Origin of the sequence: Variovorax sp. SG517 (genome assembly GCF_013376045.1) — a bacterium.
GTDB lineage: Bacteria > Pseudomonadota > Gammaproteobacteria > Burkholderiales > Burkholderiaceae_C > Variovorax.
The window spans coordinates 283803-339685 of record NZ_JABMJG010000010.1 but is presented as its reverse complement, the minus strand read 5'-3'; the positions used below and the strand labels follow the sequence as shown (position 1 = coordinate 339685).

The window sequence follows — 55883 nt, the reverse complement described above, 5'->3', positions numbered from 1 at the left end:
CGGCCATGGAGCGCGCCGGGCGCCAGTCGCTGGTGCTGAACGACGCCGTGCTGCGCCGCCGCTTCGACGACGCCGCGCGCGAGGCGCACCAGGTGCTCGAGCGCCTGGAGAAGAACGGCCTGCCGCCCGCCGGCATCGACATGTGGCGCACGCAGCTCGGCGTGATCGAGGGCCTGATGAGCGGCAGCGCCGACAGCGCCCTGGCCCGCGAGAGCACGATGGCGATGCAGTTCCGCGAGCTCGACGCGCTCAACACCAACATCGCGCAGCAGGCGCAGTTCCTCATCGAGACGCAGAACGACGCGCTGGCCAGGCGCATCGAGAACGCGCGCCGCCGGCTGATGCGCGAGGTGGTGGCCGCCAGCGTGCTGGCCGCGGTGCTGGCGCTGGCCTTCGGCATCTGGCTGGCGCGGCCCTTCAAGCGGCTGGAGCAGGCCATCGTCGGACTCGGGCAGAACCGGCTCGACGAGCCGATCGACATCCGCGGCCCGGCCGACGTGCGTCGCGTGTCGCAGCAGCTCGAATGGCTGCGGCTGCGCCTGACCGAACTCGACGCCGACAAGGCGCGCTTCCTGCGCCACGTGTCGCACGAGCTGAAGACGCCGCTGGCCGCGCTGCGCGAGGGTGTGTCGCTGCTGGAAGACGGCGTGACCGGCCCGCTGAACCCGGCGCAGCTCGAAGTCGCGCAGATCCTGAACCAGAACACCGTGTCGCTGCAGGGCCAGATCGAGGCGCTGCTGCGCTTCAACGCCGCGGCCTTCGAGGCGCGCGAGCTGCGCCGCGAGCGCACCGAGCTGCTGCCGCTGATCGAGGAACAGATCGAGGCCCAGCGCCTGCAGTGGCAGTCGCATGGGCTGCGGGTGCGGGCCGAGGGCGACCCCGTCACGGTCACGGTCGACCGCGCCAAGCTCGGCACCGCCATTGCCAACCTGCTGAGCAACGCCATCCGCTTTTCGGTAACCGGCGGTGTCATCACGCTGGCCGTGTCGCAGACGCCCGAGGCGGTGCACATCGACGTGAACGACGCCGGGCCGGGCATCGCCGAGGGGGATCGCGACCGGATCTTCGAACCCTTCTTCCGCGGCGAGCGCCAGCCCGAACACACCGTGAAGGGCACGGGCATCGGACTTTCCATCGTGCAGGAGTACATTGCAGCCCACGGGGGCCGCATCACCCTGCAGCCCGGCGGTCCAGGTGCCCGCTTCCGCATCGAACTGCCGCGCACGGCCTGACCGCCCCGGCACCCCTCTCCAGATACTGTCCGACCGCCTCGCGTCCTTTCTTCGACCCATGTCTTTTCCGTTCGTCCGCCGTTCCTCCTTCGCCGGGGCGATGACCGTGCCTTTCGTCCTGCTGCTGGCCGCCTGCGCCTCGCAGCCCAAGCCGCCCGCGGAGGCCGATGCGCTGCCGCCGCCGCCGGTCGTGCCGCGCGTGATGCCGGTGGAGGCCGAGCCCAAGGCGCCGGCCACGCAGCCTGCCGCGTCGCTGTTCACGACGATGCTGCAGGGGCCGGTGTCCTCGATGCTGTCGTACGCCGACAAGGTGCGCCCGCTCAGCGGCGCCGACCTCAGCGCGGAGATCGCCCGCGTGGGCGACCCCGGCGACTCGCCCACGGCGCAGATGCAGCTGGCGCTGCTGCTCTCGCAGACCCGCGTGCCGGCCGATCTGGCGCGCGCGCTGGGCCTGCTGCAGCGCGTGATCTCCAACCCCGCGCCCGAGGCGCAGGCGCTGCAGCCGCTGGCACGCGCGCTGGCCGCGCGCTACGTGGAGCAGCGCCGCGTCGAGGACGACCGCGACAAGCAGGTGCAGGCGCTGCGCGACAGCCAGCGCCGCATCGACCAGCTCAACGACCGCATCGAAGCGCTGCGCGCCATCGAGCGCAGCTTTGCGCGGCCCAACAACAACCCGGCACCGGCCATGCCGGCCGCGCCGCCCAGCGCCAAGCCCAATCAATGAGTGCAGCGCCGGCCCGCACCAGGCAAGCCCGCACCGCAGTGCGAAGCACGGAGGTTTTTCGATGAGTACTACCGGCGCCCGCCTCCTCGTGGTCGATGACGACCCGGACATGCTGCGGCTGCTGTCGATGCGGCTGAGCTCGGCGGGCTACCAGGTCACGGCCGTCACCTCGGCCGAGACCGCGCTCACGCAGCTCGAGATCGAGCATCCGCAGCTGGTGCTGAGCGACGTTCGCCTGCCCGGGCGCGACGGCCTGCAGCTCTTCGACGAGATCCGCAAGCGCCATCCCTCGCTGCCGGTGATCCTGCTGACCGCGCACGGCACCATTCCCGACGCGGTCGAGGCCACGGCGCGCGGCGTCTTCACCTATCTCACCAAGCCCTACGACGGGCGCGAACTGCTCGACAAGATCGCGCAGGCGCTGGCGCTCGGCGCCCCCGCCGCCACGCCGAGCAAGGCCGGCGACGACAGCTGGCGCTCCGAGATCGTGAGTCGCAGCAACCGCATGGCCGAGCTGCTGGCCGAGGCGCGCATGGTCGCCAAGTCGGACGCCTCGGTGCTGCTGCGCGGCGACTCCGGCGCCGGCAAGGAAATGCTGGCGCGCGCCATCCACAAGGCCAGCGCGCGCGCCGACAAGCCCTTCGTGGCGGTCAACTGCGGCGCCATCCCCGAGGCGCTGCTCGAGTCGGAGCTCTTCGGCCACATGAAGGGCGCCTTCACCGACGCCCACGCCAATCACAAGGGCCTGTTCCAGCAGGCCGACGGCGGCACGCTGCTGCTCGACGAAATCGGCGACATGCCGCCCGCCCTGCAGGTCAAGCTGCTGCGCGTGCTGCAGGAGCGCGCGGTGCGGCCGCTGGGCGCGAGCCAGTCGATCCAGGTCGACGTGCGCATCGTCTCGGCCACGCACCGCGACCTCGACGCCGCAATGGAAGCCGGCCAGTTCCGCGAGGACCTGTATTACCGGCTGAACGTGGTGACGCTCACGCTGCCACCGCTGTCGGCGCGCCGGGAAGACATTCCGCTCTTGGCCAACCACTTCCTGCAGCGCCTGTCGACCAAGTACGGCAAGCGGCTCTCGGGCTTCGCGCCCGAAGCGCTGAAGGCGCTGACCATGGCCGCCTGGCCGGGCAACGTGCGACAGCTCTACAACGTGGTGGAGCAGGTCTGCGCGCTGTCGAGCTCGCCGCTGATTCCGCTGGCGCTGGTGCAGCGGGCGCTGCGCGTGCCGACGGTGGAGGTGCAGACCTACGCCGAGGCCAAGCAGCGTTTCGAGCGCGACTACCTCGTCGGCCTGCTGAAACTGACGGACGGCAACGTGGCCGACGCGGCCCGCCTGGCCGACCGCAATCGCACCGAGTTCTATCGGCTGCTGCAGAAGCACGAACTCACTCCCGGGCACTTCAAGGCCGACGCTGTCGCTGGGGGCAGCGACGCTGTCGCCGAGTAGCGACGCTGCTAAGTCGTTGATTTATATGACCTATCCCTACCCGCCCTCACGGCTTGTCGGGATTCGGCGACAAAAACAGGGGTTTTGAGGCCATCCGGCGGCCCCACCCCCCGAAAAACACCTTCAGATCGCTCCAAGTCGTTGATCTGAAAGCATTTTTTCAGCCTGGCACAGGGTTTGCCCCTGTACCGGCATGACAGCACTTACCAGCCCATCTTTCGCACTGCGCCAGCAGCGCGACGGCCTGCGTCAAAAGCAGTTTTCCCCCTCGCGGCCCCGCGCCGCGGGCCATTCGCTGGCCGCGCTCGCAAGCGCCGGCGGCGCTGAACCGGATTGCGTGATCAAGCGCTTTCCTGCCATTGGCGACACCCCTTCCCTCGACAAGCAACGTTGGTAAACCACATGAAGCCGAACGACTTCTCCCAACTGAATGTGCTGGCCGATACCGATTTCTCGCGCCGCAGCCCGGTTCGCGAAGAACGCCATCCCAACTCGGTCACCGCCCCCCCGGTCAACCGCGGCTCCATGACGCCCCGCCCCTGGCGCGGTTTCTGGAACAGCCTCGGCACCGCCGCGCTGGTCAAGCTCGGCGCGGGCCGTGACGCCGAAGCCGGCGCTCACCCCGCCAACGAAACGAAGCAGCCCTGGCAGCGCGCCGCCGCCCGCCGCCGCTTCGCCTTCATGATGCTCACGCTGCTGAGCACCGTGATCGCGTCGTCGCTCTTCGCCAGCGTGCAGCCCGACTACGACAACCTCTGGCTCGAATACGGCCAGATCGGCCTGTACGGCCTGCTCTCGGGCTGGGTCGTGACCGGCTTCGTGACCGCGCTCATGGGCTTCTACGTTTCCGTGCGCGGCGACAAGCACTCCCTCTCGGCGAAGCAGGTGGCCAACCACCCGATGAACCCCGAGGCACGCACGGCAATCATCATGCCGATCTGCAACGAGGACGTGGCCACCGTGTTCGCCGGCCTGCGCGCCACCTGCGAATCGGTCGCGGCCACCGGCCACGCGAAGCAGTTCGACGTGTTCGTGCTGTCCGACAGCTACAACCCCGAGACCGCCGCCGCCGAGCGCGCCGCCTGGGAAGATCTGCGCGCCGCGCTGGCCGAGAGCCCGAACCAGCCGCAGGTCGAGGTCTACTACCGCCTGCGCACCCGCCGCACGCACCGCAAGGCCGGCAACGTGGCCGACTTCTGCCGCCGCTGGGGCAAGGACTACCGCTACATGGTCGTGCTCGACGCCGACTCGGTGATGAGCGGCGACTGCCTGACCTCGATGGTCAAGCTGATGGAAGCCAACCCCACCGCCGGCATCATCCAGACCGCGACGCAGGCCATCGGCCACGTCACGCTGCACGCACGCGCACAGCAGTTCGCCTCGCGCGTCACCGGCCGCCTTTTCACGCTGGGCATGCAGTTCTGGCAACTGGGCGAGTCACACTACTGGGGCCACAACGCGATCATCCGCGTCGAGCCCTTCATGAAGCACTGCGCGCTGGCCCCGATCAAGGGCACCGGCGGCATGTCGGGCGGCATCATGTCGCACGACTTCGTCGAAGCCGCGCTGATGCGCCGCGCCGGCTACCACGTGTGGCTGGTGTCCGACCTGGTCGGCAGCTACGAGCAGCAACCGCCGGACCTGCTGGCCGAACTGCAGCGCGACCGCCGCTGGTGCCAGGGCAACCTGCAGAACGCCCGCCTGATGGCCGAGCCCGGCATCCATTCGGTCCACCGCGCGATGTTCGTGACCGGCACCATGGCTTATGTCTCGGCCCCGCTGTGGCTCGCGTTCCTGACGCTGGGCACGGCCCTGTGGCTGAGCGGCTCGAGCCTGGTCTCCAGCTGGAGCGTGCTGCCCGCCGAACTGGCCGGCCTGTGGGTCTGGACCCTTTGCCTGCTGTTCCTGCCGCGCGTGCTCGGCATCGCCGCCGTGCTGATGCGCGGCGAGCAGCGCCAATACGGTGGCCTGTGGGGCCTGGTGAAGAGCTCGGTGATGGAAGCCGGCCTGGCCATCGTTCAGGCACCAGTGCGCATGCTGGCTCATTCGCTCTTCGTGCTGGTCGCCCTCACCGGCATCAAGCTCGACTGGAAGTCGCCCCCGCGTGAAGCCGCCGCCGTGCCGTGGAAGGTCGCTGCCTCGCAGCTGGCGCCCATGACGCTGGTGATCGCGATGCTGGCCGTCGGCGTCGCCATGATCGACCCGAGCGCGCTGGTCTGGCTCATGCCCGTCGGCCTGCCGCTGCTGCTGGCGATCCCGCTGACCGTGCTGACCAGCCAGATCGCTCTGGGCACCACGCTGCGCGACCGCGGCTACCTGCTGATTCCCGAGGAATCGCGCTCGCCGGCCGTGCTGCGCCGCGCATGGATGCACGCGCTGCGCCTGGCTCGCCCGGCAGCGCTGGCCACCGCCTGATGCGCTGAAGCAATCGCCCCCGAAGGAAGCCGGCCACTGCGCCGGCTTTTTTCATGGCGCGTAGCCAGGGCCTGTTCGCACTATTTCCGGGGTCGCGTTGGTACTCCAACCCTGCGGGAAGGGCAGCCAGGGCGGGCCACTCGGCGTTGCGCTCCTAGCGTGTGCGCATGCACACGCGTCGTCACGCGCCTTGATTGGCCCGCCCTGGCTGCCCTTCGCGACCCCGGAAATAGTGCGAACAGGCCCTAGAATCGCCAACTCCTTTTTTCATCCACCCACGGATCCCTTCGATCCACAGGAGCGCCAAGTGCCCCGTCTCGCCGTCATCACTCTCTGACGCCGACAATGCCGCTTCATTGCCGGTCATGTCGGGCGCCAAGCTGCGCTTTCCGCTGACCGCAATCCGTTCCCCAGCTTTCCAGCTTCGCTCCCGCACGTTGTCGGTTCTTCCTGGTTTCCATCCGGAGAACAAACGTGTTTCCCCTTTCTTCTTCTCTTTCATCGATCCCGCTGCTCAAGTACCCGCGTACTGCGCACCTGGAAGGCTCCCGGCTGCAGGCCGGTGACAGCGACGACGGCCAGACGCCGCTGTCGGAACTGCAAGGCATGCACGTCGTCATCGAGGAAAAGCTCGATGGCGCCAATGCAGCCGTGTCGTTCACTTCCGCAGGCGAACTGCTTCTGCAGTCGCGCGGGCACTACCTCGCGGGCGGTGCTGGCGAGCGGCAGTTCAACCTGTTCAAGCACTGGGCCGCCGCACATGAAGCGGCGCTGCTGGAGCGGCTCGAAGACCGCTACGTGATGTACGGCGAATGGTGCTTCGCCAAGCACAGCTGCTGGTACGACCGGCTGCCGGCCTTCTTCCTGGAGTTCGACATCTACGACCGGCAGTCGCAGTGCTTTCTCTCGACACCGGCGCGGCATGCGCTGCTCGAAGGCAGCCCCGTGCTGCCGGTGCCCGTGCTCTACGAAGGCGAGATGCCCCGCAGCGCGAAGGCATTGCAGGCGCTTGTGAAGCCCTCGCTGGCGCGCAGCACGGACTGGAAGCCCGCCTTCGAAGCCGCCGTGGCACAGGAAGGCCAGCCGCTCGATCTCGTTCGGCAGCAGACCGACCTGTCCGATCTTGCCGAGGGCCTGTACCTCAAGACCGAATCGGACGGCCAGGTGACCGGCCGCTACAAGTGGGTGCGCCCGGATTTCGTCCAGACCATCCTCGACTCGGGCTCGCACCACAGCCGCCGGCCGGTGCTGCCCAACCAGCTGGCGCCGGGCGTGGATCTCTACGCACCGACGCCGCAGCTGACCTGGCAGGACCTGGGCCTGCGCACCCTGCGCGATCCGGCCGAACTGACGACCACAAGGAGGAAGCAATGAACTTCGACGATCTCCGCGCCCTGGTGCCCGAACCCGGCAAGGACGCCGACTGGGCGCAATGCTGCGAACTGCTGCCGGCCCTGCTGCGCCTCGAAGAGACGCCGCAAGACCCGTACTACCACGCCGAAGGCAACGTCGGCATCCACACGCGCATGGTGCTCGACGCGCTGATGCAGGACGAGCACTACCGCCGCGCCGACGCCGACGGCCGCTTCGTGCTGTTCATGGCCTGCCTGCTGCACGACATCGCCAAGCCAGACACCACGGTGATCGACGAGGCCAGCGGCCGCATCGGCCAGCCCGGCCACTCGCGCCGGGGCGCGGTCGACGTGCGCGTGCTGATGTGGAAGGCCCGCGTGCCTTTTGCGCTGCGCGAGGCGGTGTGCCGGATCATCGCGGTGCACCAGGTGCCGTTCCATGCCTTCGCCTCGCGCAAGGGCGTGCGGCCCGAGTGGCTGGTGCACAAGCTCTCATGGGAGCTGAGCCTGCCCGACCTGTGCTGCGTGGCGCGCTGCGACATGCTCGGGCGCCACTACGAGAAGCGCGCGGACAGCATGGCCGACATCGCGCTCTTCGAACAGCTGGCACAGGAGGAGGGCTGCTGGGAAGGCCCGCGGAAGATGGCAGACGCCCACACGCGCCTGGCCTACTTCCGCGGCGCCGACACCAGCCCCGACTACCCGCTGTTCCAGAACGCCGGATCGCAGGTGACGGTGATGTGCGGGCTGCCTGCCAGCGGCAAGAACCACTGGGTGGCGCAGCATCGAAAGGGCTGGCCGGTGGTGTCCTTCGACGATGCGCGCGCCGAGCTCGGCCTCAAGCACGGCGAGAACGACGGGCTCGCCGCGCATCACGCGGTCGACCAGGCGAAGGCGCTGCTGCGCAGGCAGGAGCGCTTCGTCTGGAACGCCACGCACCTGAGCCAGCAGATGCGCACCAAGACGCTCGACCTGCTGTGGGCCTACCACGCGCACATCGAATTGGTGTACCTGGAAGTGCCCCATTCGGAGCTGATGCGCCGCAACCGCGAGCGCGACACCACGCTGTCGAACGCGGGCATCGAGCGCATGCTGCACCGCTGGGAACTGCCGGCGCCGGTGGAGGCGCACGAAACGGTATACGAGGTCCAGACCTGAAGGAAGCGCAGACCTGAAAAGCAGAAGGCCCGCCGGTTCACCCCGGCGGGCCTTCTTATATATATATGCGTGCGTGCGGCGCCTGTTCAGAACGGCAGCTTCGGGCCGCCAGGGCCGCCCATTCCGCCCAGGCCCTTCATGCCGCCCATGCGCTTCATCATCTTCATGAGGCCGCCGCCCTTCATCTTCTTCATCATGCCCTGCATCTGCTCGAACTCGTTGAGCAGGCGGTTCACTTCCTGGACCTGAACACCGGCGCCGGCGGCGATGCGGCGCTTGCGCGTGGCCTTCAGCAGCTCGGGCTTGCGGCGCTCCAGCGGCGTCATGCTGTTGATGATGCCTTCCTTGCGGCGGATGTCGCGCTCGGCGCGGCTCAGGTCGGCCTCGCTGGCCTTGGCGGCCATCTGGGTGGGCAGCTTGTCCATCAGGCTGGAGAGGCCGCCCATCTGCTTCATCTGCTGCAGCTGGCCGAGGAAGTCGTTGAGGTCGAAGCCCGCGCCGCTCTTGACCTTGGCAGCGAGCTTCTGCGCCGCCGCCACGTCGACGCCGGCCGTGACCTGCTCGACCAGCGCGACGATGTCGCCCATGCCCAAAATGCGGCCCGCATGGCGCTCGGCGTCGAACACCTCCAGGCCGTCGATCTTCTCGCTCACGCCCGCGAACTTGATCGGCACGCCCGTCACCTGGCGCACCGACAGCGCCGCGCCGCCGCGCGAATCGCCGTCGGTCTTGGTCAGGATGATGCCGGTGAGCGGCAGCGCCTCCTTGAAGGCCTTGGCGGTGTTGATCGCGTCCTGGCCCTGCATGGCATCGACCACGAAGAGCGTTTCGACCGGGTCGAGCGCAGCGTGCAGCTGCTTGATTTCGGCCATCAGCACTTCGTCGATGGCCAGGCGGCCGGCCGTGTCGACCAGCAGCACGTCGAAATAGTGGCGCTTGGCGTGGTCGAGCGCGGCGCGCGCGATGTCCAGCGGCTTCTGGTCGGGCGTGCTCGGAAACCACTCGGCACCGGCCTGCTTGGTGACGGTCTTCAGCTGCTCGATGGCGGCGGGGCGGTAGACGTCGCCCGACACGGTGAGCACCTTCTTCTTGCGCTTCTCGATCAGGTGCTTGGCGAGCTTGGCGGTGGTGGTGGTCTTGCCGGCGCCCTGCAGGCCGGCCATGAGGATCACCGCCGGCGGCTGGGCCGCGAGGTTGATGTCGGACACGCCCTCGCCCATGGTGGCGGCGAGTTCGCGGTTGACGATGCCCACCAGCGCCTGGCCCGGCTTGAGCGAGCCCAGCACTTCCTGGCCGAGGGCCTTTTCCTTCACGCGGGCGACAAAGTCGCGCACCACGGGCAGGGCCACGTCGGCTTCCAGCAGCGCCATGCGCACCTCGCGCAGCATGTCCTGCACGTTGCTTTCGGTGATGCGGGCCTGGCCGCTCATCGTCTTGACGAGGCGGGAGAACTTTTCTGTGAGGGCGGTGGCCATGAGGGGGATGCCTTGCTGCCCGCTATGGCGCGGGCCGGATGAGAAGCCTGGGAGACGGGAAAGAACTTGAAGCCGGGCGCCGGGAACGCAATAGCGAGACGCTAAACTCCGGCCGATGATTTTAGCGATCCCCTCCCCGCTCGGCGTGGCTCTGGGCATCGCCACCGCGGTTGCCTACGGTTTTGTCGCCGCCGCCGGCGCCAGATTCAGCCGCCAATCGACCCAATGGACGCTCGGGATCGCATGGCTGCTGCACGCCGCGGCCCTCGCCCATGGTCTCGTCGGCAGCGAGCCGCGCTTCGGTTTCGCGCCGGCACTGTCGGTCACGGCGTGGCTGGTGCTCACCGTCTACGCGGTCGAAAGCCGCATGTATCCCCAGCTGAAGGTGCGGCGCGCGCTCGCCTGGCTGGGCGCGGCCGCAGTGCTGCTGGCCATCCTGTTTCCCGGCACGCCGCTGCACGTGACGGCATCGCCATGGCTGCCGCTGCACCTGGCGCTGGGCATCGCCTCCTACGGCCTGTTCGGCGCCGCGGTGGTGCATGCCTGGCTGATCACCCGCGCCGAAAAGCAGATCCGCCTGGCCGCTGCCGTCGAGCCGCAGGGCGGCGTGCCGCTGCTCACGCTCGAGCGGCTCACCTTCCGCTTCGTCACCGCCGGCTTCGTGCTGCTGTCGGCCACGCTGCTGGCGGGCCTGCTGTTCAGCGAGCAGCTGTACGGCGCCGCCGGACGCGTCTGGAAGTGGGACCACAAGACCATCTTCTCGGTGCTCGCCTGGATCAGCTTCGCGATCCTGCTGATCGGCCGGGCCCGCTTCGGCTGGCGCGGCCGCACGGCGCGCCGCGTGCTCTACGCCGGCTCGGCGCTGCTGCTGCTGGCCTACGTGGGTTCGCGCTTCGTGCTCGAAGTGGTTCTCGCGCGCCCTCCCGTCTGAAATGAAATACCTCCTCGTCCTCGCGGTGCTCTGGGTCGCGATCTGGCTCTGGCGCAAGAACCGGCGCGAAGAAATGCGCGACGCCATGCGCGAGCGCGCGGCCAAGGCGCAGCAACAGCAGCAGCGCACGGCGGCCGGCACGCCGCAGGCGATGGTGCGCTGCGCCCACTGCGGGCTGCACCTGCCCGCGACCGAGGCCATCGCCGGCCCCGGCGGCGCGGTCTACTGCAGCACCGCGCACCGCGAAGCCGCCGCCCGGCAATGAGCACGCCCCTCTGGTCGCGCGGCGAGCCGGTCACCGACTGGGACGTGCTCGACCAGGGCCCCGGCGAGACCACGGCGCTGGGCCGGCTCTGGCGCGGCTTCATGGGCGCGCGCTGCTTCGTCGCGCTGGTGCTGGTGCTGCTGCAGGGCGTGGCCTTCGCGATCGGCCAGACGATGCAGGCTGCGGCCATCGGCATCTCGGCGCTCTACCTCGTCGCGGCCTGGCTGGGCATGCGCTACACGGCCTTCAAGCCGCCGATCCGCGGCTTCACGCCGCTGTGGCTGCTGACCATCGGCATCGACCTGGCGGCCTTCACCGCCTTGCAGGTGCTGCAGGGCGGCAACGTCAACTACACGCCGCTGTTCGCGCTGCCGGTGCTCATGAGCGCGGTGCTGGGCACCATGATCGTGAGCCTGGGCACCTCCGCCACCGTCACGCTGCTGCTCCTGGCCGATGCGGGCTGGCACTGGCTGCAGCAGTCGGGCGACTCGTCGCCGCGTTTCGTGCAGGCGGCGCTCACGGGCACCGGCTTCTTCGTGGTGGCGCTGCTCGCGCACGAGATGGCCCGCCGCCTGGCCCGCGAAGAGGCGGTGGCGCAGCGCAACCGCAGCAGCGCGCAGATGCAGGCACAGGTCAACGACCTGGTGATCGAGACGCTGAGCGAAGGCGTGCTGGTGATCGATGCCGAAGGCCTGGTGCATGCGGCCAACCCGGCGGCCGACGCCATCCTCGGCCAGGGGCTGGCGAAGCTGACGCTGCCGTTCCCGCTGCACGCCCAGCCGGCCTGGCATGCGCTGGCGGCGCTGGCGCGCCAGACCTTCGCGCGGCGGGCGCCGCAGTCGGAGGAAATCCCCGTGGCGCAGGCGCGAGGCGCGGCGCGCGAGGTGCGCGTGCGCACGCGGCTCACGCCCACCAGCGAGAAGCGCGCCGACAGCCTTTGCGTGATGTTCCTGCAGGACCTGCGCGAACTCGAGGCCCGCATCCGCACCGAGAAGCTGGCGGCGATGGGCCGCATGTCGGCGGCCGTGGCGCACGAGATCCGCAACCCGCTGGCCGCCATCACGCAGGCCAGCGCGCTGCTCAGCGAAGACCTGACCGACCCCGCGCACCGCAAGCTCACGAGCATGGTGCAGCACAACGCCCAGCGCCTCGCGCGCATCGTGGACGACGTGCTCGACGTCTCCCGCGCGCGCCAGCAGCGCGTGCTCTCCCTGGGCGAGCAGCTGGTGCTCGACCCGGCCGTGCAGGCGCTGGCCGAGGAATGGGTGCGCCAGACCCAGCGCAAGGGCGTGCTGGTGTCGCTCGACGCGGCCAACTGCGACGTGCGCTTCGACGCCGAGCACCTGCGCCGCCTGATCGTGAACCTGCTGGACAACGCATCGCGCTACGCCAGCACGCGCGAAGGCGCGATCCAGGTGCTGACCGCGCAGCAGCGCAGCGGCAGCAACCGCCCGAGCCTGATGGTGTGGAGCGACGGCGCGCCGCTGGAACCGGCGGTGCAGCGGCACCTTTTCGAGCCCTTCTTTTCTTCCGAGAGCCGCTCCAGCGGGCTGGGCCTGTTCCTCTGCCGCGAGCTGTGCCGGCGGCACGGCGCCACCATCGGCTACGAGCGGCGCGCGCTGGTGCCGGGCGGGGCCGAGGGCAACGAATTCTTCGTCAGCTTCGCCGCCAGCGAAAACCGGCTGACACAATAGCGCCGTGAGCACCCCGACCTCTTCCACCCAGCGCCCGGCGCAGATCCTGGTCATCGACGACGAGCCCGACCTGCGCACGCTCTACGAGCTGACGCTGTTGCGCGAGGGCTATCGCGTCGAGGCTGCGGGCAGCGTGTCCGAAGCCTGGCAGCACCTGGAAGCCGGCCGCTTCGACGCGGTGATCACCGACATGCGGCTGCCCGACGGGCAGGGCATGGAGATCATCCACCGCATCCAGAAGGACCAGCGCAGCGAGCGCTGCGTGGTGATGACCGCCTATGGCTCCGCCGAGAACGCGGTCGAGGCGCTGAAGGCCGGCGCCTTCGACTATCTCACCAAGCCGGTCGACCTCAAGCAGTTTCGCGCGGTCGTGGCGTCCGCCGTGCAGGCGCGGACGGCGCCTCAGCCGGCGGTCAAGCCTGCTCAGGCGGCGCCCGCGAGCAGCAACAACAGTGCGGCATCCGAGGCGGCGACCACGTCCGGCACCGGCATCGCCGCGCTCGACCGCCTCGTGGGCGAGTCGGAGCCGATGCGCCTGGTCAAGTCGCGCATCGCCAAGGTGGCGCGCGGCATGGCGCCGGTGCTGGTGCGCGGCGAATCGGGCACCGGCAAGGAACTGGTCGCGCGCGCGGTGCATGCCTGCAGCCAGCGCAGCGAAGGCCCCTTCGTCGCGGTGAACTGCGGCGCGATTCCCGAAAACCTGCTCGAGGCAGAATTCTTCGGCGCGAAGAAGGGCTCCTACACCGGCTCGTCGCAGGACCGCGACGGCTACTTCCAGGCCGCGCGCGGCGGTACGCTGTTCCTCGACGAAATCGGCGACCTGCCGCTGGCCATGCAGTCGAAACTGCTGCGCGCGATCCAGGAGCGCAGCGTGCGCTCGATCGGCTCGACGCAGGAAGACGCGGTCGACGTGCGCATCGTGAGCGCCACCCACAAGGACCTGCACGCCGAAGTGCAGGCCGGCCGTTTCCGGCAAGACCTTTTCTACCGCCTCAACGTGATCGAGATCGCGGTGCCCGCGCTGCGCGACCGCCGCGAGGACCTGCCCGCGCTGTGCAACGCGCTGCTCTCGCGCATCGCGCAGGACGGCGGGCTGCCGGTGCCGCACCTGTCCGACGACCTGCTGCGCCGCCTCGCGCAGCATCCGCTGAACGGCAACGTGCGCGAGCTCGAGAACCTGCTGCACCGCGCGGTGGCGCTGAACGACGGCGACGAACTGCATCTCGACCTGATGGGCGGCTTCACGGCCGCGGCCGAAGCCGCGGCATCCGCGCCGGCTGCGCTGTCGCCGGCTGCGGATGCTCCCCTCGCCCCGGCGGCTGCACAGCCGATCGCCGCGCCGGTCGCGCCTGCGAAGGCCGCACCTCCGCCGCTGCCCTCCGACCTGCAGGCCTACCTCGACCAGCAGGAGCGCGAGATTCTCGTGCGCGCGCTGCACGAGAGCGGCTTCAACCGCACCGCGGCCGCCGCGCGCCTCGGCATGAGCCTGCGCCAGATCCGCTACCGCATCGCGCGGCTGGGCATTACCACGCCCAACGGCGACGACGGCGCGAGCAGCAGCAATGCCGACGACTGAAGAAGCCCCGGCCGAAGACGGACTCTGGCAGGCCGGCTGGTACCGCTTCGCAAAGGCCCTGCCCTCGCCCAACTTCGGGCCCCGGCCGCAGGGCGCGCAGATCGACCTCATCGTGCTGCACTCGATCAGCCTGCCGCCCGGCGAATACGGCGGCGACGCGGTGCAAAAGCTCTTCACCAACCAGTTGGACTGGGACGCGCATCCCTATTTCCAGTCGATCCGCGGGCTGGAGGTTTCGTCGCATTTCTTCGTGCGGCGCAACGGCGAACTCTGGCAGTTCGTGAGCTGCGACGATCGCGCCTGGCACGCCGGCGTGTCGTCGTGGCGCGGCCGCGGCAACTGCAACGACGACTCCATCGGCATCGAGCTCGAGGGCCTCGAAGGAGGCCTCTTCGAGGAGCCGCAATACGAGACGCTCGCGAGCGTGTGCGCCGCCATCGCGCAGCACTTTCCGGTCGCCCACATCGCGGGGCACGAGCACATCGCGCCGGGCCGCAAGCAGGACCCCGGCGCGGGCTTCGACTGGCGCCTGCTGCGCGAACAGCTGGGCTGGAATCCACAGATGTTTCCCGAGCAGCTCAGGCGGCTCTAATTTTTTCAATCGCGCGGCGCCTCGCGATGCGCCGTTCCCGCGGCGCAGCAATGCGAAAATCGCAAACGTGCGATGCAGCAACCATGCGCCTTGCAGGCCCAAATCGGCCTGCAAGCCACGCCCCATGCGGGTTGCGTGACCATAGGCCAGTATTCACGGGGCATCTTCGCCCGTGGCCTATTGCGGAAGTAATACCGGCAATCCTTGTATCCTTTCGAAAACGCTACATCTAGTGGGTTGTATGCCCCTTGCACCCTAGATATAGTGTCTTCCGTCCGGTCCCGTACACCGGTGCGGCGCCGGACCAGGTGCCGCCATCCAACAAGAATTGCCAACCGAGAGGAAGCGAATGCAAACAGCCCTGAACCCCCAATCGACCCCGCGTGCCATCCCCTCCACGCCGTCGCAGCCGCAGCGAGACACTGCCGGCTCGCCCACCGGCCAGAACCTGGCCCACTACCAGATCATCCGCCGCAACGGCGCCGTGGTTCCCTTCGAGCCGAACAAGATCGCCATCGCGATGATGAAGGCCTTCCTGGCGGTGCACGGCACCCAGGGCGCGGCCTCGGCCAGCGTGCGCGAGACGGTCGACGTGCTCACGCAGGGCGTGATCCGCGCGCTGGTGCGTTCGCGTCCGGGCGGCGGCACCTTCCACATCGAGGACGTGCAGGACCAGGTCGAACTCGGCCTGATGCGCGGCGGCCACCATGAGATCGCCCGCGCCTACGTGCTGTACCGCGAACGCCGCACGCAGGAACGCTCGAAGCAGGGCGAGCAGGAAGTGCCGGCCGCGCCCGCGCTGCACGTGCTGGACAACGGCGAGCGGGTCGCGCTCGACCTGAACGAACTCAAGAGCCTGATCGAATCGGCCTGCGAAGGCCTGGGCGACAGCATCACCGCCGCCCCCATCGTCGCCGAGACGATGCGCAACCTGTACGACGGCGTGCCGCTCGACGAGGTCTACAAGGCCTCGATCCTGGCTGCCCGCACGCTGATCGAGAAGGACCCCGACTACACTTTCGCCACCGCGCGCCTGCTGCTGCACACGATCTTCAAGGAGATCATCGGCCGCGAAGTGCTGCCCGCCGAGCGCGCCACCGCCTACGCCGACTACTTCCCGCAGTTCATCAAGAAGGGCGTGGACAACGACCTGCTCGACGAGAAGCTGCTGCAGTACGACCTGGCCCGCCTGGGCGCGGCCCTGAAGCCCGAGCGCGACAACCAGTTCGACTACCTCGGCCTGCAGACCCTGTACGACCGCTACTTCCTGCACGTGCGCAAGACCCGCATCGAGCTGCCGCAGGCTTTCTTCATGCGCGTGGCCATGGGCCTGTCGCTGAATGAAATCGACCGCGAAGCGCGCGCCATCGAGTTCTACGAAGTGCTGTCGTCGTTCGACTTCATGTCGAGCACGCCCACCCTGTTCAACGCCGGCACGCTGCGCTCGCAGCTGTCGAGCTGCTACCTGACCACCGTGCCCGACGACCTGGACGGCATCTACGAGTCGATCAAGGAAAACGCGCTGCTGTCGAAGTTCGCCGGCGGCCTGGGCAACGACTGGACCCGCGTTCGCGCGCTCGGCAGCCACATCAAGGGCACGAACGGCGAATCGCAGGGCGTGGTGCCCTTCCTGAAGGTGGTGAACGACACGGCCGTGGCCGTGAACCAGGGCGGCAAGCGCAAGGGCGCGGTCTGCACGTACCTGGAAACCTGGCACCTCGACATCGAGGAGTTCCTGGAGCTGCGCAAGAACACCGGCGACGACCGCCGCCGCACGCACGACATGAACACCGCCAACTGGATCCCCGACCTGTTCATGCGCCGCGTGATGGAAAAGGGCACCTGGACGCTGTTCTCGCCCTCCAACGTGCCCGACCTGCACGACCTGTTCGGCGCCGACTTCGAGAAGGCCTACGTCGCCTACGAAGAGAAGGCCGCCCGCGGCGAGATCAAGCCGAGCCGCACCATCCAGGCCACCGACCTGTGGCGCAAGATGCTCACGATGCTGTTCGAGACCGGCCACCCCTGGATCACGTTCAAGGACGCCTGCAACGTGCGCTCGCCGCAGCAGCACGCCGGCGTGGTGCACTCGTCGAACCTGTGCACCGAGATCACGCTGAACACCAGCGACACCGAAACCGCCGTGTGCAACCTGGGTTCGGTGAACCTGCTGCAGCACCTGAAGGACGGCAAGGTCGACCAGGAGAAGCTGAAGAAGACCGTGTCGACCGCGATGCGCATGCTCGACAACGTGATCGACATCAACTACTACGCCGTGAAGAAGGCGCGCGACTCGAACCTGCGCCACCGTCCGGTCGGCCTGGGCCTGATGGGCTTCCAGGACGCGCTGTACGAACTGCGCATTCCCTACGCCTCGCAGGAAGCCGTGCAGTTCGCCGACGAGTCGATGGAAGCCATCTGCTACCACGCCTACTGGGCCTCGACCGAGCTGGCCAAGGAACGCGGCAAGTACTCGAGCTACAAGGGCTCGCTGTGGGACAAGGGCATCCTGCCGATCGACTCGCTGGACCTGCTCGAGAAGGCACGCGGCGGCTACGTCGAGGTCGACCGCTCGGCCACCCTCGACTGGGACGCCCTGCGCTCGAAGATCAAGGCCGACGGCATGCGCAATTCGAACTGCGTGGCCATCGCCCCGACCGCGACCATCTCGAACATCATCGGCGTGGACGCCTCGATCGAGCCGTGCTTCGGCAACCTCTCGGTCAAGTCGAACCTCTCGGGCGAATTCACCGTGATAAACCACTACCTGGTGCGCGACCTCAAGCGCCTGGGCCTGTGGGACGACGTGATGGTGATGGACCTGAAGCACTTCGACGGTTCGCTGCGCCCCATCGACCGCGTGCCGCAGGACGTGAAGGCGCTCTACGCCACCGCGTTCGAGATCGAGACCACCTGGCTGGTGGAAGCCGCCGCGCGTCGCCAGAAGTGGATCGACCAGGCGCAGTCGCTGAACATCTACATGGCCGGCGCATCGGGCAAGAAGCTCGACGACACCTACAAGCTCGCATGGCTGCGCGGCCTGAAGACGACCTACTACCTGCGCACGCAGAGCGCGACGCACGCCGAGAAGTCGACGGTGCAGTCGGGCCGCCTCAACGCGGTGTCGTCGGGCAGCGATGCACCTTCGGGCATGAGCGCGCTCGAAGCCGCCGCTGCTGCGGCAAAGGCTCAGATGAGCGCGATTCCCGCCACCGACATCGCGTTCTGCGGCGTGGACGATCCGACCTGCGAAGCGTGCCAATGACGCGTCGATGCTCGCGACCGTGAATCAGTGAGGTGCATGCGAAAAAATCGCGCGACGTTCATTCAATGAAGCCATTGACTGACATCGCGCGATGCATGCGAGCAACATAACAACCACATAAATGGCGTGCGATGTGAACGAGCACTTTGCAACTCACATCGTTACTCCGATAATTTGAGCATTGGATTTTTCTATGTTGACCTGGGACGAAGAAGTCAAGCCCTCCTTACCAAAGGATATGCAACAAGGTTTGCAGCACCACAACGCATCGACCAGCGGGTTGCCCGCAGGCCGTTCGGTGGACGCTCCGACTTCGTCGATCGCGCAACCCGCCCTCCGCACCTTCAGCACGCTCGATGACGGCGCTGCAGTGCGCCCGGTTGCCACCGCATCTTCTGCAGCAGCAACGCCTGCCGCCGCCACCCAATCCACCCAGCGCGTCAAGGCTTCCGACAAGCGCATCATCAACGGCCAGACCGACGTCAACCAGCTGGTGCCGTTCAAGTACAAGTGGGCGTGGGAGAAGTACCTCGCCACCTGCGCCAACCACTGGATGCCGCAGGAAGTGAACATGACGCGCGACATCGCGCTGTGGAAAGATCCGAACGGCCTGAGCGAAGACGAGCGCCGCATCGTCAAGCGCAATCTCGGCTTCTTCGTGACCGCCGACTCGCTGGCCGCCAACAACATCGTGCTGGGCACCTACCGCCACATCACGGCGCCCGAGTGCCGCCAGTTCCTGCTGCGCCAGGCCTTCGAGGAAGCGATCCACACGCACGCGTACCAGTACATCGTCGAGTCGCTCGGCCTGGACGAGAGCGAGATCTTCAACGCCTACAACGAAGTGCCGTCGATCCGCGAGAAGGACCAGTTCCTGATCCCGTTCATCGACGCCATCAGCGACCCCAACTTCCACACCGGCACGCCCGAGGCCGACCAGAAGCTGCTCAAGTCGCTCATCGTGTTCGCCTGCCTGATGGAAGGCCTCTTCTTCTACGTCGGCTTCACGCAGATCCTCGCGCTGGGCCGCCAGAACAAGATGACCGGCGCCGCCGAGCAGTACCAGTACATCCTGCGCGACGAGTCGATGCACTGCAATTTCGGCATCGACCTGATCAACCAGCTCAAGCTCGAGAACCCAGGTCTCTGGACCGCAGAGTTCAAGGCGGAGATCAAGGCGCTCTTCCTGCGCGCCGTCGAGCTCGAATACAAATACGCCGAAGACACCATGCCCCGTGGCGTGCTCGGCATGAACGCCTCCATGTTCAAGGGCTACCTGCGCTACATCGCCAACCGGCGTGCCCAGCAGATCGGCCTCGAAACGCTCTTCCCGAACGAAGAAAATCCGTTCCCGTGGATGAGCGAAATGATTGACCTGAAGAAAGAGCGCAATTTCTTCGAAACCCGCGTGATTGAATACCAGTCGGGTGGCGCGCTCTCCTGGGATTGAATCTTTCGACAAGAATTAATGAATTCAAGAATTGCCCTTGCCACCGATCGCGCCGAAGAGCGCGGCATGGACGAGGGCTCAGGTGTTCATGGTGCTGGAGCAAAGATTCCAACACCATGAATCGCTTCACGTTACCCAACGTGCGTGGAGTGCTTCAATAGGTTGATTTTTCAACTTGATCAAGGAGAAATAGAAATGGCAACTGCAAAGAAAGCTCCGGCTAAGAAAGCCGCTGCAAAGAAGGCTCCGGCTAAGAAGGCCGTCGCCGCCAAGAAGGCTCCTGCCAAGAAGGTAGCCGCCAAGAAGGCACCGGCCAAGAAGGTCGCTGCCAAGAAGGCTCCTGCCAAGAAGGTAGCAGCGAAGAAGGCAGCACCGGCCAAGAAGGCCGCTGCCAAGAAGGCTCCGGCGAAGAAGGCCGTAGCAAAGAAGGCGCCTGCGAAGAAGGCTGCTGCCAAGAAGGCCCCGGCGAAGAAGGCCGCTGCCAAGAAGGCGCCTGCCAAAAAGGCTGCTGCCAAGAAGGCCCCTGCCAAAAAGGCTGCGGCCAAGAAAGCCGCGAAAAAGCCTGCTGCCAAGAAGCCTGCTGCGAAGAAGGCTCCCAAGGCCGCTGCCCCTGCCAAGGCTGCCGCCGTAGCGCCTGCCCCTGCGGCGCAAACGACGCTGAACCCCCAGGCAGCCTGGCCGTTCCCCACGGCCAGCAAGCCCTGAGTTTCTCAGCGGCCTTGAAGGCAAAAAGCCCGGCACCTCACGGTGCCGGGCTTTTTTTATGGCGCCGGCCCTGCCGGCATCCATCCCCTCGCGGGGAAGAAGTTCAAAAGCCCAGCGCCTTGCGATCGATCTCGTAGTTCTGCGGGCCGCGCTGCGCGATCTTGATCGCGCCGACCTTGTTGCCCAGTGCCGCGCATTGCGCGAGCGACCAGCCCTTTTCCAGACCGAAGAGCAGCGCGCCGCGCCATGCATCGCCGCAGCCCGTGGGCTCGACGACCTCGGTGGCCACCACGCCCGGCACGTGTTCGCGCTCGCCCTTCGTCCACACCTCGCAGCCCTCGGCCGCCAGCGTGACCACCAGGCCGCGCACGCGCTTCGAGATCTCGGCCAGGCTCCAGCCGGTGCGCTGCGACAGCATCTTGCCTTCGTAGTCGTTCACCACCACCCAGCTCGCGAGCTCGACGAAATGGCGCAGTGCCTCGCCATCGAACATCGGCAGGCCCTGGCCCGGATCGAACACGAAGGGGATGCCCGCGGCGGCGAACTGCTCCGCGTGCTGCAGCATGGCGTCGCGGCCGTCGGGCGCGACGATGCCCAGCTTGATGTCCTCGCGCGCGGCCACCTTGGTGATGTGCGCCTGCTGCATCGCACCGGGGTGGAAGGCGGTGATCTGGTTGTTGTCGACGTCGCTCATGATCATCGCCTGCGCGGTGAAGGTGTCGTCGAGCTGGCGCACGAACTCCGTGCTGATGCCCAGCGAGCGCATGCGCTCGAGGTAGGTGGCGCCGTCGCTGCCGAGCGTGGCCATGGGCAGCGCCGTGCCTCCCAGCGCGTTGAGGCTGTAGGCGATGTTGCCCGCGCAGCCGCCGAAGTCGCGGCGTAGCGTGGGCACCAGGAAGGACACATTCAGGATGTGCAGCTGGTCGGGAAGGATCTGGTCGGCGAACCGGCCCTCGAAAGTCATGATGGTGTCGAATGCGAGGGAACCGCAAATCACTGCTGCCATGGTTAGCCGTTGGTTGTGTTGAGTGGATGAAACAAGAGGGACGCGTGCGCGCGCCCCGCTCAGGGATAGAAGGCCTCGACGCGATAACCCGCGACGGGCGGCAGCGCCGCTGCCTCGGAAGCGGACAAGGTCAGAGGCAGCGAGGCGGCACGATCGGCACGCGCGGCCAGCACTGCGGGAGCACCATAGTCCGACGGCATCAGCACGCGGCGCACCACGGCGCGCTCCTGCGTGTCGAGCAGCGAGAGCTCGACGGCCGGCATCGCCAGCGGCACGGTGGCACTGTTGCGCAGGGTGAAGCTCAGGCGGTAGTCGTTGCTACCGCTCTTCTCGCGCGCGAAGGCCGCGCCTTCGATCACGATGTCGCCGATCTGGCGCAGCGCGCCGAGCTCGCAGCCCGTGTACTGGCACAGCGCCGTGAGCGCAGGCCGCAGATTAGGCTGGCGCGCGACGATGCCGTCGCGCTCGTGGCGAATGATCTGCAGGACGAGCAGCAATGCCGCAAGCACCACCAGCAGAACCAGCAGCACGCGCACGCCCCTGTGCTGCCAGAAGCCCGGCACCTTTTCCAGGGCTTCGTCGTCTTCCGCGAAGTGATGCTCCGGCGGCGGCTCGAAGACCGGGGAGAGCACGGGATCAAGCCTGTCGACTTCGCTTTCGGCCTCTTCGCGCGCCACAACGACGGGCGCCTTCGCGGCCGCGCGCTCCTCGCGCGCCTTGGCGCTCGCGATCTTGGCCGACTTGATGCGGGCGCGGCGCAGCGCTTTCTGCATCTGCACCTGGTCATGGTCTTTCTCGAGCTGCTCGCGCTCGTTCGCCGCGCCATCGGCATCGTCATCGCTCGCGCGCTCGATGAGCGCGCGCGTCTTGAATACGCGCGGCGTGACCGGAAGCGGCGGCGCCGGCGGGGGTGGAGGGGGCGGCGGCGACGCGAGGTTCAGGTCGATGTTCGGAAACGGCGGCAGCGTGCTCGCCGGCGGCTTCCAGGCGGGCTGCGTGGTGTCGAGGTCGGACCACGGCTCGTCGGCGGTGAGGCCATGCTCGGGCAAGGTCAGCGAGAACGCGGGCAGAGGCGATGCTGGCGGCGCAGGGGGAGGCGGCTGCACCGGGGGCGGCCGCAGGTTCGCCGGGGTGTGGTCGAGCACCAGGGCGTCGGGCGGAAGCAGATGATCCTCATGCGCATGCCAGTCCTGACGCTGGCGCTGATGTTCGGGTTCGTCTTCGAAGAAGTCCGCATCCTCGGTGGACGACGGCAGTGACTCCTGATCGGTCGACCCTGCTTCGGCCTGGGGCCAGGGCTCAGGCGCCTTGGGAGATGGTGGCGGCGCTGGAGGTTCGGGCCGGGACGCCGGCTCCGCAGCAGGCTGCCCGACCAGCCCCGGCATGTAGCCGCCGCCCTGCCCCGCCGGCGCCGCACCGGGTGCAACGGCAGTGCCGCCGGCCCCTTCGGGCGTCTCGTGCAGGTCGAGCGTGGCATCGAACACGTTGCTGCAGCGGCCGCAGCGCACCCAGCCATCCGAGATGCGAAGCTGGTCGCGCACCACCTTGAAGGTGGTGGTGCAGGCGGGGCAGCGCGTGACGAGGCTCATGACCGGGCGATTGTAGGGTTGCGCCCTCGCCGCGGGAGGGCCGCGAGGCGACGCAAAAAGCCGGCCAGCCGCGCGCGACGACCGCTCAGCAGCGAGCGGTCATGAGGATCCAGCCGTCCTCGGCATCGCTGACTTCGAGCGTTGCGTAGGGCGCGTAGGCCTCTTTCAGTTCGTCGGCCTGCCGCTCGAGGATGCCGGCCATGACGAGCGATCCGCCCGCCTTCACATGGCCGCGCAGCAAGGGCGCGAGCAGTTTGAGCGGCGTGGCCAGGATGTTGGCGAGCACGATGTCGTATGCGCCCTTGGCGGCATCGGGCAGGCCGGCCTTCAGCTTCACGCCGTTGGCTTCGGCATTGAGCACGGTCGAGGAGACCGCCGCTTCGTCGATGTCGACGGCGTCGATGTCGGTAGAGCCGAACTTCGCGGCGCCGATCGCCAGGATGCCGGAGCCGCAGCCGTAGTCGAGCACGCGCTTGCCGGCCAGCGCGCCTTCGCCTCGCGTCGCGATCCAGCGCAGGCACATGCGCGTGGTGGGATGCGTGCCGGTGCCGAAGGCCAGGCCCGGATCGAGCCTGATGACCTGCTTCGCCTGCTCGGGCGGCTCGTGCCAGGTCGGCACGATCCAGAACTCGGGCGTGACTTCGACCGGCGCGAACTGCGACTGCGTGAGCCGCACCCAGTCCTGCTCAGGCACCGTCGCGATGCCGAGCACCTCGCAGCCTTCGAAGAAGTCCTGCAGCGCAAGCACCGACGAAGCCTCCTTCGCCTGGGCTTCCTCGGGAAACAGCGCGATCACACGCGAACGCTGCCAGCCCTCCTTGGGCGGCGGCATGCCCGGCTCGCCGAACAGCGCCTGCTCGGCATCGGTCTGCGCGTCGGCGTCTTCCACCGACACGCTCAATGCATCGAGTGCATCGAGCGCCTCGCACAGCGTCTCGACCCGGTCTTCCGGCGCCATCAGGCGAAGTTCAAACATGACAAGCTCCCTCTTCACCAGGAACACCGAGGAACCGGCTTTGCCGGGCCTCCGGTGTTGCCCCCGGCGAGGGGGTTGGCGAAGCGACACGAAGTGCGCGGAGCCTGGGGGTGTTCATCGTTTATGCGCGGCCAGCCACTCTTCGAGGTAGTGGATGTTGGTGCCGCCGCTCATGAACTTGGCGTCGACCATCAGCTCGCGGTGCAGCGGGATGTTGGTCTGGATGCCTTCGATCACCGTCTCGTTCAGCGCCGTGCGCATGCGGGCCATGGCCTGCTCGCGCGTGTCGCCGTAGACGATGATCTTGCCGATCATCGAGTCGTAGTTCGGCGGCACGAAGTAGTTGGTGTACGCATGCGAGTCGACGCGCACGCCCGGGCCGCCCGGCGGATGCCACATGGTGATGCGGCCCGGCGAGGGAGTGAACTTCCAGGCGTCTTCCGCGTTGATGCGGCACTCGATCGCGTGGCCGTGCATCTGGATCTGGCGCTGCGTGAACGGCAGCTTCTCGCCGGCGGCGACCATGATCTGCGTCTTGACGATGTCGATGCCGGTGGTGAACTCGGTCACCGGGTGCTCCACCTGCACGCGCGTGTTCATCTCGATGAAGTAGAACTCGCCGTTCTCGTAGAGGAACTCGAAGGTGCCGGCGCCGCGATAGCCGATCTTCTTGCACGCGGCGGCGCAGCGCTCGCCGATCTTCTCGATCAGCTTGCGCGGGATGCCGGGCGCGGGCGATTCCTCGATCACCTTCTGGTGGCGGCGCTGCATGGAGCAGTCGCGTTCGCCGAGATAGACCGCGTTCTTGTGCTTGTCGGCAAGCACCTGGATCTCGATGTGGCGCGGGTTCTGGAGGAACTTCTCCATGTACACGGCCGGATTGTTGAAGGCCGCGCCGGCTTCCGCCTTGGTCATCTGGATCGCGTTGACCAGGGCCGCCTCGGTGTGCACCACGCGCATGCCGCGGCCACCGCCGCCGCCCGCCGCCTTGATGATGACCGGGTAGCCGATGGCGCGCGCAATGCGCTTGTTGGTGGCCGCGTCGTCCGAGAGCTCGCCTTCGGAACCGGGCACGCAGGGCACGCCGGCCTTGATCATCGCCTGCTTGGCCGACACCTTGTCGCCCATGGTGCGGATGTTGTCGGGCGTCGGGCCGATGAACTGGAAGCCGCTTTGCTCCACGCGCTCGGCGAAGTTGGCGTTCTCGCTCAGGAAGCCGTAGCCGGGGTGGATCGCCTCGGCGTCCGTCACCTCGGCCGCCGAGATGATCGCCGGCATGTTGAGATAGCTCTGAGCCGATGGGGCGGGGCCGATGCAGACAGCCTCTTCCGCGAGCTTGATGTACTTGGCGTCGCGGTCGGCTTCCGAATAGACCATCACGGCCTTGATGCCCAACTCGCTGCAAGCACGCTGAATCCGGAGGGCAATCTCCCCCCGGTTTGCAACCAGGATCTTCTTGAACATGCTTACTCGATGATGAACAGCGGCTGTCCGTATTCGACCGCCTGGCCGTTTTCGCCGAGGATCTGGGTGATGGTGCCGGACTTGTCGGCTTCGATTTCGTTGAGGATCTTCATCGCCTCGATGATGCAGAGCGTGTCGCCCTCGTTGACCTTGCTGCCGACCTCGACGAACGCGGCAGCGCCCGGGCTGGACGAACGATAGAAGGTGCCGACCATCGGCGACTTCACTGCATGGCCGGCCGGTGCGGCCTCGGCCGCCGGCGTGCTGGCCACGGGAGCCGCCGGAGCACCGGCTGCAGCGACAGGCGCCGCCGCGGCGGCCTGGGGAGCCGCCAGGGTCTGCACATACTGCACCGGGGCGGCGCCGCCGCCCTTGACGATGCGAACCTTGCCTTCGGTTTCCGTGATTTCCAGTTCGGAAATATTCGATTCGGACACCAGATCGATCAGTGTCTTGAGTTTGCGCAGATCCATGAGACTCCAGTGCCGGCTGAGCCGGTCTTCAGGGCATAACTTGTTCGAAAATCGGTGATTTTCGGCGTTCGGCGTCTAACGCCAGCGTAAGGAACTGATTCTAACCATGAACCAGTTCACGCCGCCAAGTGTCCAGGTCGGTGGTCTCGAGCTTGCCCATTTTACGGGCAGCCACGGAGCCGTTGGCATTCAGCACCAGCGTGAAGGGCAGCCCGCCGCCCGTATTGCCCAGATTCTTGACCAGTTCGGTGCCCTGCAGACCGGCCAGGCCGGTCGGGTAGGTGACGGGCGTACGCTGCAGGAACTTGCGCACGGCGCTGGGCTGATCGATGGCCAATCCCACCACTTGCCATCCGTTCGCGCCGTTTTGGCGGAAGAAAGCATCGATCATGGGCATTTCCTCGACGCAGGGCGGACACCATGTCGCCCAGAAGTTCAACAGCAGCGGCTTGCCCCGCAGGGTGGACAGGACCAGGTTACCGCCTTCGGGCCGCTCGAAGCTCTGGGCCCAGAAGGCCGCATCGAGCATCTCACCCCCGCCCGCGCTGCTGCCGCGCTCCTTCCACCAGGCGCCACCAGCGCCGGCGGCCGCCGCCGCTGCCGCCACGCCGGCATAGAGCATGCCGCGTCGGGTGGGCGAAGAAGTCATTCACTTGTCCTTTTCTCGTTCAATCAGCCGGCGCAGTGCGGGAAGGTCGCCGCGCGGCACGCGCCCCTGCGCATCGGGCTTCAGCGCCCCGCGCAGGTCGTCGAGGTCGTACACCAGCAGGTGCACGCCGATTTCCTCACCGAGCGCGCGGCTCGGCGCATGCACGCTGAGGGCCTCGACCTGCTCGCCGTGGAAGCCGGTCACCATGCGCGGCTCGTAGTCGACGTGGTGATCGATCAGCGCTATCTCCGCCGATTTGGAATCATCGCAGAACAACTGAATATAAATGTCCGACAGCCGGGTGGCGGTTCCGTGCCACACGGCGCCGCCCACGTGGGGGCGGAAGGCCGCCATGCGCTCCATCCATTCGAGCGCGAGCAGGCGCAATGCATGCAATTCCTGCGGCTGGGTGTCGGCGCAGAAGAGTTCGATGTACTCGCGCACCTCGGCCTCGACCTCGTCGTTGTTCGGCAGCGCGGTGCGCGTGGGAAGCCCCAGGTCGCGCAGGGCCCGGCGCTTGGCCGGGCCGTACTCGAGCCCCTCCTCGACGACGAGGCGGGCTGCTGCGGCGGCGATTTCGCGCTTGGACGTGTCCATCGGGGCATTTTGCCCGCAGTAGGCGCCCCTCACATGAACATCAGTACGAAGCCCGGGACAAACGCACGCGCCCGCAGAGGGGCCGGCGCATCGCTTACCTAGAATCGACCGATGCACATTCATATCCTCGGTATCTGCGGCACTTTCATGGGCGGCGTGGCCGCCCTCGCGCGCGAAGCCGGCCACCGGGTCACGGGCTGCGACGCCGGCGTGTACCCGCCGATGAGCGACCAACTGCGCGCCCTCGGCATCGACCTGATCGAGGGCTTCGGCGCCGACCAGCTTTCGCTCGCCCCCGACATGTTCGTGGTCGGCAACGTGGTGTCCCGCGCACGGCTGGCCGACGGGAGCCCCAAGTTCCCGCTGATGGAAGCCATCCTCGATGCCGGCAAGCCCTACACCAGCGGCCCGCAGTGGCTGGCCGAGCACGTTCTGCTGGGGCGCCATGTGCTGGCGGTGGCCGGCACCCACGGCAAGACGACGACCACCTCGATGCTCGCCTGGATCCTCGAAAAAGGCGGCAAGTCCCCCGGCTTCCTGGTCGGCGGCGTGCCGCTGGACTTCGGCGTCTCGGCCCGGCTGGGCGACGGCCCCGCCTTCGTGATCGAGGCCGACGAGTACGACACGGCCTTCTTCGACAAGCGCAGCAAGTTCGTGCACTACCGGCCGCGCACCGCGGTGCTGAACAACCTGGAGTTCGATCACGCGGACATCTTCGACGACCTGGCCGCCATCGAACGCCAATTCCATCACCTTGTGCGAACCGTGCCGGGCACCGGGCGGCTGGTGGTGAACGCAACGGAAGAAAGCCTCCAGCGCGTGCTGGCCCAGGGCTGCTGGAGCGAGCTCGCGCGCTTCGGCGCCAAGGGCGAATGGCAGGCGAGCGGCACGCACGACGCCTTCGACGTGCTGCTGCGCGGCGAGACGGTCGGCCGGGTCGAATGGGAACTCTCCGGCCTGCACAACCAGATGAATGCACTGGCAGCCATCGCCGCGGCCGAGCACGTGGGCGTGGCGCCGGCCGATGCGGCCCGGGCGCTCGGCAGTTTCCGCAACGTGCGACGCCGCATGGAACTGCGCGGCACGGTCGAGCGCGAAGGCGGCGCGATCACGGTCTACGACGATTTCGCCCACCACCCCACCGCCATCCGGACCACGCTTGACGGCCTGCGCAAGAAGCTGGACGACGCCGGCCGCAAGAGTGAGCGCATCCTGGCCGCCTTCGAGCCGCGCAGCAACACGATGAAGCTGGGCGTGATGGCGGCGCAGCTGCCGTGGAGCCTGGAATCGGCCGACCTGTCGTTCTGCCACACGGCCGGGCTCGACTGGGACGTGGCCGCCGCGCTCGCGCCGATGGGTGAGCGCGCGCACGTCGCCGGGGCCATCGAGCCGCTGGTGAAGCAGCTCGTCGCCGCAGCGCGGCCGGGCGATCACATCGTCTGCATGAGCAACGGCGGCTTCGGCGGCGTGCACGACAAACTGCTTGCCGCCCTGCGCGCGCCGGCCGCATCATGACCGCCATGTCCGCCGCCCGTGCCCGCGAACTGATCGAGACGCTGAAGCTGCAGCCGCACCCCGAAGGCGGCTGGTACGGCGAGGTGTTCCGCTCCGCATCGAGCGTCACCCCGGCCGATGGCCGCGCGCCGCGCAGCGCGCTGACCAGCATCTACTACCTGCTCGAAGCGGGCCAGCATTCGCGCTGGCACCGGGTGCTGTCCGACGAAGTCTGGGTGCACCTGGAAGGCGTGCCGCTCGCGCTGTGGACCTGCGACGCTGCGATGCGGACCGCGCCGGCCCACACGCGGCTGGGCCCGGTCGACGTCCACGGCACTCGCCCCCAGCACGTGGTGCCCGCCGGCCAGTGGCAGGCGGCGCAGCCGATCCAGAGCCACAGTTCGGGCGACTACACGCTGGTCGCCTGCATGGTCGGGCCGGGCTTCGATTTCGCCGATTTCTCCCTGGTGCCGCCCGACAGCGACGAGGCTGCGTCGATGCGGCACCACTGGCCCGACCTGGCCGAATTGCTCTAGGGCCCGCTCAGCCCCGGCGGCGCTTGACCGCTTGCGAGAGCGTGTCCAGCACCTGCACCGAGTCCTCCCAGCCCAGGCAGGCGTCGGTGATGCTCTTGCCGTATTCGAGGCCCGAAAGCTGGTCCTTGCCCGGCGTGAACTTCTGGGCGCCCGATTGCAGGTGGCTCTCGACCATCACGCCGAAGACGCGCTTGGAGCCGTCCGCGATCTGCGCGGCGATGTCCTTCGCCACGTCGATCTGCTTCTGGTGCTGCTTGGAGCTGTTGGCGTGGCTGCAGTCGACCATGAGCGTGGGCGGCAGCTTGGCGGCCTCCAGGTCCTTGCAGGCAGCCTCGACGCTGGCGGCGTCGTAGTTGGGCGCCTTGCCGCCGCGCAGGATCACGTGGCAGTCGCGGTTGCCGTTGGTCTGCACGATAGCGACCTGGCCGTTCTTGTGGACCGAGAGGAAGTGATGGCCGCGCGCCGCCGCCTGGATGGCGTCGGTGGCGATGCGGATGTTGCCGTCCGTGCCGTTCTTGAAGCCGATGGGCGCCGACAGGCCCGAAGCCAGCTCGCGGTGCACCTGGCTTTCGGTGGTGCGCGCACCGATGGCGCCCCAGGAGATCAGGTCGCCGATGTACTGCGGCGAGATCACGTCGAGGAACTCACTGCCCGCCGGCAGGCCCAGGCGGTTGATGTCGATCAGCAGCTGGCGCGCGATGCGCAGGCCTTCGTCGATGCGGAAGCTCTCGTCCAGGTACGGGTCGTTGATGAGCCCCTTCCAGCCGACCGTCGTGCGCGGCTTCTCGAAGTACACGCGCATCACGATCTCCAGCGTGCCGGCGTATTTCTCGCGCTCGGCCTTCAGGCGGCGGGCGTATTCGAGCGCGGCGGCCGGGTCGTGGATGGAGCACGGGCCCATGATCACCAGCAGCCGGTCGTCCTTGCCGGCCATGATGTTGTGGATGCTGCGGCGGGTGCCTTCGATCAGGGTTTCAACAGGTGTGCCGCGGATCGGGAAGAAGCGGATCAGATGTTCGGGAGGGGGCAGCACGTTGATGTCCTTGATGCGTTCGTCGTCGGTCTTGCTGGTTTTTTCGACGTTCGCATACCAGCTGTCGCTGGCGGGGGCAGTGTTCGTGCTCATGGGTGCTTCCTTGTTGGAGTGGTTTCGTCAGGGCATAAAAAAACCGCCGGGGGCTTGAGGCCACCGGCGGTTCTGGGAGGGTATTCGTGTGTGCTTTTTACGCGCTCGCCTCTCGTCCGCCGGAAACCGGGAACCAAAAGTAGGCAAAAAAGTAAGCGCGGACAGCGGACATGGGTTGGCAATGTAGCACGGAAAAGCAAAACCCGGTCAAGAGACCGGGCCTGCTGTTGTTTACCGGTAGCCCGATTCGTTGGGGTTGTGAATGATCCAGATCAGGTTGCCGGAGGAGAAGTCCCCCATGCCGCCGCCCGCGAAGATCAGGCGGCCCTGGCCCTTGTACGTCATCTCGAAACGATGGCGGTCGCTGCCGAAATAGAACGGAATGAAGGCCTTGCCGGTTACATATGCGCCCTGGTCGGTGGGCTGGCCGGCGATGTCCGTGACCTGCCTGGCGCTCATGCCGATCTGCAGGCGCGCGAACTTGCTGTTGCGAGCCGGGTTGCCGGTGATCTCACCCTCGTAGCCGTTCAGGCCCTTGACCGTCTTGCCGCTGCCGGCTTCGACCTTTGACGAGTCGACCACATTGCCCTGGGCATCCATGCCGGCCCTGGAACCGCCACGCGCGGCGGGCGCCGGAGCCGCAGCAGCGGGCGCCGCCTCGGGCTGGCTGCCCGAACCGCCGCGGGATGCGCAACCTGCGGTGGCCAGCGCCACCACGGCGGCCGCGGCCCACAGCATGGCGGGCGAATTGATCCTGTTCCCCATCGAATTGCTCCTTGAACTCGTCGTTCGCAAAAAAGGAGCGCAGCTTAGCAACCGGAAGAAACAGTACACAAGTGCCGAAAGTCCTAAGCCGTTCCACCTACAGTCAGGCCGTCGATGCGCAGGGTGGGCTGGCCGACCCCCACCGGCACGCTCTGGCCTTCCTTGCCGCAGGTGCCGACGCCGGAGTCCAGCGCCATGTCGTTGCCGATCATGGTCACGCGGGTGAGCGCGTCGGGGCCGTTGCCCACGATGGTCGCGCCCTTCACGGGGTACTGGATCTTGCCGTTCTCGACCCAGTAGGCCTCGCTGGCCGAGAACACGAACTTGCCGCTGGTGATGTCGACCTGCCCGCCGCCGAAGTTGGTGGCGTACAGGCCCTTCTTGATGCTCGCGACGATCTCGCCGGGTTCCTTGTCGCCGCCGAGCATGTAGGTGTTGGTCATGCGCGGCATCGGCACGTGGGCGTAGCTCTCGCGGCGGCCGTTGCCGGTGGGCTTGACCTTCATGAGGCGGGCATTGAGTGCGTCCTGGATGTAGCCCTTGAGGATGCCGTCCTCGATCAGCACATTGCGCTGGCTGGCGTTGCCCTCGTCGTCGACGTTGAGCGAGCCGCGGCGGTCGGCGATGGTGCCGTCGTCGAGCACCGTCACGCCCTTGGCCGCCACGCGCTGGCCGATGCGGCCAGAGAACGCGCTCGAACCCTTGCGGTTGAAGTCGCCCTCCAGCCCGTGGCCGATGGCTTCGTGCAGCAGGATGCCGGGCCAGCCGGAGCCGAGCACCACGGTCATTTCGCCGGCGGGGGCCGGGCGGGCGTCGAGATTCGTCAGGGCGGCCGTCACAGCATGGTCGACGTATTCGGCGATCTGCTCGTCGGTGAAGTAGGCAAGGCCGAAGCGCCCGCCGCCGCCGCCGGAGCCGATCTCGCGTCGGCCGTTCTGCTCGGCGATCACCGTGACCGACAGGCGCACCAGCGGCCGCACGTCGGCGGCCAGCGTGCCGTCGGCGCGCGCCACGAGCACCACGTCGTATTCGCTGGCCAGCCCCGCCATCACCTGCGCCACGCGCGGGTCGCGCGAGCGGGCGAGCTTCTCGACCTTCTCGAGCAGCTTCACCTTGGCGGTGCTGTCGAGCGTGGCGATCGGGTCGATGCCCTGGTAGAGCGAGCGGCTGGAGGCGATCTTGCGGGGCGCGGTCTTCACCTTGCCGGCGCGGCCCGCGGAAGAGATGGAGCGCACGGTGCGTGCCGCATCGAGCAGCGAGGCCTCGGAAATGTCGTCGGAGTAGGCGAAGGCAGTCTTCTCGCCGCTGACCGCGCGCACGCCGACGCCCTGGTCGATGCTGAAGCTGCCGGTCTTGACGATGCCTTCCTCGAGGCTCCAGCCTTCGCTGCGGGTGTACTGGAAGTACAGGTCGGCGTCGTCCACCCGGTGCGCGGTGATCTCGGCCAGGGCCTTGCTCAGGTGCGATTCGTCGAGGCCGAACGGCGTGAGAAGGAGCTGTTGCGCCGTGGCGAGGCGCTCGATGGTGGGTTCGCGAGAGATCATCTCGGGATTCTAGGGCTCGCCCCCAGGCTGCGCGCACTTCGTGTCGCTTCGCCACCCCCCGACCGGGGGCAACACCAGGGGGCCGGCGAAGCCGGTTCCCCGATGTTCCTGGCCTGCCTCAGTTCTGGGCCAGCTTCCTCGCCCTGGCAATCGACATCAGGATCCCCAGACCCAGCCCCAGCGTCACCATGGCCGTGCCGCCGTAGCTGATGAACGGCAGCGGCACGCCCACCACCGGCAGGATGCCGCTGACCATGCCCATGTTCACGAAGGCGTAGGTGAAGAAGATCATCGTCACCGCCCCCGCCAGCAGGCGCGAGAACAGCGTCCCGGCATTGGCCGCGATCACCAGCCCCCGGAAGATCAGCAGGATGAAGGCCGAGATCAGCGCCAGGTTGCCCATGAGCCCGAATTCCTCGGAATAGGCGGCGAAGATGAAGTCGGTGGTGCGCTCGGGAATGAATTCGAGGTGCGTCTGCGTGCCCTGCATGAAGCCCTTGCCGCCCACCCCGCCCGAGCCGATGGCGATCATGCCCTGGATGATGTGGAAGCCCTTGCCCAGCGGGTCCTTGCTGGGGTCGAGCAGCGTGCACACGCGCTGCTTCTGGTAGTCGTGCAGCACGCGCCAGTCGACGCCGTCGGCGCACAGCCGCGACTCGAAGCTCACTATCAGCGTGATGGCCACCGCGCCGATCACCACCGGCGGCACGATCAGCTTCCAGGGCAGCCCGGCGAAGAAGATCACCGACAACCCCGCCGCCAGCACCAGCAGCGAGGTGCCCAGGTCGGGCTGCTTCATGATGAGCCCCACCGGCACCGCCAGCAGCACCGTCGCCACCACGAAGTCGAGCGGCCGCAGCTGGCCCTCGCGCCGCTGGAACCACCAGGCCAGCATCAGCGGCATGGCGATCTTCAGGATTTCGCTGGGCTGGATCACCACGCCCACGTTGATCCATCGCTGGGCGCCCTTCTTGGTGATGCCGAAGAGCGCCACCGCCACCAGCAGCGCCACGCCCATGGTGTAGAGCGGCACCGCCGCCAGCATCAGCCGCTGTGGCGGCACCTGCGCCACCACGAACATGATGAAACCGGCCAGCAGCATGTTGCGGCCGTGGTCGACGAAACGGGTTCCGTGGTCGTAACCCGATGAATACATGGTGAGCAGCCCGGCGAAGGCGAGCAGCAGGACGGCAAAGGCCAGGAAGCCGTCGAAGCCCTGGAAGATGGGCGCAATTCGACGCGCCAGGGAGGGCTGATTGAACACGGCGGACATGAGGGCGGATTATCCCAGCCCCGCCCGGCCCCTCAATCGAATTCGAGCTGAACGACCGTGCGCCCCGGTCGGCTTTCGACCGTCAGGCGCGCGCCGATGGCTCCGGAGCGCTCCGCCAGCGAGCGCGGCATGTGCTTGGCGGTGTCGAAGCCCTTGCCGTTGTCGATCACCCGCAGCTGCACCGTCTTGCCCTTCATGCCGGCCTCGAAGCGCAGCACGGTGGCCTCGGCGTGCCGCAGCACGTTGGAGATCGATTCGAACAGCAGGAACTGCAGCTGCCGCATGCCGTGCGCGTCCAGCCCTGCCACCGGCTCCACCTCGTCCACCGCCCATTCGAACTCGATGCCCGAGGACGCCAGCCGGGGCTCCAGCCGGTAGCGCGCCGCGGCAAGCAGCGCGCCCACGTCGCCCGGCGGCAGGTGGATGGAATCGATCTGCAGCTTGAGCTGGTCGAGCGAATCGCGCAGGGTGCGCAGCAGGTCGCCCGAGCTGCTCTGGCCCGACTGCAGCTGGCGGATCGCCGAGCTGATGTGCGAGCCCACGCCGTCGTGCATCTCGCGCAGGATGCGCTCGCGCTCGTGGGTGCGCGCCTGCACCTGCGCCGCGGCCTCGAGCTCGGCATAGGTGGCCGCCAGTTCGCGCTCGCGCTGCGCCACCCGCTCGGCCAGCGCGGCAACCGAGCCCCGCGCCTGCAGGGCCGCCGCGCGGAAGCGCCGCAGCACGATCAGGAGCAGCACCGCGCCGAAGAACAGCGACGAATAGCGCACCCAGGTGGTTTCGCCGTAGGCGTCGCTCAGGCGGACCACCAGCCAGTCGCGCGCGGCGAAGGCCACCGTGACCAGGGCCGCGCCGGCCATCAGCAGGCGGTCGTCGTTCGGGTGGCGCAGGGAGGCGAAGGCGAAGGCGCCGACGAAGGCCGCGACGAACACCAGCTCCACCGCGAGCCAGGCGGTGAACCACGCAGGCTCGTCCCGCTGCAGCGACAGCGCGCTGAACAGCACCGTTCCCACCACCACGCCGGCCACCGGCCAGCGCACCCAGCGGTGGCGCGGCTCGTTCGCCCAGCCCGCGAGGTGGTAGACGAACATCATGGAGGCCGCCGCCCAGCCGGCATAGGCGGCCGCCATCAGCACGCCCCACGGCCCCCAGGACAGCGGCGGCTCGGCGACCAGCCCGTCGGCCATGCGCATCGCCCAGAAGAATTCCGCCAGCGCGGCCCAGAGATAGATGCCCACGCGCCGCGGCACGCCGCTGGCGTCGACGTCGAGCTGCGTGAGCCAAAGCGCAAGCGCGATGCCGCCCACGATCAGGCTGAAGGCCATCAGCAGCACCGAGCCGGTGAAGCGCCATGCGTTGGCGCCCTCGAAGAGCTCGTTGCGCACCGTCGCGGCCGGCCCGATCACCACCTGCGACAGCCCCGCGAGACGGGCGGTGTCGGCGTGCAGGCGGATCTGCAGCAGGTTGTCGCCCTTGCGCAGCAGCTTGCCGGGCACGGGCACGTAGATGGGTGCCTTGGCGTAGTCGGCGTCGTTGCCGCGCTTCATGTCGCCGTAGGTCTGCAGCAGCGCGTCGTTGAGCTGCACCTCGAAGACGTTGCCCACGCGCGGGATGAAGATGCCCCACGGCGTCTCGGGCTCGGCCTCCAGCGTGAACGGCAGGTCGAAGCTGGCGGTGCCGGGGCGCCCGTTGAACTGCCGGTCCCAGTGATAGGAAAGCTCGACCGGCTCCGTGCGCGTGACGCCGTCGACCGTGGTGGTCACCGTGCCCTGGCGCAGCTCGATCGGCGCCTCGGCGGCGATCGCACCGGAAACGCCGAACAGGCCGCAAACGCCGGCAATGCCCATCAGGAGCATCGCCAGCCAAGACATCACCAGCGACACCCGGTTCCGCCGCATCTGCGCTCAGCCCGGATGAGACAGCAGGCCGAGACGCGTCGCCTCGAAGACCGCCTCGCTCTTGGAATGCACTGCGAGCTTCCCGTAGAGATTCTTGATGTGGGTCTGCACCGTGTGAACGCTCAGGCCCTTGAGCCGGGCGATCTCGGCATAGGAAAAGCCGCGCGCGATCAGCGTCAGCACCTCGTGCTCGCGCGCCGAGAGCAGGCCGCGGTCAGCCTCCTCGGCGGCGGCCTCGGGCGCCGAGCCTGGCGCCGCGCCGGTGGGCGCCGCGGTCTGCAGGCTGCGGTACTTGGCGAGCACGCGCCGCGCGATCATGGGAGAGATGGGCGAGGCGCCTGCCTTCATCTCGACGATGGTCTGCGCGATGTCCTCGGGCGCGGCGTCCTTGTGGATGTAGCCCACGGCGCCGGCCTCGATGCTGGCGAGAACGTTTTCCTCGTCGCCGAAGACCGACACGACCAGCGGCTCGCAGCCTGGAAAGCGCGATACCGCGTCGCGGATCACGTCGAGGCCGGTGCCGTCGGGCATGCCCAGGTCGACGAGCAGCACGTCCGGGATGGTGGTGGTGCGGGACAGCCAGCCCAGCGCTTCCTGCACGGTGCCCGCGCTGCCGAGCCAGAAAAGGCGCGGGCTGCGCTGCACGCTCGCCTCGAAAAAGGCGCGCGCGCGGCTGTCGTCTTCGACGACGAGCACGCCCCAGCGGCGTAGCGTCGCGTCGTCCTGAGCCTCGATGTTCATGCTCCGAGCATAAGCCTCGGCGCGTACGAGGAATCCATATGCTCATCCCCCGTTCATGGGATACGCCCGGCAAGGGGCCTGTCGGAAACTCTGGCCGCTTTTTTCCGGGCACCTTGTCCCCTGCCCCGCGCGGACGAAGTAACCGGAACGTAGGCGGTTCGCCTGGCGCGCGAACGAAACCTGAATACTTTCGAATTCCAGATGTGCGGCCTGCACTGGAACGGGACAGGCGGGATGCCGGCTCGAGCCGGGGCCCCTGCAGGCCGGGGCTTTACCGAAGAACCCGCCCCGCGGGGTTTTTTGTATGTCGGAGGCGGCCTCGCGAGAACAGACCTCATGCAGAATTACCCGTTCCCGGCAAGCGAGGTGCGGTTGCCGCACCTCCCGTCTTTTCCTCGCATGGATCCGCAAACCACCCACCTGCTCTACCTGCACGGTTTCCGCTCCTCGCCTCGCTCGACCAAGGCCCGGGTCGTCGCGGACCGCGTCGCGCGGCGCCATCCGAACCTGCAGTGGTGGTGCCCCCAGCTGCCGCCGTCGCCGCACGACGCCATCGACATGGTGATGAAGGGCATCGCCCACTGGCCGCGCAAGTCGATGGCGGTGGTGGGCTCGTCGCTCGGCGGCTACTACGCCACCTACGTGGCCGGCATGACGCGCTGCCGCGCGGTACTGCTCAACCCGGCGGTACATCCCGCGCGCGACCTCATGCGCTACATCGGCGACCAGACCCTCTGGCACGACCCGGCGGAGCATTTCTACTTCCGCCCCGAATACATCCACGAACTGCGCGCGATGGAAGTCGGCCCGCTCACCCGGCCCGAGCGCGTGTTCGCCATCATCGCCAAGGGCGACGAGGCGCTCGACTGGCACGAGATGTCCGCGCGCTACCCCGACAGCAACATCAAGCTGCTCGAGGGCGGCGACCACGCGCTGTCGGACTTCGAAAAGGCCCACCTCGACGACGTGATGGCCTTCATCAACCCCGTTTGAATTTCCAGGGACACCGCGGAACCGGCTTCGCCGGGCTGCAGGTGTCGCCCCCGGAAGGGGGAAGGAGGCCACACGAAGTGGGCAAGCCTGGGGGTGAGCCTGACTCCGCGTGGGACAATTGACGGATGTTTGTATTGTTTGAAGAAGCCGGCAAGTACCTCGGCGGCCGCGTGCTGTCGGAGGCCGAAGCATCGGCGCAGGTCGAGCTCGACACCGGCAAGCGCGTCAAGGTCAAGGGCGCCAACATCGTCCTGCGTTTCGAGAAGCCGTCGCCCGCCGACCTGATCGCCGAGGCGCGCGCGCTCGCCGCCGGCATGGACCTCGACCTCGCCTGGGAATTCGCGCCCGAGGGCGAATTCAGCTTCGCCGAGCTGGCCGCAGAATATTTCAGCGAGAAGCCCTCGCTTGCCCAGCAGGCCGCCGCCCTGTTCGCGCTGTTCGAGGCGCCGCACTACTTCCGCCGCGCCGGCAAGGGCCGTTTCAAGAAGGCCCCGGCCGAGATCGTGCAGCAGGCGCTCGCCGCCATCGAGAAGAAAAAGGCCATCCAGGCGCAGATCGCCGAATGGGCCGTGCAGCTGGCCGAGGGCGTGTGCCCGGCGCCCGTGCGCGAACAGCTCTACAAGATTCTTTTCCGCCCCGACAAGAACGCCCCCGAGTACAAGGCCGTCGTCGAGGCCGCGCGCACCACGCAGCGCCCGCCGCTCGACCTGCTGGAGCGCGCCGGCGCCATCGATTCGCCCTACCAGTTCCACTGGCGGCGCTTCCTGTTCGAGAACTTCCCCAAGGGCACCGGCTTCCCGGCGCTCGCGGCGCCCGCCATCGCCGACGACCTTCCGCTGGCCGAGGGCGTGCAGGCCTTCTCCATCGACGATTCGCAGACCACCGAGATCGACGATGCGCTCTCGGTGCAGGGCCTGGGCACCGGCACCGTGACGGTCGGCATCCACATCGCCGCGCCGGCGCTCGCGCTGACGCCGGGCAGCCCGATCGATAACGTGGCGCGTGCGCGCATGTCCACGGTCTACATGCCGGGCTACAAGATCACGATGCTGCCCGACGAGGTGGTCGACACCTACACGCTGCTCGAAGGCGGCGACCGCCCGGCCGTGTCGCTCTACGCGCGCTTCGACGAGGCCACGCTGGAGCTGCAGGGCACCGAGACGAAGCTCGAGCGCGTGCCCATCGTGGCCAACCTGCGCCACGACCAGCTCGACACCGTCGTCACGCAGCAGTGGCTGGAAGACGCCACCTTCAACGCCGACAGCACGCCCGAGGCCGCGGCCCGCATGCGTGCGCCCCTGTCGTTCCTGTTCCGCCTCGCCAGGCAGCTGAAGGCGCAGCGCGAGGTGGTGCGCGGCAAGCCCGAGAGCTTCAACCGGCCGGACTACAACTTCCGCCTCGTCGGCAACGACGGCGCCGAGCCCACCGGGAACGAGCAGGTGCAGATCAGCACGCGCCAGCGCGGCGCGCCGCTCGACCTGATCGTGTCCGAGGCCATGATCCTGGCCAACAGCAGCTGGGGCGGCTGGCTCGGCGAGCTCGGCGTGCCGGGGCTCTACCGCAGCCAGGCCAGCCTCGCGCCCGGCATCAAGGTGCGGATGGGCACGCGCGCGCTGCCGCACGCGGGCCTGGGCGTGAAGAGCTACGCCTGGAGCACCTCGCCGCTGCGCCGCTATACCGACCTGGTGAACCAGTGGCAGATCATCGCCGCCGCGCGCCACGGAAAGACCGCCGCGCTGGCCGCGCCCTTCAAGCCGAAGGACGCCGACCTGTTCTCCATCCTCTCGGGCTTCGACGCCGCCTATGCCGCGTACAACGCCTACCAGGGCGGCATGGAGCGCTTCTGGACGCTGAAGTACCTGCAGCAGCAGGGCATCACCGAGCTGGAAGCCACCGTCATCAAGGACATGCCCAACGGTGCCCTGGTGCGTGCAGACACGCTGCCGCTGGTGTTCCCCGTGGCCGGGCAGCAGGAGCGCGGCGCGCGCCTGCGCGTGAAGCTCGGCGAGATCGACGAGATCGCCCTCGACGTGAGCGGCACCGTGCTCGAACGGCTCGACTCGCCGAAGGCCGACGCGGCCGCCGGCCAGGAAAGCGACGAAGAGGAAGAAGAAGTGGTTGCGGGCCCGATCGCCATTGCCGTCGACCTGAACGACAGCGAGGCCGCGCCAGAAGAAAACACGCCAGCATGAAACCCGGCGGATCGTCGTCCGGAGAAATGATGCGGCTCCTGGAGGAGTTTCGAGAATGAACTTCAAGGACCTCAGCACGCTGCAGATCGCTCTGGGCGTGTCGGTCGTCGTGCATGCCGCGCTGCTCGCGGTGCGCTTCGTCGACCCCGAGTCGTTCAACAAGGTCTTCAGCGACACGCCGCTCGAAGTCATCCTGGTCAACAGCAAGACCAACGACAGGCCCGACCCCGCCGCCCGGCTGCGCGCGCAGACCTCGCTCGCGGGCGGCGGCGACCTCGACAAGGGCCGCGCGACCAGCCCGCTGCCGCCGTCGAGCTTCACCACCGTGGGCGATTCCTTCGAGGACGCGCAGCGCAAGGTCGACGCCATGCAGGCCGAGCAGATGCAGATGCTCACGCAGCTCAAGCGCGACCTGGCCGCGATGCCCGCGCCCGACCCGCGCAACCCCGGCGACCCGGCCGAGGCCAAGGCACAGGAAGACAAGCGCCGCCAGATGATCAACCTGCTGGCCGAGATCGAGCGCCGCGTGAACGAGGAGAACGCGCGCCCCAAGAAGCGCTACCTGAGCCCCTTCACGCGCGAGGCCGCCTTCGCCACCTACGTCGACTCGCTGCGCCGCCGGGTAGAGGCGCAGGGCACGGCCAACTTCCCGACGCTGGCCGGCAAGAAGCTCTACGGCGAACTCACGATGACCATCACCGTCAACTTCGACGGCAAGCTGCTCTCGACCGTGATCGACGAAAGCTCGGGCCAGGCCGTGCTGGACAAGCGCGCGCAGGCCATCGTCGCGAGCGTGGGCAACTTCGGCACCTTCACCGACGCGATGCGCAAGGAGCACGCCGACCAGATCGTGATACGGCCGCACTTCCGCTTCGCGCACGACGGCTCGGTCGAACTCTCATCGCAGTAGCCGGAAGACCGCCAGAACACGACAAGAACGAAAGACAGGAGGCAGACACCATGGACCTGTACTGCGTCATGGGCAACCCCGTCGAGCACAGCCGCTCGCCCCGCATCCACGCGCGCTTCGCCGAGCTTTGCGGCCGGCAGCAGATGGAATACGGCCGGCGGCTGATTCCGCTCGGCGCGTTCGCCGAAGGCATCGCGGCCTTCCGCGGCGAGGCCGCCGAGCGCGGCGACGTCGCGCGCGGCTGCAACATCACGGTGCCCTTCAAGTTCGAGGCCGCGGCACTGGCGCAGCACACCAGCGAGCGCGCCCTGCTCGCGCAGGCGGTGAACACATTGCGCTTCGACGCCGACGGCGGCATCCACGCGGACAACACCGACGGCATCGGCCTGGTCAACGACATCGTGCGCAACGCGGGCGTGCCGCTTGAGGGCAAGGCGCTGCTGCTGATCGGCGCGGGCGGCGCCGCGGCCGGCGTGCTGGGACCGCTGCTCGACGCAGGCGCCTCGCGCGTCGTGGTCGCCAACCGCACCGTGGACAAGGCCGTGGAGCTGGTGCGCCGCCACGCGGCCGTCGCGCTGCGCCACGGCGCCTCGCTCGAGGCCTGGGCGCTCGACGAGGTGCCGGGCGCCTTCGACGTGGTGGTCAATGCCACCGCCTCCAGCCTCGCGGGCGACGCGGTGCCCGTGAAGGCCAGCGTGCTGCGCGAAGGCGGGCTCGCGGTCGACATGATGTACGGCCCCGCCGCCGCCGGCTTCATGGCCTGGGCGCAGGCGCACGGCGCGGTGGCGCGCGACGGGCTCGGCATGCTGGTCGAGCAGGCGGCCGAGTCCTTCGAGATCTGGCGCGGCGTGCGTCCTCCTTCGGCGCAGGTGCTCGCCGAGATCCGTGCCGAACTGAAATGAAAGCCGCGCTGCGCCTGATCGCCTGCATCGCGGTGGCGGGCCTGGCACTGCAGCTCTTCTTCGTGGCACGCATCGCGGCGATGGCTGTGATCGATCCGCAGAGCACCGCGTTCCAGCGCTCCGAGGCCTACCAGATCGCCATCCACCAGGGAAGCGGCGGCGGCTGGCGCCAGGAATGGGTGCCCTACTCGCAGATCAGCGACACGCTCAAGCGCGCGGTCATCGCGAGCGAGGACTCGGGCTTCGTCGACCACAACGGCGTGGAGTGGGAGGCCATCGAGCGCGCGCGCCAGCGCAACGCCAGGGCCGAGGAACTGGCCGCCAAGCGGGCCGCACGCGCCGCCGCGCGCGGCAAGCCGGTGCGGCCGGTGCAGTTGCGCGGCGGCTCGACCATCACGCAGCAGCTCGCCAAGAACCTGCTGCTGTCGGGCGAGCGCACCATGCTGCGCAAGGGGCAGGAGCTGGTGCTGGCGACGCTGCTGGAAGTGCTGCTCGACAAGCGGCGCATCCTGGAGATCTACCTCAACAATGTGGAGTGGGGCGAAGGCGTGTTCGGCGCGCAGGCAGCCTCGCAGTACTACTTCCGCAAGCCGGCCTCGCGCCTGGGCACTGGAGAGGCGGCACGGCTGGCGGTGATGCTGCCCAGCCCCAAGTTCTTCGAGCGCCGGACCGGCTCGCCCTACCTGAGCGGGCGCGCCTCGACGGTCATGGCGCGGATGCCCGCGGCCGAGCTGCCCTGAAGACGGCCGCGCCGCGCAGGCCCTCGATGGCCAGCACGGCGGCGAAGCCGATGGTGTAGGCCAGCACGTCCCACCAGTCGGCCGTGCTGCCGAGCACGATGCGCAGGGCCCGGTTGGAAATGTGCAGGTGCCACGTCGCCGCCAGGTACTGCCCGAGTTCGACGGCAAGGCCCACGCCCAGCGCGGCCAGCGCCAACGGCAGCACGCGCGCGCCGATCGCGGTCTTGAACACGAAGTACACCCACACCACGGCCAGCACGTCGCCGAAGAAGCTGCGCAGCCAGCCCCAGCGCGCGCCGACGGTGGCCAGCAGCAGCAGAACGAGAAACAGGGCCACCGCCCATGCCAGGGAAAGAGGATCGAAACGCCATCGCATGGCCCGTATCATCGCGCCCATATGCTGGCAAAGCTCACGGGTTGGCTGCTTCTTGGGATCGTCCGCTTGCTCACGGGCGCGCAGGCGCGCTGGTACGGCTGTCCGCCCAAGGCCGAACAGCGCATCTACTTCGCCAATCACCAGAGCCATGCCGACCTGGTGATGATCTGGGCGGCGCTGCCGGAAGAATTGCGCAGCATCACGAGGCCCATCGCGGCGCGCGACTACTGGGCCAATACGCCGGTCAAGCGCTGGATCACGACGGAGGTGTTCAACGCGGTGTACGTCGAGCGGCAGGCGACGCCCGCTGCGGCGGCAAGCGCACCGACAGCACCGGTGATGGCCGAAGCGCCGCCACCGCCGCCCGTCGCACGTGCACCGGTTCCCCCACCGGCCGAGCGCATCGAGCCCTCGATGGAGCCGCTGCTGCCGTTGACCCCGCCCGAGGCTCCCCTGGAAACCGTCGCGTCCGGCGCACAAGGCCAGCTCGACCTGCCGGAGCCCCCTGCTCCACCTCCTGCGCCACCGCCCGAGCCGCCACCACCGGCGGAGCCCGAAGCCCCTCCCGTCGCAACCGCTCCCGCCATCGATCCGCTCGCCCCGCTGGTCGAAGCCCTGCGCAGCGGCGACTCGATCATCATCTTTCCCGAAGGCACGCGCGGCCACACCGGCGAGCCGCAGAAGTTCAAGTCGGGCCTCTACACGCTGGCCACGATGTTCCCCGACGTGGTCCTGGTGCCCGCATGGATCGACAACGTGCAGCGCGTCATGCCCAAGGGCGAGATCGTGCCGGTGCCCATCCTCTGCTCCGTTACCTTCGGCGCGCCGATACGCGTGGAGGAAGGCGAGGAGCGCCGCCCCTTCCTCGACCGGGCGCGCGCCGCCGTGATCGCCCTGCGCGACGTCTGACGCCGACGACATGAACCAGTTCCTGCGCAGCCTCAGCCCGACCCAGCAGGTCGCGGCGCTCTTTCTCATCATCTTCGGCGTGCTCGCGATCGTGAGTGCCACCGCCTTCTTCCTGAGCTTCAGGGAAAAGCGCAACCCCGTGCACGACGCCGCCTGGCAGGCCGAGCTGGCGCACTTCCGCGCCCTGCTGGGCACCACCTGGTTCATGGTGCTGGTCTTCTGGATCGGCTGGGCGCTCGGCGAGACGGTGGCCACGGTGCTGTTCGCGCTCATCTCCTTCTTCGCGCTGCGGGAGTTCATCACGCTCTCGCCCACGCGGCGCGGCGACCACCGCAGCCTGATCCTGGCCTTCTTCGTGGTGCTGCCGATCCAGTTCTGGCTGGTGGCCACCGCGCGCTTCGACCTGTTCACCGTGTTCATCCCGGTGTACGTGTTCCTCGCGATCCCGGTGACGAGCGCGCTGGCCAACGACCCGAGCCAGTTCCTGGAGCGCAACGCCAAGCTGCAGTGGGGCATCATGGTCTGCGTCTACGGCATGAGCCACGTGCCGGCGCTGCTGCTGCTGAGCTTTCCGGGCTACGAGGGCAAGAGCGCGTTCCTCGTGTTCTTCCTGGTGTTCGTGGTGCAGACCTCGGTGCTGGTGCAGCACCTGATCTCGCGGCGCATGCAGCGCGAGCCTTTCGCGCCCAACGTGAGCCGCAGCTTCAACTGGACCAGCTGGGCCATCGGCATCGCGGTGGCGAGCCTGGTGGGCGCGCTGTTCTCGTTCATCACGCCGTTCAAGTTCGGACAGGCGCTCGCGGTATCGGTCATCGCGTGCATCTCGGGGTCGATGGGGCACCTGGTGATGAAGGCGCTCAAGCGCGACCGGGGCATTCCGAACTGGGGCAAGAAGGGCGTGGGCGTGACCGGGGCCAACGGCCTGCTGGACCGCGTCGATGCGCTGTGCTTCGCCGCGCCCATCTTCTTTCACTCCATCCGCTGGTACTTCAACGTCTGAGCTGGGCAAACCCCCAGGCTTGCGCACTTCGTGTCGCTTCGCCGCCCCCTTGCAGGGGGCAATACCGGTGGCCCGGCAAAGCCGGTTCCACGGGGGGCTGGGCAAACCCCCAGGCTTGCGCACTTCGTGTCGCTTCGCCACCCCCTTGCAGGGGGCAATACCGGTGGCCCGGCAAAGCCGGTTCCACGGTATTCCTGGAAGAACGCCTGGGGCTGATCGGGTTGGGTGGCGGGTTCAGGCCCTGCGGCGCACCACGCGGCCGAAGACTTCCTTCGCCTTGCGTCCGATGGCCCTGGCCTTCAGCGCCTGCAGTTCGCGCGCGAGGCGAGCGCGCTGCTCGGCCGAGAGCGCGGTGCCGAAGCGGCCCAGCGCGGCCTCGAGCGCTGCGCGCTGCGCCTCCACGCGCCCCTGCCGGCCTTCGGCCTCGGCGAGCCATTCGCAGGCGTTGACGACGCGCTCGCGCAGCGCGGCATCGCCCGAATCGCCGAAGCGTGCGATGAGCGCGCGATAGGTCTTGATCTGGCCGGCCGGGTCGCCGAGCTTGTCCTGCGCCTTGGCCTTGTTGATCAGCGACTTCGCGGCCCAGAGCTGCAACGTGCCTTCCCTCGCGCCGGTGGTGCGTGCGATGGCCTCGTCGTAGCAGGCCACCGCCGCCTCGAGCCGACCGGTCTGGCGCAGCGTGGCGCCCTTGCGGAACAGCGCGCCGACCACGCGTCCGCGCAGGTCGGGCAGTTCGGAATTGCCCCAGCGCGCGACGATCTCGTCGTGCACGCGCATCTCGTCGTCGTGCCGGCCGAGGCGGTCGAGCGCGGTGCTCTTGTACTGCATGCACAGCGCGACCGTCTCCTGCATCTCGGTCGAGGGGTCGGCGCCGTAGCGCGCGTCCATCGCCTCGGCGGCCGCGACGACTTCGTCGAAACGCTCCAGCGCGACCAGGCAGAAGGCCTTGTGGACCAGTGCCCGCGCGCACTGGCGGCGCAACTCCGGATGCGGCGAGGCGGCATGCGCGGCCAGCACCTCGTCGAACAGCGCGATGGCCTCGCGCGACTCGCCCGCGTCGCCGTGCCTGCGCCCTTGCCTGACCTTGTCGCGCACCTCGTCGCGCAACTCTGTCGGAAGCTCCGGCAGGTTGCCTTCGGCATCGGCCTTGCGCAGCCGCTTCAGGCAGGCCTGCCGGCCGGCGGTGGCCTTGGCGAGCGCGTCCTGCAGCTCGGACTCGGACGCGCCCTGCAGCTGCCTCGCGAGCTGCTGGTAGACCTGCAGCGCCTCCTCGGCGCGGCCGAGCCGCTCGAGCAGCACGAAGCCCTTGTTGAGCAGCGCGCTCGCGACGGTGCGATGCACCACGGCGTCGGTGTCCGCGCCGAAGGTGGCGAGCAGCCGATCGCAGGCGGCCAGCGCGGCCTCGCCGTCGTCCGATTCGCGCAGGCCCACCGACCAGTCGTAGGCGCGCCGCACGGCCATGCGCCGCACCTGCGGCGAGGCGTCGTGGCCGTAGCGGTCGAGCAGCCAGCCCACCAGCTCGGCGCGGTTCGCATGCTCGTCGATGCCGAAGCCGTCGAAGAACAGCGTCAGCGCCCGCACGCCCTCGATGCGCAACTCCGGCGCCGCATGGGCAAGGTCGGCTTCGATCTGGTCGGCCACCGCGAGGCACATCACCTGCGCCTGCGCATGCTGCGCCAGCTCGCGCAGGTTGAGCACCGAAGCCAGGCGCGCACGCGCGACGCGCAGCACCACGCCGGGGTCGGTGCTGCCGTCGAAACGCTCGATGACGGCCTCCAGCGTGGCCAGCGCGTCCTGCGGCAGGCCGCGGTGGTGCTCGATCTCGGCCTTGAGCAGCCGGGCCTCCACGCGCCAGGTGTCCAGGGCCGCATCCGGCTGGCTCTCGAGCAGCTCGCTCATGGCGTCGCAGGCTTCGCAGCGCGCGGCGGGCTCGTCGATCCACCAGGTGCGCTGGTAGAGCGCATGCGCGATGTGCTCGCGGATCTCGGGTTCGGCGCGCTGGCCGTGCGCCGCGATCAGGCGGTCGAGCGTGGCGAGCGCGTCGGCGGGGCGATGCATCTGGCGCAGCATGTGCGCCAGCAGGCGCAAGGCCTGGCAGCATGGCACGACGACGCCGGCATCGGGCTTCGAAGCGAACTCGTCGAGCATGCGCGCGCATGCGGCCAGCGCCTCCTGGCGGCGTCCCATGTCGTCGAGCAGTTCGACGCGCCTGAAGCTGGCGGCCGCGCGCTCGGCGGGGTGCATCTGCAGGCGTGCGATCAAGGCTTGCACCTCGTCCAGTTGCTGCTGCGCGGAGGACTCGACTACATTCACATTCGCTTCCTTGAATGGCGCCCCGCGCGGGGCTGGGCGGACGGTACGGACCGGGGCGCATTCTGCCCACGATCAGCCGGCTTTCGGCCCTCTCTTCGCAACTCTTTGACAATCTTTTCCCAGGCTTAGGCCTTTACGCTTCCTTTCATGCGCATTCTCGGCATCGACCCCGGCTTGCAGACCACGGGCTTCGGCGTGGTCGATGCGGACGGCCACGGGCTGCGCTACGTGGCCAGCGGCACCATCAGCACGCGCCACCTGGGCACCGGCAACCTGCCGGCCCGCCTGAAGGTGCTGTTCGACGGCATCGCGGAAATCACCGCGCGCTACCAGCCCGATGCGTCGGCGGTGGAAATCATCTTCGTCAACGTGAACCCGCAGTCCACGCTGTTGCTGGGGCAGGCGCGCGGCGCATGCGTGACCGCACTGGTCAGCAACAACCTCTCGGTGGCCGAGTACACGGCGCTGCAGATGAAGAAGGCGGTGGCCGGCCACGGCCAGGCGGCCAAGGCGCAGGTGCAGGAGATGGTGCGGCGCCTGCTCGACCTGCCCGGCCTGCCGGGCGCCGACGCGGCGGATGCGCTGGGCATCGCCATCACGCACGCGCAGGTGGGGCGCTCGATGGCGCGGCTGGCCGAGGCGGCGGAGCTGTCGAAGACCCATGCCGGCACCTACCGGCAGGGGCGTTCACGCTGAGGCGAAGCGGCCGTCAGCGCACGATGTAGCGCAGTTCGCCCAGGCGCTTGCGGCGCTCGCGCACCTCGGCGGCCACCGATGCGGCATCGCCTTCGAGTGCACGCGCGATCCAGCCGGCCAGCTGCGGCATGTCTTCGGGCGTGAAGCCCAGCCGCACGATCTCGGGCACGCCCAGGCGCAGGCCGTTGATGTCGCCTTCCACGGACGCGATCGGCAGGCCAATGCCGCAGGCCAGCAGGCCGCCCTGCGCGAGCTTCTTCGCCGCGTGCTGGCCGCCGCCCCAGCGCGCGGCCTCGATCGCGAACTGGTGCGACTGCGTGAAGCCGCGCGCCTTCGCGAACACCGGCAGGCCCAGCGCATCGAGCGCGCGCGCGAGCGCCTGCGCCGTCTCGCGCATCGCCGCCGCGTAGGCGACGCCGTGCACCTTCCAGTCGAGCAGCCCGCGGGCCAGCGCGGCCGTGCGGCCCGCGTCCGAGTTGGCCGTGAGGCCGGGGTAGGCGATGGCGTCGATGCGCTTCATCAGCGCCGCGTCGTTCGACACGATCAGCCCGCCCGCCGGCCCGCCCAGGCTCTTGTAGGTGCTCATGGTGATCGCGTGCGCGCCCTGCTCCAGCGGCTGCGGCCACGCCTTTCCGGCCACCATGCCCGAGAGATGCGCCGCGTCGAACAACAGCTTCGCACCGACGCTGTCGGCGATCTCGCGAATCTCGGGCACCGGGTGCGGAAACAGGTTCAGGCTGCCGCCGATGGTGATGAGCTTCGGCTTCGCCTCGCGCACCAGCTTCGCGAGCGCGCTCACGTCGACCGTGTAGCCGTCGGCATCCACCGGCGCGGAGATCGGCTTCAGGCCGTAGAGGCCCGCCGCACCCGCCGCATGGTGCGTGACGTGTCCGCCGATGCTGGGCGGCGGCACGACGATGGTGTCGCCGGGCCGGCAGGTCGCCATGAACACGTAGAGGTTCGACAGCGCGCCCGAGCTCACGCGCACCTCGGCGAACTTCGAACCGAACACCTCGGCCGCCAGTTCGGCGGCAACCACCTCGATGCGCTCGATGGCCTCCAGCCCCATCTCGTACTTGTCGCCCGGATAGCCGAGTGACGGACGCGAGCCCAGCCCGCGCGACAGCAGCGCCTCGGCCGCCGGGTTCATCACGTTGGTGGCGGGGTTGAGGTTCAGTCCGTCCACGTCGTGGATGCGATGGTTGTCGGCCACCAGCCGCTCGATCTCGGCGGCGACGCCCGCGGCATCTCGCGCGGCGGCATCGGCGGCGATGGAAAGCACGTGGTCCTCGCTGGCGGCGGGAACCCAGGGGCGGCGGTGCAGGGCGGCGGCAGGCATGCGGCGGATCTCACAGGAAGTGGTGGATGGCCGCATCGTCGCCTGACCCCGCCGATGGGGCAAACCGGATAATCTGGCCCCGAGCCATAGAAAAACTTGGCCTGAAGGACCCGCTCCATGCCGCTCGCACCGCCGCGTCCCCGCCTGCCGCCGCACACCGCCGTGCGCGCCTTCGAGGCAGCCGCACGCCATGGCAGCTTCGCGCGCGCGGCCGAGGAGCTGTTCGTCACGCCGGCCGCCATCGCGCAGCAGATCAAGGCGCTGGAAACCTGGGCCGGCGGCGCACTCTTCCAGCGCCACAGCCAGGGCATTCGCCTCAGCGCGCACGGGCGTCGCGCCTTGCCGGCCCTCAGCGCAGCCGTCGACCAGCTCGGCCTCGCCGTGCAGGCGCTGCGCCACGAGACCCAGACCGCCGCACGCCGCAGCACGCTGCAGGTGGCCGCGCTGCCGGCCGTGGCGCAGCTGTGGCTGTCTCCTCGCCTCTCGCGGCTGAAGGCGGAACTGCCCGGCGTGCAGGTGTCGGTGACCGCGCTGGAACAGCCGCCGAACTTCCGCCGCGAACCTTTCGACTTGGGCCTGTTCTATGCGCGCGCCGGCGAGCGCATCGAAACCGCAGCGGGCGCGCAGGCGATCCCGCTGGTGCGCGACCGGCTGCTGCCCGTGTGCAGCCCGCGCCTTCGCGAGCCCCTGCCCAGCGGCCGTCCGCGCACTCTCGAAGACCTCGCCGACCTGCTGCAGCACAGCGGCGGACTGCACGACACCGTCTGGCGCGACGACTGGCAGCGCTGGCTGCAGTCCGTGCGGCCCGGCACCACGGCGGCCGACGCAGACGCGCTCGCCGCAGGGCCAGACTTCTCGCTCTACAGCCTGGCGCTCCAGGCCGCGGCGGATGGCGAAGGTGTGCTGATGGGGCGCGAGCACCTTGTCGCGCCGCTGCTGGCGCAAGGCAAGCTGCATGCACCCTGGGGAAGGCCGAAAGCGCTGGGAGATACGGTGATGCTGCTGGTGCCCGCACATCGCAAGGGGCCGCTACTCACGCGGCAGGTGCAGGCCCTGCAGGCGCTGGCGTGAGAGGCGATCAGCCGGCCTGCCGTCGGGAAGCCGGTTCTACGCGACTCGCTCGGCAATCAGCACCGCGAAGAAGCCGAAGGCAGCCAGCAGCGTCCACTTCAGCACGATCCAGCCGATGCGGCGGTACTTGACCTGCCCCGTGCCCGCATAGAACGCGAAGCAAACGCCGGCCACCAGCAGAAGCAGCAGGATGGCCCAGCGGAACAGGAGCATGTCAGGAGCGGGGCCTTACCAGGCCCGCGCGACTTCGCCGAAACCGCGCGGTGCGCGCTTCTCGTCCTCGAAGGTCACGACCTCGTAGGCGTCGCTGTGCGAGAGCAGTTCGCGCAGCAGCTTGTTGTTGAGCGCATGGCCCGAACGGAACGCCTTGTAGGCGGCCAGCAGCGGCTTGCCGATGATGTAGAGGTCGCCCATCGCGTCGAGGATCTTGTGCTTCACGAACTCGTCGTCGTAGCGCAGGCCGCCCTCGTTCAGCACCTTGGTGTCGTCCATCACGATGGCGTTGTCGAGCCCGCCGCCGAGCGCGAGGCCCTTGCTGCGCATGTACTCGACTTCCTTCGTGAAGCCGAAGGTGCGCGCGCGGGCGATGTCGCGGCTGTACGAGTCGGTGCCCAGGTCGAACTCCACGCGCTGGCCGGTGGAGTTGACGACGCGGTGGTCGAAGTCGATCTCGAAGCTCAGCTTGTAGCCGTGGTACGGCTCCAGGCTCGCCCACTTCTCGTTGGCGCCCTCGCCTTCGCGCACCTCGACCTTGCGGGTCACGCGGATGAAGCGGCGCGGCGCCTTCTGCAGCGCGATGCCCGCGCTCTGCAGCAGGAACACGAAAGAGGAAGCCGATCCGTCGAGGATCGGCACTTCGTCAGCCGTGATGTCGATGTAGAGGTTGTCGATGCCCAGGCCCGCGCAGGCGGACATGATGTGCTCGACGGTCTGCACCTTGGCGCCGCCGGTGGAGACGGTGGAGGCGAGGCGCGTGTCGGTGACCGACTCGGCGGTCATTCGGATCTCGACCGGCTCGGGCAGGTCGACGCGGCGGAACACGATGCCCGTATCGGCCGGCGCCGGCCGCAGTGTCAGCTCCACGCGCTGGCCGCTGTGGAGCCCCACGCCCACGGCGCGGCTGATGGACTTGAGGGTTCGTTGTTGCAGCACGGCCGGGATTTTAGGCGCCCGACGGGCGTGGCGGCCTATGCCCCTCGCTATGGCACCGATAGACATGGGTTCTATGCAATTGCTTCGATTTGACCCGAAATGGACGCAAAGGGCACGAGGCGAGCGCAGCGCCTAGAGCCAGCGGACGTCCCTTTCGGGTCGTCCCCGTGCCCCTTGCGCCCTCTCGTGCCCTCTGCGTCGAGCTGGTCCCTTCGCACAACACCGAGGAGCCGGCTCTGCCGGTCCTCAGGTGTTGCCCCCGGTAGGGGGTTGGCGAAGCGACACGAAGTGCGCGCAGCCTGGGGGGCGAGCCAGGTTCAATCAGCTTGACGACGCAGGAACGCCGGGATCTCGAAGTCGTCCATGCCGCCCGAAGACAGCGCGTCCACCTTCGCGGCGGCCATCGTGCGGTTGGTGCGCCACACGCTGGGAACGGCCATGCCGTCGTAGTTGGGCTGGCTGCCGCCCGTGCCACCGGCATGACCCACGCCACCGAGCGTCGGCACGGTGAAGGGGATGTTGTCGGTGCCGGTGCGGATGACTTCCAGCGTCGGCTGCTGGCGGCGAGCGTCGGGACGCGAGAGGCCGGTGGCCACCACGGTCACGCGCATCTCGTCGCCCAGGCTGTCATCGTAGGCGGCGCCGTAGATCACGTGCGCGTCCGGCGAAGCGTAGGCGCGGATGGTGTTCATCGCCAGCTTCGACTCGTTCAGCTTCAGCGAGCCCTTCGATGCCGTCACCAGCACCAGCACGCCCTTGGCGCCCGAGAGGTCGATGCCTTCGAGCAGCGGGCAGGCCACGGCCTGTTCGGCGGCGATGCGCGCGCGGTCGGGGCCAGCGGCCGCGGCCGTGCCCATCATGGCCTTGCCGGGCTCGCCCATCACGGTGCGCACGTCTTCGAAGTCGACGTTCACGCCGCCGTACTCGTTGATGATTTCCGAGATGCCGCCCACGGCGTTCTTCAGCACGTCGTTGGCCTGCGCGAAGGCTTCGTCCTGCGTGACGTCCTCGCCCAGCACGTCGAGCAGCTTCTCGTTGAGCACGACGATCAGCGAGTCGACATTCGCCTCGAGCTCGGCTAGGCCGGCGTCGGCGTTGGTCATGCGGCGGCCGCCTTCCCAGTCGAAGGGCTTGGTCACCACGCCCACGGTGAGGATGCCCATTTCCTTCGCCACGCGCGCGATCACGGGAGCGGCGCCGGTGCCGGTGCCGCCGCCCATGCCGGCCGTGATGAACAGCATGTGCGCGCCGTCGATGGCGGCGCGGATGTCGTCCACCGCGGCTTCGGCCGCGTCACGGCCCTTCTCGGGCTTGCTGCCGGCGCCCAGGCCGCTGGTGCCCAGCTGGATGATCTTGTGCGCGTTGCTGCGCTGCAGGGCCTGTGCGTCGGTGTTCGCGCAGACGAACTGAACGCCCTGCACGCCACGCTCCATCATGTGGGCGACCGCATTGCCGCCGCCACCGCCGACACCGATCACCTTGATCTGCGTGCCCTGGTTGAACTCTTCGACTTCGATCATTTCGATGGTCATTTTTAACTCCTTGAATCTTGCAGTTGCCGTTATGTGTCTGTGAATATTTCTTGTGGACTGACGGGATCAACGAAGAGCCCGTCGCGATGGTGGACCTGTTCGTCGCCATCGCTCGTTGAAATGCATCGGGGGGCTGCCGCGGGCGAGCCAGAGTGGAGACTTGATCATGGCTAGAAATTCCCCACGATGAAGTCCTTGAAACGTCCGAATGCAGTCTTTACCGACCCATTCTTCTGCGCGACCTTAAAGCCGCGCATGCGTGCGAAGCGCGCTTCCTCGAGCAGGCCCATCACCGTCGCGGCGCGGGGCTGCGCGACCATGTCCGACAGCGCGCTCGAATACTTCGGGATGCCGCGGCGCACCGGCTTGAGGAAGATGTCCTCGCCGAGCTCGACCATGCCGGGCATCACGGCGCTGCCGCCCGTGAGCACCACGCCCGACGACAGCACCTCTTCGTAGCCCGACTCGCGCACCACCTGCTGCACCAGCGAGAAGATCTCCTCGATGCGCGGCTCGATCACGCCGGCCAGCGCCTGCTTGCTCAGCATGCGCGGGCCGCGATCGCCGAGGCCGGGCACTTCCACCTGCGTCTCGGGGTCGGCCAGCAGCTGCTTGGCGAAGCCGTTCTCGACCTTGATGTCTTCCGCGTCCTTGGTCGGCGTGCGCAGCGCCATCGCGATGTCGCTGGTGATGAGGTCGCCCGCGATCGGGATCACCGCCGTGTGGCGGATCGCGCCGTTGGTGAAGATCGCCACGTCGGTCGTGCCTGCGCCGATGTCCACCAGCACCACGCCCAGTTCGCGCTCGTCTTCGGTCAGCACCGCCTGGCTGGAGGCCAGCGGGTTCAGCATGAGCTGGTCGACTTCCAGGCCGCAGCGGCGCACGCACTTGATGATGTTCTCGGCCGCGCTCTGCGCGCCGGTCACGATGTGCACCTTGGCCTCCAGGCGCATGCCGCTCATGCCGATCGGCTCCTTCACGTCCTGGCCGTCGATCACGAACTCCTGCGGCTCCACCAGCAGCAGGCGCTGGTCGCTGGAGATGTTGATGGCGCGCGCCGTCTCCACCACGCGGGCCACGTCGGCGGGCGTCACTTCCTTGTCCTTCACCGCCACCATGCCGCTCGAATTGATGCCGCGGATGTGGCTGCCGGTGATGCCGGTGTAGACGCGGCTGATCTTGCAGTCGGCCATCAGCTCGGCCTCTTTCAGCGCCTGCTGGATGCTCTGCACGGTGGCGTCGATGTTCACCACCACGCCGCGCTTGAGGCCGTTGCTCGGGGCGATGCCCAGGCCGGCCAGCTTGAGCTCGCCGCCGGGCAGCACCTCGGCCACGACCACCATCACCTTGGCGGTGCCGATGTCGAGTCCTACGACCAGGTCTTTGTATTCTTTGGGCATTGAAATGTCCTCGATTCCTCGGTATTCGCTACTTGATTTTTCTTGGGGCCTCGGGCGAGACCGTGGTGACGCCGCGCAGCCGCAGTGCATACGCGTCGTTGTGGCGCAGGTCGGCGCCCTCGACGTCGGCCATGGTGCGGCGGTACTGGCCCGCGACCTGGGTCACGGTCTTCAGGAAGCGCTGCAGGCGGGCCGTCACCTCCTCGCCCTGGCCGCGGCCGAGCTCGATCTCGGCGCCGCTGTCGAGCACCACCTTCCAGCTGCCGCGGCTCGACAGCGTGAGCTCGTCGATGCTCAGGTCGTAGGGCTGGAACTGCGGCTGCAGCACGCGGTACATGCCGAGCACCTGGCCGGCCTGCTCGATCGGCCCGTCCAGGCGCGGCAGGTTGTCATCCACCTCGGCCACGTTGGCCTCGAACACGTCGCCGAAGCCGTTGATCAGCTTCGAGCTCGACTCGTCGCCCCAGGTGGCCACCGGCACCTGCTCGGTCAGCGTCACGCGCAGCTTGTTCGGGAACTCGCGCCGCACCACCGCGCTGCGCACCCACGGCACCGACTCGAAGGCCGCGCGCGCGCGCGCCAGGTCGATGGTGAAGAAGTTGCCCTTGAGCTGCGGCGCCACGTTGGCGCGCAGCGTGACCGCGTTGTTGTGCGTGACCTCGCCGTCCACCTTGATGCCGGCGATCGGGAAGAAAGGCTGGCGCAGCACCCACCACGCGCCCGCGGCAAGCAGCATGAGCGCCACCGCCGCGAACGCAAGGTTGGCGACGATGTTCATGAGCTTGACGTCGAAGGGCGCTGGAATGCTGTCGGCCATGGCTATAGCGAGCCTCCCGTTGCGTCCAGCGTGGCGGCAGCCAGCACCCGCAGGCACAGCTCCTCGTACGCGATGCCCGCGGCGCGGGCCGACATCGGCACCAGCGAGTGGCTGGTCATGCCGGGCGAGGTGTTCATCTCCAGCAGGAAGGGCTTGCGGTCGCTCGCGCGGATCATCACGTCGGCGCGGCCCCAGCCGCGGCAGCCGAGCGTGCGGTAGGCGGCCAGCGTGATGCGCTGGATCTCGTGCTCCTCGGCCTCCGGAAGGCCGCTCGGGCACTGGTACTTCACGTCGTCGGTGAAGTACTTGTTCTGGTAGTCGTAGGCGCCCTCGGGCGCGGCGATGCGCACCACCGGCAGCGCGCGCGCGTCGAGCCCGTGGCCGAGCACGGCGCAGGTCACTTCCTCGCCCTCGATGAATTCCTCGCACAGCACGTCGGCGTCGTACTTGGCCGACAGCGCCACCGCGTCCTGCATCTCTGAATAGCCTTGGACCTTGGTCACGCCGATGGACGAGCCTTCGCGCGGCGGCTTCACGATCAGCGGCAGGCCGAGCACGTCGGGCACCGCCCTGACCTGCTCGCGGCTTTGCTGGTCGAAGGCCAGGCGCACGTACTTGGGCGTGGGCAGGCCATCGGCCTGCCAGATGCGCTTGGTCATGACCTTGTCCATCGCCACGCTCGAGGCCATCACGCCCGAGCCGGTGTAGGGAATGCCGAGCAGTTCGAGCGCGCCCTGCACGGTGCCGTCCTCGCCATGGCGGCCGTGCAGCGCGACGAAGCAGCGCGCGAAGCCTTCATGCTTCAGCTCGGCCAGTTCGCGCTGCGACGGATCGAAGGCATGCGCGTCCACGCCGCGCGAGCGCAGCGCCTCGAGCACGCCGGTGCCCGACATCAGCGAGATCTCACGTTCGGCCGAACTGCCGCCGAACAGCACGGCGACCTTGCCGAAGAGCTTGGGGTCCTGAAGGCTCATGAGGCCCTCCCTTTGCGCGAGGCGCGCTCGGATGTTGAAGATGCGGCCGCCGCCGTAGCTGCCGTGGCCACCGCCGCGCCGAGCTCGACCACCTTGGCCGGCACCGCGCCGATGGAGCCCGCGCCCATCGAGAGCACCACGTCGCCCGGACGGGC

At 68.3% G+C, this 55883-nt stretch carries 51 protein-coding genes (2 of these 51 cut by a window edge); 26 read left to right on the top strand and 25 right to left on the bottom strand.

Annotation, left to right across the window (positions count from 1 at the left end):
- From FHT32_RS28300 to mdoH, 5 genes are all read left to right on the top strand, one after another.
- Positions 1-1232, top strand: the 3' portion of a protein-coding gene (locus tag FHT32_RS28300) for a sensor histidine kinase KdpD (protein WP_176667874.1). 196 nt of this gene lie to the left of the window's left edge; 1232 of the gene's 1428 nt are visible here — the last part of the coding sequence; its start codon lies beyond the left edge, outside the window; it ends in the stop codon at positions 1230-1232.
- A gap of 58 nt (positions 1233-1290) precedes the next feature.
- A complete protein-coding gene (locus FHT32_RS28295; RefSeq protein WP_176667873.1) occupies positions 1291-1956 on the top strand; it encodes a hypothetical protein in 666 nt (221 codons plus the stop codon).
- A gap of 61 nt (positions 1957-2017) precedes the next feature.
- The gene (locus tag FHT32_RS28290; RefSeq protein WP_176667872.1) at positions 2018-3406 is read left to right on the top strand and encodes a sigma 54-interacting transcriptional regulator; all 1389 of its coding nucleotides are present in this window, start codon (positions 2018-2020) and stop codon (positions 3404-3406) included.
- A 193-nt stretch (positions 3407-3599) separates the two neighbouring features.
- Positions 3600-3803 (top strand): hypothetical protein, encoded by a 204-nt coding sequence (locus tag FHT32_RS28285; protein ID WP_093056182.1) that lies wholly within the window; start codon positions 3600-3602, stop codon positions 3801-3803.
- A gap of 5 nt (positions 3804-3808) precedes the next feature.
- Positions 3809-5821, top strand: a complete 2013-nt coding sequence (gene mdoH / locus FHT32_RS28280) for a glucans biosynthesis glucosyltransferase MdoH (protein ID WP_176667871.1) — start codon at positions 3809-3811, stop codon at positions 5819-5821.
- Positions 5822-6002: 181 nt separating this feature from the next.
- Here mdoH and FHT32_RS28275 read toward each other — a convergent pair whose 3' ends face one another.
- Complete coding sequence (locus FHT32_RS28275) at positions 6003-6323, bottom strand: hypothetical protein (protein ID WP_176667870.1); 321 nt, start codon at positions 6321-6323, stop codon at positions 6003-6005.
- Between FHT32_RS28275 and FHT32_RS28270 the strand changes: the two genes are divergently transcribed.
- Together FHT32_RS28270 and FHT32_RS28265 are read left to right on the top strand one after the other, a co-directional pair.
- Positions 6296-7195, top strand: coding sequence for an RNA ligase family protein (locus FHT32_RS28270; protein ID WP_176667869.1), 900 nt, complete (start codon positions 6296-6298; stop codon positions 7193-7195). The two genes, FHT32_RS28275 and FHT32_RS28270, sit on opposite strands and share 28 nt — an antisense overlap.
- Entirely contained in the window at positions 7192-8331 is a 1140-nt protein-coding gene (locus FHT32_RS28265; protein ID WP_176667868.1) for an AAA family ATPase, read from the top strand. The genes FHT32_RS28270 and FHT32_RS28265 overlap by 4 nt, the downstream gene beginning before the upstream one ends.
- Positions 8332-8417: 86 nt before the next feature.
- On the opposite strand, the gene ffh is transcribed toward FHT32_RS28265, so the two are convergent.
- Entirely contained in the window at positions 8418-9806 is a 1389-nt protein-coding gene (gene ffh, locus FHT32_RS28260; protein WP_176667867.1) for a signal recognition particle protein, read from the bottom strand.
- A 115-nt stretch (positions 9807-9921) separates the two neighbouring features.
- Between ffh and FHT32_RS28255 the strand changes: the two genes are divergently transcribed.
- From FHT32_RS28255 to FHT32_RS28220, 8 genes are all read left to right on the top strand, one after another.
- Complete coding sequence (locus FHT32_RS28255; RefSeq protein ID WP_176667866.1) at positions 9922-10737, top strand: inner membrane protein YpjD; 816 nt, start codon at positions 9922-9924, stop codon at positions 10735-10737.
- Between the two features lies 1 nt (position 10738).
- Positions 10739-11002, top strand: coding sequence for a PP0621 family protein (locus tag FHT32_RS28250; RefSeq protein ID WP_176667865.1), 264 nt, complete (start codon positions 10739-10741; stop codon positions 11000-11002).
- Positions 10999-12696 (top strand): nitrogen regulation protein NR(II), encoded by a 1698-nt coding sequence (locus tag FHT32_RS28245; RefSeq protein ID WP_176667864.1) that lies wholly within the window; start codon positions 10999-11001, stop codon positions 12694-12696. Before FHT32_RS28250 ends, FHT32_RS28245 begins: the two co-directional genes overlap by 4 nt.
- Before the next feature lie 4 nt (positions 12697-12700).
- Positions 12701-14272 carry a sigma-54 dependent transcriptional regulator gene (locus tag FHT32_RS28240; RefSeq protein WP_176667863.1) on the top strand — a complete coding sequence of 524 codons (1572 nt, stop codon included), beginning with the start codon at positions 12701-12703 and terminating at the stop codon, positions 14270-14272.
- Positions 14259-14864: a 1,6-anhydro-N-acetylmuramyl-L-alanine amidase AmpD gene (gene ampD / locus FHT32_RS28235; protein WP_176667862.1), complete on the top strand. Its 606-nt coding sequence runs from the start codon at positions 14259-14261 to the stop codon at positions 14862-14864. The genes FHT32_RS28240 and ampD overlap by 14 nt, the downstream gene beginning before the upstream one ends.
- 349 nt (positions 14865-15213) lie before the next feature.
- The gene (locus FHT32_RS28230; protein WP_176667861.1) at positions 15214-18129 is read left to right on the top strand and encodes a ribonucleoside-diphosphate reductase subunit alpha; all 2916 of its coding nucleotides are present in this window, start codon (positions 15214-15216) and stop codon (positions 18127-18129) included.
- A 193-nt stretch (positions 18130-18322) separates the two neighbouring features.
- Positions 18323-19579: a ribonucleotide-diphosphate reductase subunit beta gene (locus tag FHT32_RS28225; RefSeq protein ID WP_176667860.1), complete on the top strand. Its 1257-nt coding sequence runs from the start codon at positions 18323-18325 to the stop codon at positions 19577-19579.
- A 195-nt stretch (positions 19580-19774) separates the two neighbouring features.
- A complete protein-coding gene (locus tag FHT32_RS28220; protein WP_019656794.1) occupies positions 19775-20284 on the top strand; it encodes a histone H1-like DNA-binding protein in 510 nt (169 codons plus the stop codon).
- Between the two features lie 103 nt (positions 20285-20387).
- Here FHT32_RS28220 and FHT32_RS28215 read toward each other — a convergent pair whose 3' ends face one another.
- The 7 genes from FHT32_RS28215 to FHT32_RS28185 all read right to left on the bottom strand — a co-directional run bounded on the left by FHT32_RS28215 (position 20388) and on the right by FHT32_RS28185 (position 27038).
- The gene (locus FHT32_RS28215; RefSeq protein WP_176667859.1) at positions 20388-21290 is read right to left on the bottom strand and encodes a carbohydrate kinase family protein; all 903 of its coding nucleotides are present in this window, start codon (positions 21288-21290) and stop codon (positions 20388-20390) included.
- Positions 21291-21349: 59 nt separating this feature from the next.
- Positions 21350-22879, bottom strand: a complete 1530-nt coding sequence (locus FHT32_RS28210) for a zinc-ribbon and DUF3426 domain-containing protein (RefSeq protein ID WP_176667858.1) — start codon at positions 22877-22879, stop codon at positions 21350-21352.
- An 85-nt stretch (positions 22880-22964) separates the two neighbouring features.
- Positions 22965-23855, bottom strand: a complete 891-nt coding sequence (gene prmA / locus FHT32_RS28205) for a 50S ribosomal protein L11 methyltransferase (RefSeq protein WP_176667857.1) — start codon at positions 23853-23855, stop codon at positions 22965-22967.
- A gap of 114 nt (positions 23856-23969) precedes the next feature.
- Positions 23970-25319 carry an acetyl-CoA carboxylase biotin carboxylase subunit gene (gene accC / locus FHT32_RS28200; protein ID WP_125948340.1) on the bottom strand — a complete coding sequence of 450 codons (1350 nt, stop codon included), beginning with the start codon at positions 25317-25319 and terminating at the stop codon, positions 23970-23972.
- Between the two features lie 2 nt (positions 25320-25321).
- Positions 25322-25792: an acetyl-CoA carboxylase biotin carboxyl carrier protein gene (gene accB / locus FHT32_RS28195; protein ID WP_176667856.1), complete on the bottom strand. Its 471-nt coding sequence runs from the start codon at positions 25790-25792 to the stop codon at positions 25322-25324.
- Between the two features lie 100 nt (positions 25793-25892).
- Positions 25893-26441, bottom strand: a complete 549-nt coding sequence (locus tag FHT32_RS28190; protein WP_176667855.1) for a TlpA disulfide reductase family protein — start codon at positions 26439-26441, stop codon at positions 25893-25895.
- On the bottom strand, positions 26442-27038 hold the full coding sequence (locus FHT32_RS28185) for a hypothetical protein (RefSeq protein WP_176667854.1): 597 nt from the start codon (positions 27036-27038) through the stop codon (positions 26442-26444).
- Positions 27039-27149: 111 nt separating this feature from the next.
- On the opposite strand from FHT32_RS28185, the gene mpl reads away from it, so the two are divergent.
- Together mpl and FHT32_RS28175 are read left to right on the top strand one after the other, a co-directional pair.
- Complete coding sequence (mpl, locus tag FHT32_RS28180; protein WP_176667853.1) at positions 27150-28553, top strand: UDP-N-acetylmuramate:L-alanyl-gamma-D-glutamyl-meso-diaminopimelate ligase; 1404 nt, start codon at positions 27150-27152, stop codon at positions 28551-28553.
- A 5-nt stretch (positions 28554-28558) separates the two neighbouring features.
- Entirely contained in the window at positions 28559-29068 is a 510-nt protein-coding gene (locus FHT32_RS28175; RefSeq protein WP_176667909.1) for a cupin domain-containing protein, read from the top strand.
- Between the two features lie 7 nt (positions 29069-29075).
- On the opposite strand, the gene FHT32_RS28170 is transcribed toward FHT32_RS28175, so the two are convergent.
- The 6 genes from FHT32_RS28170 to FHT32_RS28145 all read right to left on the bottom strand — a co-directional run bounded on the left by FHT32_RS28170 (position 29076) and on the right by FHT32_RS28145 (position 36412).
- Positions 29076-30194, bottom strand: a complete 1119-nt coding sequence (locus FHT32_RS28170; protein WP_176667852.1) for a 3-deoxy-7-phosphoheptulonate synthase — start codon at positions 30192-30194, stop codon at positions 29076-29078.
- Between the two features lie 231 nt (positions 30195-30425).
- Positions 30426-30959: a hypothetical protein gene (locus FHT32_RS28165; protein WP_176667850.1), complete on the bottom strand. Its 534-nt coding sequence runs from the start codon at positions 30957-30959 to the stop codon at positions 30426-30428.
- An 83-nt stretch (positions 30960-31042) separates the two neighbouring features.
- Positions 31043-32503 carry a metalloprotease TldD gene (gene tldD / locus FHT32_RS28160; RefSeq protein WP_176667849.1) on the bottom strand — a complete coding sequence of 487 codons (1461 nt, stop codon included), beginning with the start codon at positions 32501-32503 and terminating at the stop codon, positions 31043-31045.
- 118 nt (positions 32504-32621) lie between these two features.
- Positions 32622-33776: a rod shape-determining protein RodA gene (gene rodA / locus FHT32_RS28155; protein ID WP_176667848.1), complete on the bottom strand. Its 1155-nt coding sequence runs from the start codon at positions 33774-33776 to the stop codon at positions 32622-32624.
- A 32-nt stretch (positions 33777-33808) separates the two neighbouring features.
- Positions 33809-35644 carry a histidine kinase gene (locus FHT32_RS28150; RefSeq protein ID WP_256099190.1) on the bottom strand — a complete coding sequence of 612 codons (1836 nt, stop codon included), beginning with the start codon at positions 35642-35644 and terminating at the stop codon, positions 33809-33811.
- A 33-nt stretch (positions 35645-35677) separates the two neighbouring features.
- Entirely contained in the window at positions 35678-36412 is a 735-nt protein-coding gene (locus tag FHT32_RS28145) for a response regulator transcription factor (protein ID WP_176667846.1), read from the bottom strand.
- A gap of 399 nt (positions 36413-36811) precedes the next feature.
- On the opposite strand from FHT32_RS28145, the gene FHT32_RS28140 reads away from it, so the two are divergent.
- The 5 genes from FHT32_RS28140 to mtgA all read left to right on the top strand — a co-directional run bounded on the left by FHT32_RS28140 (position 36812) and on the right by mtgA (position 42149).
- Entirely contained in the window at positions 36812-37405 is a 594-nt protein-coding gene (locus tag FHT32_RS28140) for a YqiA/YcfP family alpha/beta fold hydrolase (protein ID WP_176667845.1), read from the top strand.
- 125 nt (positions 37406-37530) lie between these two features.
- Entirely contained in the window at positions 37531-39597 is a 2067-nt protein-coding gene (locus FHT32_RS28135; RefSeq protein WP_176667844.1) for a ribonuclease catalytic domain-containing protein, read from the top strand.
- A 55-nt stretch (positions 39598-39652) separates the two neighbouring features.
- Positions 39653-40507, top strand: coding sequence for an energy transducer TonB (locus FHT32_RS28130; protein ID WP_176667843.1), 855 nt, complete (start codon positions 39653-39655; stop codon positions 40505-40507).
- A 50-nt stretch (positions 40508-40557) separates the two neighbouring features.
- Positions 40558-41409 carry a shikimate dehydrogenase gene (aroE, locus tag FHT32_RS28125; protein ID WP_176667842.1) on the top strand — a complete coding sequence of 284 codons (852 nt, stop codon included), beginning with the start codon at positions 40558-40560 and terminating at the stop codon, positions 41407-41409.
- The gene (gene mtgA / locus FHT32_RS28120; protein ID WP_176667841.1) at positions 41406-42149 is read left to right on the top strand and encodes a monofunctional biosynthetic peptidoglycan transglycosylase; all 744 of its coding nucleotides are present in this window, start codon (positions 41406-41408) and stop codon (positions 42147-42149) included. Before aroE ends, mtgA begins: the two co-directional genes overlap by 4 nt.
- Here the strand turns inward: mtgA and FHT32_RS28115 are convergent.
- Positions 42115-42537 (bottom strand): DUF2809 domain-containing protein, encoded by a 423-nt coding sequence (locus FHT32_RS28115; RefSeq protein WP_176667840.1) that lies wholly within the window; start codon positions 42535-42537, stop codon positions 42115-42117. The two genes, mtgA and FHT32_RS28115, sit on opposite strands and share 35 nt — an antisense overlap.
- A 9-nt stretch (positions 42538-42546) precedes the next feature.
- Between FHT32_RS28115 and FHT32_RS28110 the strand changes: the two genes are divergently transcribed.
- Entirely contained in the window at positions 42547-43434 is an 888-nt protein-coding gene (locus FHT32_RS28110; protein WP_176667839.1) for a 1-acyl-sn-glycerol-3-phosphate acyltransferase, read from the top strand.
- A 10-nt stretch (positions 43435-43444) separates the two neighbouring features.
- Positions 43445-44434 carry a phosphatidate cytidylyltransferase gene (locus FHT32_RS28105; RefSeq protein WP_176667838.1) on the top strand — a complete coding sequence of 330 codons (990 nt, stop codon included), beginning with the start codon at positions 43445-43447 and terminating at the stop codon, positions 44432-44434.
- A gap of 234 nt (positions 44435-44668) precedes the next feature.
- On the opposite strand, the gene FHT32_RS28100 is transcribed toward FHT32_RS28105, so the two are convergent.
- Positions 44669-46747 carry a tetratricopeptide repeat protein gene (locus tag FHT32_RS28100; RefSeq protein WP_176667837.1) on the bottom strand — a complete coding sequence of 693 codons (2079 nt, stop codon included), beginning with the start codon at positions 46745-46747 and terminating at the stop codon, positions 44669-44671.
- Between the two features lie 147 nt (positions 46748-46894).
- On the opposite strand from FHT32_RS28100, the gene ruvC reads away from it, so the two are divergent.
- Positions 46895-47443 carry a crossover junction endodeoxyribonuclease RuvC gene (gene ruvC / locus FHT32_RS28095; RefSeq protein WP_093196921.1) on the top strand — a complete coding sequence of 183 codons (549 nt, stop codon included), beginning with the start codon at positions 46895-46897 and terminating at the stop codon, positions 47441-47443.
- 13 nt (positions 47444-47456) lie between these two features.
- Here ruvC and glyA read toward each other — a convergent pair whose 3' ends face one another.
- Positions 47457-48782 carry a serine hydroxymethyltransferase gene (gene glyA / locus FHT32_RS28090; RefSeq protein WP_176667836.1) on the bottom strand — a complete coding sequence of 442 codons (1326 nt, stop codon included), beginning with the start codon at positions 48780-48782 and terminating at the stop codon, positions 47457-47459.
- Between the two features lie 117 nt (positions 48783-48899).
- Between glyA and FHT32_RS28085 the strand changes: the two genes are divergently transcribed.
- The gene (locus FHT32_RS28085) at positions 48900-49853 is read left to right on the top strand and encodes a LysR substrate-binding domain-containing protein (protein WP_176667835.1); all 954 of its coding nucleotides are present in this window, start codon (positions 48900-48902) and stop codon (positions 49851-49853) included.
- 36 nt (positions 49854-49889) lie between these two features.
- On the opposite strand, the gene FHT32_RS28080 is transcribed toward FHT32_RS28085, so the two are convergent.
- The 7 genes from FHT32_RS28080 to murC form a co-directional block, all read right to left on the bottom strand.
- Positions 49890-50066 (bottom strand): hypothetical protein, encoded by a 177-nt coding sequence (locus tag FHT32_RS28080; protein WP_019656766.1) that lies wholly within the window; start codon positions 50064-50066, stop codon positions 49890-49892.
- A 15-nt stretch (positions 50067-50081) separates the two neighbouring features.
- Positions 50082-51005, bottom strand: coding sequence for a UDP-3-O-acyl-N-acetylglucosamine deacetylase (gene lpxC / locus FHT32_RS28075; protein WP_176667834.1), 924 nt, complete (start codon positions 51003-51005; stop codon positions 50082-50084).
- A 317-nt stretch (positions 51006-51322) separates the two neighbouring features.
- The gene (gene ftsZ, locus FHT32_RS28070) at positions 51323-52537 is read right to left on the bottom strand and encodes a cell division protein FtsZ (RefSeq protein WP_176667833.1); all 1215 of its coding nucleotides are present in this window, start codon (positions 52535-52537) and stop codon (positions 51323-51325) included.
- 170 nt (positions 52538-52707) lie between these two features.
- Positions 52708-53937 carry a cell division protein FtsA gene (gene ftsA / locus FHT32_RS28065; RefSeq protein ID WP_093196937.1) on the bottom strand — a complete coding sequence of 410 codons (1230 nt, stop codon included), beginning with the start codon at positions 53935-53937 and terminating at the stop codon, positions 52708-52710.
- A gap of 28 nt (positions 53938-53965) precedes the next feature.
- Positions 53966-54754, bottom strand: coding sequence for a cell division protein FtsQ/DivIB (locus FHT32_RS28060; protein WP_176667832.1), 789 nt, complete (start codon positions 54752-54754; stop codon positions 53966-53968).
- 2 nt (positions 54755-54756) lie between these two features.
- Complete coding sequence (locus FHT32_RS28055; RefSeq protein WP_176667831.1) at positions 54757-55728, bottom strand: D-alanine--D-alanine ligase; 972 nt, start codon at positions 55726-55728, stop codon at positions 54757-54759.
- Positions 55725-55883, bottom strand: partial view of a UDP-N-acetylmuramate--L-alanine ligase gene (gene murC, locus FHT32_RS28050; RefSeq protein WP_176667830.1) — the final stretch only. Its footprint extends 1323 nt past the window's final position; 159 of the gene's 1482 nt are visible here — the last part of the coding sequence; its start codon lies off the right edge, out of view; its stop codon occupies positions 55725-55727. Before murC ends, FHT32_RS28055 begins: the two co-directional genes overlap by 4 nt.

What these genes read in the sequence shown, in the direction of transcription:
- FHT32_RS28295 (WP_176667873.1), top strand. Translation starts at nt 1,291, where the DNA reads ATGTCTTTTCCGTTCGTCCGCCGTTCCTCCTTCGCCGGGGCGATGACC.
- FHT32_RS28290 (WP_176667872.1), top strand. Translation starts at nt 2,018, where the DNA reads ATGAGTACTACCGGCGCCCGCCTCCTCGTGGTCGATGACGACCCGGAC.
- FHT32_RS28285 (WP_093056182.1), top strand. Translation starts at nt 3,600, where the DNA reads ATGACAGCACTTACCAGCCCATCTTTCGCACTGCGCCAGCAGCGCGAC.
- mdoH (WP_176667871.1), top strand. Translation starts at nt 3,809, where the DNA reads ATGAAGCCGAACGACTTCTCCCAACTGAATGTGCTGGCCGATACCGAT.
- FHT32_RS28275 (WP_176667870.1), bottom strand. Translation starts at nt 6,323, where the DNA reads ATGAAAGAGAAGAAGAAAGGGGAAACACGTTTGTTCTCCGGATGGAAA.
- FHT32_RS28265 (WP_176667868.1), top strand. Translation starts at nt 7,192, where the DNA reads ATGAACTTCGACGATCTCCGCGCCCTGGTGCCCGAACCCGGCAAGGAC.
- ffh (WP_176667867.1), bottom strand. Translation starts at nt 9,806, where the DNA reads ATGGCCACCGCCCTCACAGAAAAGTTCTCCCGCCTCGTCAAGACGATG.
- FHT32_RS28255 (WP_176667866.1), top strand. Translation starts at nt 9,922, where the DNA reads ATGATTTTAGCGATCCCCTCCCCGCTCGGCGTGGCTCTGGGCATCGCC.
- FHT32_RS28250 (WP_176667865.1), top strand. Translation starts at nt 10,739, where the DNA reads ATGAAATACCTCCTCGTCCTCGCGGTGCTCTGGGTCGCGATCTGGCTC.
- FHT32_RS28245 (WP_176667864.1), top strand. Translation starts at nt 10,999, where the DNA reads ATGAGCACGCCCCTCTGGTCGCGCGGCGAGCCGGTCACCGACTGGGAC.
- ampD (WP_176667862.1), top strand. Translation starts at nt 14,259, where the DNA reads ATGCCGACGACTGAAGAAGCCCCGGCCGAAGACGGACTCTGGCAGGCC.
- FHT32_RS28230 (WP_176667861.1), top strand. Translation starts at nt 15,214, where the DNA reads ATGCAAACAGCCCTGAACCCCCAATCGACCCCGCGTGCCATCCCCTCC.
- FHT32_RS28225 (WP_176667860.1), top strand. Translation starts at nt 18,323, where the DNA reads ATGTTGACCTGGGACGAAGAAGTCAAGCCCTCCTTACCAAAGGATATG.
- FHT32_RS28220 (WP_019656794.1), top strand. Translation starts at nt 19,775, where the DNA reads ATGGCAACTGCAAAGAAAGCTCCGGCTAAGAAAGCCGCTGCAAAGAAG.
- FHT32_RS28215 (WP_176667859.1), bottom strand. Translation starts at nt 21,290, where the DNA reads ATGGCAGCAGTGATTTGCGGTTCCCTCGCATTCGACACCATCATGACT.
- FHT32_RS28210 (WP_176667858.1), bottom strand. Translation starts at nt 22,879, where the DNA reads ATGAGCCTCGTCACGCGCTGCCCCGCCTGCACCACCACCTTCAAGGTG.
- prmA (WP_176667857.1), bottom strand. Translation starts at nt 23,855, where the DNA reads ATGTTTGAACTTCGCCTGATGGCGCCGGAAGACCGGGTCGAGACGCTG.
- accC (WP_125948340.1), bottom strand. Translation starts at nt 25,319, where the DNA reads ATGTTCAAGAAGATCCTGGTTGCAAACCGGGGGGAGATTGCCCTCCGG.
- accB (WP_176667856.1), bottom strand. Translation starts at nt 25,792, where the DNA reads ATGGATCTGCGCAAACTCAAGACACTGATCGATCTGGTGTCCGAATCG.
- FHT32_RS28190 (WP_176667855.1), bottom strand. Translation starts at nt 26,441, where the DNA reads ATGACTTCTTCGCCCACCCGACGCGGCATGCTCTATGCCGGCGTGGCG.
- FHT32_RS28185 (WP_176667854.1), bottom strand. Translation starts at nt 27,038, where the DNA reads ATGGACACGTCCAAGCGCGAAATCGCCGCCGCAGCAGCCCGCCTCGTC.
- mpl (WP_176667853.1), top strand. Translation starts at nt 27,150, where the DNA reads ATGCACATTCATATCCTCGGTATCTGCGGCACTTTCATGGGCGGCGTG.
- FHT32_RS28175 (WP_176667909.1), top strand. Translation starts at nt 28,559, where the DNA reads ATGTCCGCCGCCCGTGCCCGCGAACTGATCGAGACGCTGAAGCTGCAG.
- FHT32_RS28170 (WP_176667852.1), bottom strand. Translation starts at nt 30,194, where the DNA reads ATGAGCACGAACACTGCCCCCGCCAGCGACAGCTGGTATGCGAACGTC.
- FHT32_RS28165 (WP_176667850.1), bottom strand. Translation starts at nt 30,959, where the DNA reads ATGGGGAACAGGATCAATTCGCCCGCCATGCTGTGGGCCGCGGCCGCC.
- tldD (WP_176667849.1), bottom strand. Translation starts at nt 32,503, where the DNA reads ATGATCTCTCGCGAACCCACCATCGAGCGCCTCGCCACGGCGCAACAG.
- rodA (WP_176667848.1), bottom strand. Translation starts at nt 33,776, where the DNA reads ATGTCCGCCGTGTTCAATCAGCCCTCCCTGGCGCGTCGAATTGCGCCC.
- FHT32_RS28150 (WP_256099190.1), bottom strand. Translation starts at nt 35,644, where the DNA reads ATGTCTTGGCTGGCGATGCTCCTGATGGGCATTGCCGGCGTTTGCGGC.
- FHT32_RS28145 (WP_176667846.1), bottom strand. Translation starts at nt 36,412, where the DNA reads ATGAACATCGAGGCTCAGGACGACGCGACGCTACGCCGCTGGGGCGTG.
- FHT32_RS28140 (WP_176667845.1), top strand. Translation starts at nt 36,812, where the DNA reads ATGGATCCGCAAACCACCCACCTGCTCTACCTGCACGGTTTCCGCTCC.
- FHT32_RS28135 (WP_176667844.1), top strand. Translation starts at nt 37,531, where the DNA reads ATGTTTGTATTGTTTGAAGAAGCCGGCAAGTACCTCGGCGGCCGCGTG.
- FHT32_RS28130 (WP_176667843.1), top strand. Translation starts at nt 39,653, where the DNA reads ATGAACTTCAAGGACCTCAGCACGCTGCAGATCGCTCTGGGCGTGTCG.
- aroE (WP_176667842.1), top strand. Translation starts at nt 40,558, where the DNA reads ATGGACCTGTACTGCGTCATGGGCAACCCCGTCGAGCACAGCCGCTCG.
- mtgA (WP_176667841.1), top strand. Translation starts at nt 41,406, where the DNA reads ATGAAAGCCGCGCTGCGCCTGATCGCCTGCATCGCGGTGGCGGGCCTG.
- FHT32_RS28115 (WP_176667840.1), bottom strand. Translation starts at nt 42,537, where the DNA reads ATGATACGGGCCATGCGATGGCGTTTCGATCCTCTTTCCCTGGCATGG.
- FHT32_RS28110 (WP_176667839.1), top strand. Translation starts at nt 42,547, where the DNA reads ATGCTGGCAAAGCTCACGGGTTGGCTGCTTCTTGGGATCGTCCGCTTG.
- FHT32_RS28105 (WP_176667838.1), top strand. Translation starts at nt 43,445, where the DNA reads ATGAACCAGTTCCTGCGCAGCCTCAGCCCGACCCAGCAGGTCGCGGCG.
- ruvC (WP_093196921.1), top strand. Translation starts at nt 46,895, where the DNA reads ATGCGCATTCTCGGCATCGACCCCGGCTTGCAGACCACGGGCTTCGGC.
- glyA (WP_176667836.1), bottom strand. Translation starts at nt 48,782, where the DNA reads ATGCCTGCCGCCGCCCTGCACCGCCGCCCCTGGGTTCCCGCCGCCAGC.
- FHT32_RS28085 (WP_176667835.1), top strand. Translation starts at nt 48,900, where the DNA reads ATGCCGCTCGCACCGCCGCGTCCCCGCCTGCCGCCGCACACCGCCGTG.
- FHT32_RS28080 (WP_019656766.1), bottom strand. Translation starts at nt 50,066, where the DNA reads ATGCTCCTGTTCCGCTGGGCCATCCTGCTGCTTCTGCTGGTGGCCGGC.
- ftsZ (WP_176667833.1), bottom strand. Translation starts at nt 52,537, where the DNA reads ATGACCATCGAAATGATCGAAGTCGAAGAGTTCAACCAGGGCACGCAG.
- ftsA (WP_093196937.1), bottom strand. Translation starts at nt 53,937, where the DNA reads ATGCCCAAAGAATACAAAGACCTGGTCGTAGGACTCGACATCGGCACC.
- FHT32_RS28060 (WP_176667832.1), bottom strand. Translation starts at nt 54,754, where the DNA reads ATGGCCGACAGCATTCCAGCGCCCTTCGACGTCAAGCTCATGAACATC.
- FHT32_RS28055 (WP_176667831.1), bottom strand. Translation starts at nt 55,728, where the DNA reads ATGAGCCTTCAGGACCCCAAGCTCTTCGGCAAGGTCGCCGTGCTGTTC.